This is a genomic window from Rhizobium sp. TAL182, assembly GCF_002117725.1.
Lineage (GTDB): Bacteria > Pseudomonadota > Alphaproteobacteria > Rhizobiales > Rhizobiaceae > Rhizobium > Rhizobium esperanzae.
Map to the genome: position 1 here is coordinate 3,259,836 of NZ_CP021024.1, position 55,364 is coordinate 3,315,199.

A 55,364-nucleotide genomic window follows, 5' to 3' on the forward strand; every position below is an offset into this window, starting at 1 on the left:
CGGTGACGGTTTTCTGCTGAAGGCGAAGGCGGAAATCTCGCAAGTCCTGCTGAAGCGTGCTTTTGCCGCCGAACTGAGCGGCAAGGAGACGAAACCCTGGCCCTGGGCCGATTTCACCACCGAAGCCAGGGTGCGTGCGCCGCGCCTCGGCAAGGAGGCAATCGTGCTTTCCGGTGCCTCCGGCGAAGCGCTCGCCTTCGGTCCGGCCTGGCTCGCCAATACACCGCAGCCGGGCGACGAAGGCACCTCCGTCATCGCCGCCCATCGCGACACCCATTTCCGCTGGCTGCAATATATAAGGCCGGGTGATACGATCGAAGTTACCCGCCGCGACGGCAAGCTATTGACCTTCAAGGCTGGCGAAGGCCGCATTGCCCCCTGGGACGCGAGCGGCATCGACCCTTCCTCCGATGGCCGCCGCCTCGTACTGACCACCTGCTGGCCGTTCGATGCGACCGAACGCGGGCCGCTACGCTACATTCTCGAAGCCGAACTAGTCGATGGTAACGCGATCGGCTCCCTTCAACCGGCAAACACAAAGCCGTTATTACAGACAGACTGAGGCTTGAAGCTCTGCCCTGCCCACTCCACGTTCCGGATGGAGAGACGACGGGGAAGCAAATGACGAGAATATCCGCCTTCCATTTCGCCGCGGCGCTGGTTCTGTTCGGCGCCACATCGGCCAATGCGGCCGATACCGTCAACACGCAGGGCCCTGCGGTTCGCGTCGAAAAACTGGTGGATGGTCTCGAACACCCCTGGGCGGTCGAAGTGTTGCCCGACGGAGCATATCTCGTCACCGAGCGGCCGGGCCGCATGCGCATTATTCGCGATGGCAAACTTTCCGAGCCGATCGGCAACGTGCCCAAAGTCAATGCCCGCGGCCAGGGCGGTCTTATGGACGTGGCGCTTGCCACGGATTTTGTCACGAGCAGAAAACTCTATTTCACCGCCGCCATCGCCTATAGGCAGGGCTCCGGCACCGAGGCCTTCAGCGCGACGCTGTCCGCCGACGAAAAGACGCTTGAGGCGGTGACGCCGATTTTCACCATGCGGCGCTTCACAACGGGCAACATCCAATATGGCGCGCGCATCGCGATCGCCCGTGACGGCACACTGTTCATCAGCGTCGGCGACCGCGGCGACCGCGACCGATCGCAGGACTGGCAGGACGATGCCGGCTCGATCGTCCACATCAATGCCGACGGCAGCATCCCCGCCGACAATCCCTTCAAGGACGGCGGCAAGGCGCTGCCGGAGATCTGGTCGAAGGGCCACCGGAACCCGCAGGGCATCTCTTTCGATGCCAAGGACGGCAATCTCTACACCGTCGAGCATGGCGCACGCGGCGGCGACGAGATCAATCAGATCGAAGCGGGCAAGAATTATGGCTGGCCGATCATCACCTACGGCCGTGACTATTCGGGCGCCGAGATCGGCGAAGGCACCGCCAAAAAAGGGCTGGAGCAGCCGCTGCACTATTGGGATCCTTCGATCGCGCCCGGCGCGCTCGCTGTCTATCGCGGCGCCATGTTCCCGGAATGGGACGGCGACTTCCTCGTCGCGGCGCTGAAATTCCAGCTGCTCTCGCGCATGCAGCGCGACGAGAGCGGCGCCTTCGTCGCCGAAGAGCGCTTGTTCGAAGGCGATTACGGCCGCATCCGCGACGTCATCGTGGCGCCCGACGGCGCGTTGCTGATGGTGACGGACGAGGACGACGGCGCGCTGCTCAGGGTCTCGCGCGCTCAGGCCAACAACGGTTGAGATCTCGCCAGGCTCAAGCGTCTACTTACAGCTATATTCCCAGACGAAGTACTGAGGATGCCTGGCGTCGGGATCCTTGTCTTGCTCCGGATCCTTGCTTAACCAAATATTTCCGAGCAAGGAAACACCATTCCGGCAGCTGTCCTTGATCAAAATCGCCACCATCTCGAAAACCTGCAAATGCCGGTCACGAAAAGACATTTCGGCCAGCGGGCCTGTGTATTTCTTCCCGTTATGAGTGACTTCAATTCTGCGGCTGTTCGGACCTAAAGCGGTAACGAGATAGCTGAACTTCGAACCACTGCGCTCTACTGTTCCGCTTTTCACAGCATCGCGGGCATCCGCTGGTTCTGTGGCAAGTGCCAAAAGTCCGCACAGCACAATGAACTTCAAATATTTTCCACCCATAAAACACGCGCTCCCGTTACCTGCCCATGATGCTGGCTTGATCATGTACAAGACCAGCAATCGGCCGGCATTACTACGGTTGCGATCCTTCGCTCCACAGTCACGTGATCTGCTTTGCGGTTAAGGGAATAGATCGACCCGTCAAAGTCTTCGCCCTTGCCTGGAGGAAGCGCAGCTGCTAACCGCTCCGACAGATCTCCCTTCCCCCTCGAGGACGACATGACGCGTATTCAGGCGAACCTCCTCCTGTTGCTTGCAGCCGCCATCTGGGGCGGCGGGTTCGTCGCGCAATCGACGGCGATGAAGGCGATCGGCCCCTTCTGGTTCATCGCCTTGCGTTTTGCCGTCGCCACATTGGCCGTCTTGCCTTTCGTTCTTCTGGAAGCGCGTAAGACAGAGGTGAAGACCAGCGCGCGCCATGCCAGGCTCTACGTCCTCACGGGCCTTGCCCTTTTCAGCGGCGCCGCCACCCAGCAGGTCGGCCTGCAGACGACAACGGTGACGAATTCCAGCTTCATCACCGGCCTCTATGTCGTCTTCGTGCCGCTCATTGCCGTGTTCTTCCTGCGCCGTGCCCCGCATTGGATCATCTGGCCGGGCGCGCTGATGGCGCTCGCCGGCATCTATCTCCTGTCCGGCGGTCATCTTTCGGCGCTCACCTCAGGCGATCTCCTGACTGTGGTCTGCGCCGTCTTCTGGGCGATCCAGATCACCCTTGCCGGCACGACCGTCTCCGAGAGTGGAAGGCCGCTCGCGCTGGCGGCTACGCAATTTGCCGTCACCACGGTCTGCGCGCTGGCCATTGCCGCAGCGGTCGAACCGATCAGCCTTTCGGCGATTTGGTCCGCAGGACCCGAGATCCTTTATGTCGGCATCTTCTCGTCCGGTCTGGCCTTCGTGCTGCAGGTGATCGCCCAGCGCTATACGACGCCGTCGCAGGCGGCGATCTTCCTATCATCCGAAGCGCTCTTCGGCGCATCGCTCGCAGCGCTGATTCTCGATGAGTCGATGCCGGCCGCGGGATATACAGGTTGTGCGCTAATGTTTATCGCTATGCTTGTAGTCGAGATCGTCCCCGGCTTTGCTCGCCGTCGCTTGCCGGCCGCCTGAACACGCGTCCAAATATGGGTGGATGCCGGATTGGAAAAAAATTTTAAGGGAACCCGCAAAGCCCGTTTACGTTGCATTTTTGGCAAAATCTGCCCGAAACTTACATTGCAGACGATATAAATCGTTAATCATCTCCCATTCGCGGCAGAAATTTTGCCTTTTTGCGCAAACCAGATGTCGGAAGCAGTGTGCCCGCAAGGACACGTTAAAAAACTTTTGCTTGCCAAAATCCCTTAAACGCAGCACTCTCGGCGCGTTCGGGCATTTTGCGAGCATGGGAAGTCCTTAAGTATTTGCGCGCCGGGAACGCTAATATTCCGGTCAGCCGGTTCCAAATAAGGCAGGCGAAAGTTCTGCTTGGAGCAGGCCGAGGTAGAGGGGACCTTTTTCTCACATTTCAAGACTTGCCTGCCAACGCCTCTCGCAAGGAGGCAATGCTATGATGCTGCCCGTGTGGATGGCGGGCAGAGAGAAAAGGACCTGACGCATGGCCGAGACTGGCACTGTAAAATTCTTCAATACCGACAAAGGCTTCGGCTTCATCAAGCCGGACCGGGGCGGCGCCGATATCTTCGTTCACATTTCTGCCGTACAGGCCTCCGGGCTGGCCGGTTTGACGGAAAACCAGAAGGTAAGCTTCGACACGGAGCCGGATCGCCGCGGCAAGGGCCCCAAGGCCGTCAATCTGCAGATTGCCGGCTGAGCCCCTAACAAGGCTGTCGAATTCGAGTTGAAGCCCGGCAGTAATGCCGGGTTTTGTCGTTCAGCCTTCGTTCAGCTGCGGATTTGTAGGAATGTTGTCATCGAGAAAGGAACCGACATTCGGTTCCCGGAATTAGGGTATCACGCTTATGAACAGGCTCGCCAAAACTCTTTTGCTGACGGCAACGGCTGCCGCACTCACCCTCTCCGCCATCGGCGAAGCATCGGCCCGAGACCGCCATTGGCGCCGCAATGACGCGCTGGTTGGTGGCGCCGTCGGGCTTGCGACGGGTCTGATCGTCGGCTCGGCTATCGCCAACGCCAATAACGGCCCTGTTTACGATGAACCTCGCTACATCGACCCGCCCTACGAGCCGGATTACTATGAACCCGCTCCCGTCTACCGCGCCCCGCGCCGCGTCTACGTTGAAGAGCCGCGCTATGTCGAGCAGCCGCGATATTATGCGCCCGTCCGCACGGCCGTGGAGCCCTGGTCGCCGCAATGGGAGCGCTACTGCTCTTACCGCTACCGCTCCTTCGATCCGCGCAGCGGCACCTATATCGGCAATGATGGCCGCAGCCACTTCTGCACCGCCGGCTGATCGCTCGACGATCCCTGATACGAAGCGCCGCTCCTCAGCGGCGCTTTTGTTTTTAGTTTAAGCCGGAATGCGGATCGTTGCCCTCAAGCCCCCGAGCGGGCTGTCGCCGAGCGTGACGTTGCCCCCATGGCTGCGGGCAATATCGCGGGCGATCGCCAGACCGAGGCCGGTGCCTGATGCATCCAGGTTGCGGGCCGCATCCAGCCGGAAGAACGGCTTGAACACGTCCTCGCGATTCTTTTCCGGAATGCCCGGCCCGTCATCGTCGAAGATAACAGTCAGCCACTTGGCATTGTGCTTAGCATCGATGTCCAGCCTGTTGGCATAACGGCGCGCGTTCGAGGCAAGGTTGGTGACGAGACGCGTGAACGCATTCGGCCTGACGGAAATGTCGTCGTCGCCTTCGATCGAATAGCTGAACTGTTTACGATGCAGGACGAAATCGGATTCCAGCTTGGCGAAGATCTCGCTGAGCTTCAGCTCGCCGACATCCTCTTCGACCTCGCCGCGGGCGAAGGCCATGTAGGCCTCCAGCATCGTCTGCATATCATTGACGTCGTCGTTCAGGCCATGCAGGTCGGGATTGTCGCCGGCGAGTGCCAGTTGCAGCTTGAAGCGGGTGAGAATGGTGCGCAGATCGTGGCTGACGCCGGAAAGCATCGCCGTGCGCTGCTCGATCTGCCGCTCGATGCGTTCACGCATCAGAATGAAGGCAAGGCCGGCGCGCCTGACTTCGTCGGCGCCGCGCGGATAGAAATTGTCGGGCTTCTGCCCTTTGCCGAAGCTTTCGGCAGCCCGCGCCAGCATCAGAATCGGCCGGATCTGCCCGCGCAGGAAGAGGATCGAAATGCCGATCAGCACCAGCGACGTGCCGACCATCCAGACGATGAAGATATGGGTGTTGGAGGCATAGGTCTGACTGCGTTTGGCCAGCACCCGCAGGATCTTGTTCTCGAGCTTGATGCGAATTTCGACGAGATTCGAGTTGCCGACCGTGTCGATCCAGAAAGGCCGGTGAATCTCATCGGTGATCTCATCGCTGAGAATGCCGTCAAGGATCGAGAAGAACGGCTTGACGCGCGGCGGCGGCAGATCGCCGTCCGGCTCGATCGAAATCTGCAGGTTGAGCTGATCGCGCGCGATGCGGATGATCTCGTTATAGTCCGAATTCTGCGGATAGGTCTCGACGATCTCGATGATCGCGGCGATGTCGCGGGTGACGGCGAGCGACAGCCGCTCGGTCACCATTTGCCAGTGACGCTCCATGAAGACGGCGGCGACGACGGATTGCAGCAGCACCATCGGGATGATGATGATCAGCAGCGAGCGCGCGTAGAGTCCGGTGGGCAATCGGCGCCGCAGCCAGCGGACGATCCAGCGCCAGCCCGCCGCCGGAGCGCGGTCTTCCCGCCGCAAACTGTCCATTGTCACCATCGTCGGTCCCGGCCGTTCAGAGCACGATGCGGGAAAGTATGAACGTCATCGGCATCATGCTCCACTTCTTAAATCTAGTCGATGCTCAGCCTGTATCCGATGCCGCGCACCGTCTGCAGCCAGACGGGGTTGGCCGGATCCTCCTCGATCTTGCGCCTGAGCCGGTTGATCTGCACGTCGATCGTTCGCTCGCCGACCTCGGTGTCATTGCCGATCAGCTCGTGGCGGGGGATGGTGTCACCGGCGCGGCGAGCAAAGAGCAACATGATTTCCTGCTCGCGATCGGTAAGCCGGATCACCTCGCTGGCTTTCTTAAGCTCCTTGCGGGTCAAGGAGAAAGTGTAGGGCCCAAACATGACCTGTTCGATCTTCAGCCCCTCACCGTTGGCGTTGCGGCGCAGGATATTGTTGATGCGTAGGACCAGCTCGCGCGGATCGAAGGGTTTGGAGAGATAATCGTCGGCTCCGGCCTCGAGGCCTTCGATCCGGTTGCCCGATTCCGCCAGCGCCGTCAGCATGATGATCGGCACGCTCTTGATGGCCCGCAGCCCGCGGGTGACGTCGATGCCGGATTCGCCCGGCATCATCACATCCATGATGATGAGATCGAAATCGAGACCGGCAAGTTTGCGCTGCGCCTCGGCGCCGTCGGCCGCGACAGTGACGCGAAAGCCGTTCTCCGCGAGATAACGATTGAGCAGCGCGCGGATGCGGGAGTCATCGTCGACCACCAGCAGATGCGCCGCATCGTCGGAAATACCTGTCTTGACCGCCATTCAATCCGCCTTCTTTCTGTCCCGCATGCCTCTGAGGAAGGCCTTCACGCCCTCCCGCACCTGCGCAGAGGCTCCTTCGAATGCCCGCTCAATGCGGCGCGATTGCGGCTCTGCAAGGGCAAGCGCCAGCTCGCGCCCCGACTTCGTTGGATAAAGCTTGCGCTGCCGCCGATCCTCGGGACCGGCCACCTGGCGAATATAGCCCGAATCAATCAGCTGTTTCAGCACCCTTGCAAGACTTTGCTTGGTGATCTTCAGTGTGTCGAGAAGATCAGCCACCGTCATGCCCGGATTGCGGTTGACGAAATGCACGACGCGGTGATGCGCCCGGCCGAAGCCGCTCTTTTCGAGGATGGCGTCAGGATCGGAAACAAAGTCGCGATAGGCGAAGAAGAACAGTTCGATGATCTCGAAATCGATACCGCCTGTATCTTCCATCGGCGTGGCCAACGGCTCCGGCTTGCCTGCTTTCGGACCGGTCTGTCGTGACACTCGGCATTTCCTTTCTCGTCCCGCCTGTTGCGGGAAATTTCCGCAATCAGTATTGGTGACATAAAACGGCTGTTAGCTTTGCCGAACTTTCGTGAGAGCCCGCCCGGCTTCCAATTTCCCTGGCGTTTCTTTGGAAACCAAGGTCCGCCCGGAACCTCCGACGCAATAAGTAATTCCCCTAGCGTCTGTGGATAAAACGTAATGGGGACAACAATCAACAGCCATGGAGCGTGAAGCGCCGGAGGAGGTTTGGGATGGCTTGGCATCGAGGTGATCGAGCGCGCGATCCTGCCGGAGCAACTGCCTGATTTCAGCGAGTGTTTCCTCACCGGTTCGGCCGCGGAAGTAACGCCGGCCTCTGAAATCGGCCCGTATCGATTTACGCCGGCGACGATCTTCGAAACCTTGATGAACGCCTATATGAAGGAAGTCCATCCGGCGGCGGTCGCCGCCGGATAGCATTCTCATACAATTGGTCCGGCGCGCGAAGGCGCGTCGCGGTATTATCTATGTGCCCGCGCCATGACCAGTCCGGCGAGCGTCGACAGAATGCCGCCGCCGATCAGGCCACCGATGCCGTCGGCGATCAGGCCGGCCATAGCCGCTTCCCCACCGACCATGCCGAGCAGCATGCCGCCGGCCACACCGCCGATCGCGCCCGCAATCGTGCGAGCAACGACGTTCATCGCGTGCTGCTTCAAAGCGGCACTCGCGGCGTTGCCGCCGATGGCACCGGCAATTAATTGGATGACGAGCGGAAGTAACGCTTCCATGATTTTCTCCTCTGGCGATCTCCCCGATCGCCGATCTATGCCGAACCCTCGGCATATTAGTATTTTATCATATAAAGAGAGGAAAGCGTTAAGAAAAATCAACCCATGCGGGATTAAGGCGGAAGGGGGAAATTGCCCGAACGAGGCGGCCTGCCAACCGCCTCGTTTCGTATTTGCCGATGATCTTACTGATAGACGTAGACGATCCGGCGCGTCCCTGGATCGACCAGAACGGGTCGGTCGTTGATCCTTGTGTAGCGATATTCATAGTCCGGAATCGTCTGGAAAGTCACGTCGGCAGGCACTTCCGCGCCGACGACCACATCGCCGCCAAGCCGCACCGTCTCGGTCGGATTGGTCTCGATATAGGTCCGCACCGTCTCCGGCGGAGTGATCGTTTCCACGGCTCCGACCGGACCGATCAATTCATCGCCCGGCGCCGGTTGCGGGTCGGCCGGGACAACGCTGGCGGTCGACTCGTAGGTCACGACGGGAACGCCGATCTCGGCGCGATGCTGCTCGACGATAACCTGGTTGCCGCCGTAGTCCATCTGCAGATAATCCGCATAGACCCAGCCGCGTATGCCGTTGACGTCGACACGGCACCAGCGGCTGCCTTCGATGCAGCCGTCGAGCACCGCGGTCGAACCGCGGGTGGCAAGCCCGACTGCCGGATATTGCGGGCCCGGACCTGCGCGGACGTTGAGATCGTTGACCGTGGTCGCCACCATCTCCGCCTGCGCCAGACCGCCGCTCGCCAGGAGCACGGCTCCAACCAACAGGATGTTTCTCTTCAAGGTCATGTGAGCGTCTCCTTGGTTTCGATGGCCGGACAACGCGCGGCGTTCCACGATGTTCCGACACGCCCCGCCCCGGCAAAACGCCCCCTGCAGATACGCCTCAACAAGCGATTGAAAAACCAAATAAAATTGGATTTCCTCGATGCACCGAACGGCGGAAGAGACCTATAAACTTGTGTTGCAGTCGGTCTGGCTGCCGTGAAACACGCGTCAAAAGCAGAAGATTTCGGCTGTCCTCGCCGCCGTTTCGGACTATACCCTCAGCACCCGAGACACCCAAGCGAGGCACTTATGGGCATGCTCCAGGCCGGCATCATTCCGGTGACACCCTTTCAGCAGAACTGCACGGTCTTCTTCGATCCCGATACCCAGGAAGGCGTCGTCGTCGATCCGGGCGGCGACGTGCCGCTCATCCTTCAGGCGATTGAGAAAAGCGGCCTGACCATCAAGGAAATCTGGCTGACGCACGGTCATCTCGACCATGCCGGCGGCGCGAGGGAGTTGAAGGAAGCCCTCGGCGTCGACATAGTCGGCCCGCATCAGGACGACCTGCCGCTGCTGCAGCGCATCGAAGCCCAGGCGGCGAAATACAGCATATCAGGATTGCGCAATGTTCTGCCGGACCGCTGGCTGAAGAACGGCGACAAGGTCTCCTTCGGCGCCCACGAATTCGAGGTCTATCACACGCCCGGCCATGCCCCCGGCCACGTGATCTATTTCAACCGCGCGCAGAATTTCGCCCATCTCGGCGACGTGCTCTTCAACGGCTCGATCGGCCGCACCGATCTGCCGGGCGGCAATCATCAGCAGTTGTTGGATTCGATCCGCGACAAAGTCCTGCCGCTTGGCGACGACGTCGGCTTCATCTGCGGCCACGGGCCCGGCAGCCGCATCGGCGACGAACGGCGAAGCAACCCGTTTCTGCAGGAAATCAAGCCTCGTTGAGCATCCGATGCAGACACCTCAGGCACCCGGCAAGATGATGTGAGCTCAGGCTCACATCATCTTCCTGCCGTTCGGCACCGGCTGTTCGACCGCGGCAAGCACGATCGCGCCGTTCTCGTCCTCGAATCCCAGCGTCAGCACTTCCGAACGCAACGGACCGATCTGCCGCGGCGGGAAATTGACGACGCCGAGCACCTGCCGGCCGATCAGGGTTTCCGGCCTATAATGCACGGTGATCTGCGCCGAGGATTTCTTGATACCGACCTCAGGGCCGAAATCGATGAGCAGCTTAAAAGCCGGCTTGCGCGCCTCCGGAAAAGGGCTCGCTTCGATGATCGTACCGACACGGATGTCGACACGCTCGAAATCGGCGTAGCTGATCTCTTCCGCCATGTGGTTCTTCCTCAGCCGGCCAGTTCCTCGGCCCGCTTGCGCGCCGCCGCAAGGGCTGCGTCGAACAGGGGCTGCATGCCGTTTTCGGCCATCAGCACGGCGAGCGCCGCCGCCGTCGTGCCGCCGGGAGAAGTCACATTCTGCCGCAGCCGCGAAGCATCGTCGGGGGACTGGTGCAAGAGTTCACCAGCCCCCGCGACCGTTTCCCGCGCAAGACGCATGGCGAGGTCCGCCTGCAGGCCGAGCTTTCGACCTGCCTCCGCCATGCATTCGACGAGATAGAATACATAAGCCGGGCCACTACCGGAAAGCGCCGTCACCGCATCGATATCGGCCTCCGCAGGCACCCATTCGACCGGGCCGGAGACGCTGAGAAGGGCATGGACGCGTTTGCGCTGCGGATCGCTGACTGCTGAATTGGCAAAGGCCCCGGTCACACCGCGGCCGACCATAGCCGGCGTGTTCGGCATGGCTCGCACCATGGCGGCTTTGCCGAGATGTCTTTCGAGAAAACCGAGCGTCTTGCCGGCTGCGACCGAGACGACGACCGTCGCCGGTCCGACGGCGCTCTTCACCACCGGCAACACCGTCTCCATCACCTGCGGCTTGACCGCGAGGAACAAGACGCTGGCCTTCAATTCCGCAGGGACCGCAGTCAGATGCGTCGCACCGGCTTCCTTGATCGTCGCCAGCATCGCAGATGAGGGACCGGGATCCACAACGATGACGGCCGAACCCGGAACGCCGCTCTTCAGCCAGCCGGAGAGCATGGCTCCGCCCATGTTTCCGGCGCCGATCAGCACGACGGGATTTGCCGAGGAGAAAGCCTTTGCCGGCATCTTATGCCTCGCCCACCGTTTCGAACAGCACGGCTTCCATCGCCTTCGCCGCGTCCATGCCGGACCAGACAACGAACTGGAATGCCTGAAAATAGGCCTCGCATGTGTCGAGCGCGCTGGAAAGCAGCACCTCTACCTGGCGATTGGTCGGCTCCGCGCCGCCTGCAAGCAGCAGCGACTGCCTGAAGATGACGACATCTTCCTGACGCCAGAGGTCGAAATGACCCATCAGCACCTGCCCGTTGATCGCCGAGAGCAGCTTGACCACCTCGTTGACCCTGATGTCGGGGACTTTGATATCGAAAGCGCAACCAAGATGCAGCGCCTCGAATTCCTCCATCCAGGAAAAGGAAACATGATAGTCCGCCCAGCGCCCCTCGACCGTCATTGCGATCTCATCCTCGCCGGATCGCTCGAACGACCAATCGTTGTTGGAGGCCACGTACTCGATCATATCGACCGGGTTCGACTGACGCTCGACTTCCAATTCCATCAGGTTCATGCAGCACCTTCTTGACCGGAACGAATGCGGCTTAGCTTGGGATACGAACACAAGAAAGACACACGCAAAACCGGAAACCACCATCGGATGATCGTTGAACCGCTGCCAGACTTAACGCAGATAACCTGCCCGGAGCTTACCAAGTCGCTTCGAATCATCATTTAAAATCAGTGTATAATGACCCTTGCCACCTGCCAGCCCCCAGAAGGGAAAATAGGGCAGACCTGCTGTGGAAAGCACTTCGAAACTCAATTCAGAAGGGAGATTAAACGACTCTGCGTATTGGCTTTTTTGGCAGTGTCCACAGGTGGAAAACTCACCTGGAATTTTTTGTGACAGATGCGGCGTGTGGCATGACGGCAACGCCGCATCTGCGCCCTATGGGGATTTAGCGGCCCTCGCCGGCGAGCTTGGCCTCCAACGCCGCGATACGGGCGGCCAGCGCCTCGTTTTCATCACGCGCCTTGATCGCCATCTCGCGCACAGCCTCGAATTCCTCGCGCTTGACGACGTCCATGCTGTTTAACCAACGCTCGGCCTGGGCGTTGAAAGCCGTCTCGATCTCCTTGCGGACACCCTGGGCGGCACCTGCCGCGTCGGTCATCAGCTTGGCGAACTCGTCCATGATGCGGTTCGTTCCGGTCGTCATGGCGTTTTTCTCCCTTCGTATAAGGTGAATTCAGCCCTTCAGGGCCTCGAAGATTGAGGTAGGGCTTCGCTACCCGCGATGCAAGCGCTTTGCACGGGATAGCCTTATCCTGAAGCGGGCAGCAGAGGAGCGATCGCGAACAATGCACTTGACCGTCCGGGATCGCGGCGGCATGTTCCGCCGACCTCAACGGATGGGAAAACCTTGCCGACAGCAGCCAATCTCCTTGCCATCATGCCTTTCCCGGACATCGATCCGATCGCTTTTTCGATCGGTCCGTTGGCGATTCACTGGTACGGCCTGGCATACGTCGCCGGCATCCTGCTCGGCTGGGCCTATGCGCGCCGCCTCGCCGCCAACGACAGTCTCTGGCCGGGCAATACATCGCCGATGACGAAGACGCAGCTCGACGATTTCATCGTCTGGGCCGCCCTCGGGGTCGTGCTCGGCGGCCGCCTCGGCTATATCTTCTTCTATGACCTCTCCGCTGTCCTGCGCGATCCCATTCGCGCAGTCGAAATCTGGAACGGCGGCATGTCCTTCCACGGCGGCCTGACCGGCACGACGATTGCCATGATCATCTTTGCCCGCCGCAATGCCATTCCGATCTGGAGTCTGTTCGATATCGTCGCCGCCGTCGTTCCCTTCGGTCTGTTCTTCGGCCGCATCGCCAATTTCATCAACGGCGAGCTCTGGGGCCGGCTGACCGACGTCCCCTGGGCCGTGGTTTTCCCGACCGGCGGTCCCTTCGCCCGCCATCCGAGCCAGCTCTACGAGGCCGGCCTCGAGGGCATCGTTCTGCTCCTGGTGCTTGCCGCCCTCGTCTACGGCATGCGTGCGCTGAAAAGCCCTGGATTCATCACGGGCGTCTTCGTCTGCGGTTATGCACTGTCGCGCATCTTCGTCGAGTTCTTCCGCGAGCCGGACGCCCAGCTCGGTTACCTCCTCGGCACCAATTGGCTGACCATGGGCATGATCCTCTCCTCTCCGATGATCCTGCTCGGCCTCTGGGCGATCCTGCGGGCCCGCCGCCAGGCTGCGCCGCAGCTCTAAACCGGCAGGACGCGCGACATGACCACCGCTCTAGGCGAAAAGATCAAGGCGATTATCCAGGCCAACGGCCCGATCAGCGTCACCGACTATTTCTCGCTCTGCCTCGCCGATCCCGAGCACGGCTATTACCGCACCCGCGAACCGTTCGGCCGTTCGGGTGATTTTGTCACCGCGCCCGAAGTCAGCCAGATCTTCGGCGAGATGATCGGCGTCTTCGTCGTCCATGCCTGGCAGCGCCACGGCACGCCGGCAGATGTGCGTCTGGTCGAGATCGGCCCCGGCCGCGGCACGATGATGGCGGATATGCTGCGTGTCATCGCCCGCATCGCCCCGCCGCTCTTTGACACGATGAGCCTGCATCTCGTCGAAACCAGCGAGCGCCTGCGCGACGTCCAGAGCCAGACACTCGCAGCTTATGGCGAGAGGATCGCGTGGCACGATGGCTTCGATGAGGTCCCGCCCGGCTTCACGCTGATTGCCGCCAACGAATTGTTTGACGCGATTCCGATCCGCCAGTTCGTACGCACGCAAACGGGCTTCCGCGAGCGCATGGTCGGGCTTGACGCCGATGGTGAACTGACCTTCGCCGCAGGTGTCGCGGGCCTCGATCCTGCCCTACTGCCGGAACCGGTGCAGAACCTGCCGCTCGGCACGCTCTTCGAGATCTCGCCCGCCCGCCAGGCCGTGATGATGGCGATTTGCGAGCGGCTGCGCGCCTTCGGCGGCACGGCGTTGGTCATCGACTACGGCCATCTCGTCACCGGCTTCGGCGATACGCTGCAGGCGCTGCGCATGCATGAATTCGACCCGCCGCTCGCCCATCCCGGCGAAGCCGACCTGACGAGCCATGTCGATTTCCAGCAGCTCGCCGAGACGGCACTGACATCAGGCCTCCATCTGAACGGCGCCCTGCACCAGGGCGACTTTTTGACCGGCCTCGGCATTCTCGAACGCGCCGCCGCCCTCAGGCGTGACCGCGAACCGCAGACCCAGCAGGTCATCCAGTCGGCGGTCGACAGGCTTGCCGGCGCCGGTGAGGGTCGGATGGGCGAACTCTTCAAGGTCATGGCGGTCTCCCATCCTGCCGTCGATCTCATGCCCTTTCGTCCGGTGGATTGACAGGGCGCACGCGGCTGAGCAAACATCCGCGCGAAACAGGAACTTGAAGCGCGCCGCGATGCGCTGCGCTCGGGACAAAACAAACCTCTCGAAAAACCCGGAATTACAGATGCAGGACGCGGCCTCTCCCGCACCGATCCAAAGCGCGCTGCTGAACGAAGCGACGGGCGCCGCCATCCGCCACGGTTATTTCACCCGGGCGGGCGGTGTCTCCGAAGGGATCTATCGCGGTCTCAATGTCGGCCTCGGCTCCAACGACGAACGCGGGAACGTCGTGGAAAACCGCCGCCGCGTCGCCGCCTGGTTCGATCTGCCGCTCGAGCGGCTGGCAACTGTTCATCAGGTGCATTCGCCCGACGTCGTGACGATTGGCGCCGATTACGACGGCGCCCGCCCCGACGCGGACGCAATGGTGACGGCAGTTCCCGGCATTGCCCTTGGCGTGCTGGCCGCCGATTGCGGTCCGGTCCTCTTTGCCGACCCCGAAAATCGCGTCATCGGCGCCGCCCATGCCGGCTGGAAGGGCGCGCTGACCGGTGTTCTCGAAAACACCATTGCGGCCATGGAAGCCCTGGGGGCAGACCGTGCCAGCATACTGGCCTGCCTCGGCCCCTCGATCAGTCAGGCGAGTTACGAGGTCGGGCCGGAATTCGTCGATCGCTTCGTCGCCGAAAATCCTGACTACGAACGCTTTTTCAAGCCGTCCGCAACGCCGGGCCGGGCCATGTTCGACCTGCCGGCACTGACCATCGACAGGCTGACGAGGGCTGGCGTGCAGGCCGAAAGCCTCGGGCTCTGCACCTATCCGGATAACGAGCGCTTCTTTTCCTATCGCAGGACGACACATCGCAACGAGCCGGACTACGGCCGTCAGATTTCGGCGATATCAATCAGGGAGACTTGAGCAGAATGGCACTGCACTTCGAAAAGGCCGAGTACGCAAGCCGGCTTGCGCGCCTCACCGAAAAGATGAAGGAAGAAAAGCTCGACGCCCTGCTGCTCTTCGCCCAGGAAAGCATGTACTGGCTGACCGGCTATGACACCTTCGGCTACTGCTTTTTCCAGACGCTGATCGTCAAGAGCGACGGCGCCATGGCGCTGATCACCCGCTCGGCGGATCTTCGCCAGGCCAAACACACATCGATCCTCGACGACGTCCACATCTGGGTCGACAGGGTTAATGCCGATCCGACGCTCGACCTGAAGAACCTGCTAGTCGAGATGGATCTGCTCGGCGCACGCATCGGCGTCGAATATGATACGCACGGCATGACCGGCCGCGTCGCCCGCCTGCTCGACGCGCAGTTGACCACTTTCGGCCAGATCGTCGACGCTTCCTATCTCGTCAGCCGTCTTCGTCTCGTCAAGAGCCCGACGGAGGTCGCCTATGTCGAGCGCGCTGCCGCTCTCGCCGACGACGCGCTCGACGCCGCAATCCGGCTGACGAAACCGGGCGCCGACGAGGCCGATATCCTCGCCGCCATGCAGGGTGCGGTCTTTTCCGGCGGCGGCGATTATCCCGCCAACGAGTTCATCATCGGCTCCGCTGCCGACGCCCTGCTCTGCCGCTACAAGGCCGGCCGCCGCAAGCTCGACGCCAACGACCAGCTGACGCTCGAATGGGCCGGCGCCTACGCGCATTATCATGCCGCCATGATGCGCACGATCGTTATCGGCGAGCCGATGCAACGCCATCGCGAGCTCTACAATGCCTGCCGCGAAACCATCGAGGCGATCGAGACCGTGCTGAAGCCCGGCCACACCTTCGGCGACGTCTTCGACATGCATGCCAGGATCATGGACGAGCGCGGCCTCGCCCGCCACCGGCTGAATGCCTGCGGCTATTCGCTCGGCGCCCGCTTCTCGCCCTCCTGGATGGAGCACCAGATGTTCCATGCCGGCAATCCGCAGCCGATCGAGCCGAACATGTCGCTCTTCGTGCATATGATCATTGCCGATTCCGATACGGGCACGGCAATGACGCTCGGCCAGACCTATCTGACGACGGCGGATGCGCCGCACACACTTTCCCGTCATTCGCTCGATTTCATCGGCCTTTGAACACCGGGACTGACCGGTGAGAATCCGGAATTGACAGAGGACCGTCCCCGCCCGCATAAATCCGGGCGGGGCTGATGCGATTGTGGGAAGGACGGATCACGGGATGACGCGAGCTGCGACTGTGCCCACGCTCCTGTTCGTCATGGCTCTGCTGACCGCCTGCAACACCACCGACGCGCTGACGCCACAAGTCGGCATCGGCGAATCCTCCGGAGCTCCGCCGTCAAGCCCGGTGACGCAGGGCGAGGCAGAACGTCTGGCCGGCGCCCGCCAGCCGGTTTTTGCCGGGAGCACGCAGCCGAGTGGCTATCATCCGGCCTATGATCAGTCGCAAAGAACCTATCGACCCGGCAGCGGCGCGCCGCCGACGACGATGCAGGAGCAGGCAGACGCGCTGTCGAGGAACGGCTCCTCGCCCGCCGCCTCCGCCCCGATCGAGGGACAGGCGCTGCCGCCGGCTGCCGCCGGCGCCGGATCGCCAACACAGCCCGACCAGCGGCTTGACACGCAGCACCCGCAGCAGACCGCCGCCCTCGCCCCCGGGACATCATCCGCGCGCGGCAATACCGTGCGCTTCCTGCCGATCATCGGGGCGCCGGTGCAAGCTGTGACTCCGCTCTCGCGCCAGCTCGGCGCCGAGGCGCGCGCCAACGGCCTTTCCATCAAGAGCTCGAACGATACGAGCAGCGATTACATCCTCAAAGGTTATCTCTCAGCCTTCAGTGACGACGGCAAGGTCACCGTGGTCTACGTCTGGGACGTTCTCGACAGCGGCGGCGCCCGGCTGCACCGCATCCAGGGGCAGGAAAGCGTGCCGACGGCCGCGGCCGACCCCTGGGCGGGTGTCCCGGCTTCGGTGATGCAGCAGATCGCCTCGAAAACCATCGCGGAATTCACCTCCTGGCGGCAAACTCAGGGCGGTTAGTCACAAACTTTTTGCAAATATGAAAGTCTGTGGCGCCTTTGCCCTTGCATTCACTGGGAAGCTGACTAAAAAGCGCGGCTATCAGCGCATAACAGGCGGACCAAAATGAAGGTTTTCGCAGGCAATTCGAACCGGCAACTCGCCGAAGCGATCTGCAACTATCTCAATGTTCCTTTGGGAAGAGCCAGTGTCCGAAGGTTTGCCGACCAGGAAATCTTCGTGGAAATCCAGGAAAACGTGCGCGGCGAGGACGTCTTCCTCGTGCAGCCCACTGCCTTTCCCGCCAACGACCACCTGATGGAGCTGCTGATCATGATCGACGCGATGCGTCGTTCGTCGGCACGCCGCATCACCGCCGTTCTTCCCTATTTCGGCTATGCCCGTCAGGACCGCCGCGCATCCGGCCGCACGCCGATCTCCGCCAAGCTGGTTGCCAACCTCATTACCGAAGCCGGCGCCGATCGCGTCATGACGCTCGATCTTCATGCCGGTCAGATCCAGGGCTTCTTCGATATACCCACAGACAACCTCTTCGCCCTGCCCGTGCTGACGCGCGACATCAAGAGCCATTATGACCTCAGCAACGTCATGGTCGTCTCGCCCGATGTCGGCGGCGTGGTGCGCGCGCGCGCGCTCGCCAAGCGGCTGGACTGTCTTCTGGCCATCGTCGACAAGCGTCGCGATCGGCCAGGTGAATCCGAAGTCATGAACATCATCGGCGACGTCACCGGCAAGGACTGCCTGCTGATCGACGACATCGTCGACTCCGGCGGCACCCTCTGCAATGCGGCCGACGCACTGCTCGCCCAGGGTGCCTCCAGCGTCACCGCCTATATCACGCACGGCGTTCTCTCGGGCGGCGCGGTCACCCGCGTCACCTCCTCGAAGCTGCGTGAACTCGTCATCACGGATTCGATCCAGCCGACAACGGCGGTGCTTTCAGCGCACAATATCCGGGTCGTGACGACGGCCCCCCTGATCGGCGAAGCCATCAGCCGCACGAGCCAGGAAGAGTCCGTCTCCAGCCTCTTCGATTAACCAGCCTCTTCGACTAAAAAGTCTCTTCCGTCGTGCTCGGCCTTGTGCCGAGCATCTGATCGTTGGCGGAAAAGCGCTTATTCTCAGATGCTTAATCGGCCGGCGCAGATCCTGGGAACAAGGTCGATGATGACGCCACGGCTTTTGCAGTGGTTTGTCAGCAGCCTGAAGGCCGGCACAAAGCCGGCCTCTTTCATTTCTGACTCCATCGAGAACGTTCAAGGCTGCTGAGGCTGAGCAGGTAGTGCGTCCTGACCTTGATCCGGTTCCTGCTCCTGGTCCGGCTCCAGCCCCTGATCCTGATCCGGACCATCCGGTCCCTTGATCTGCTGGCCGTTGACCGCCACGGAACCATCTCGGCTGATGCTGACGTCCCAGCGCGAACGGCCATCCGGATCGGTCTTGGCAAAGCCCTTCACCATCATGATGCCGAAGGAGACCTGGTTGAAATCGGGATCCGTCTTGGCAAGCTCCTGAACCGCCGCGATCGTCTTGTCGAGATCGCGGGCAAGGATCGTCGCCTCCATCGAATAATCCTTCTCCGTATCGACGCGACCTTCGATCTTGCCGGTTATATCGACGTCATAGACCTGCGATTTGGCACTGATCTTCGGAAACTCGACGGCAAGCCGGCCATCGCGGAAGAGCTTCTTCGCCATCTCCTCGCCGGTCTTCTCGGACGCCGAATCTTTGAAATCCACCGCCATGAGGGCGTCGCCGAAGCTTGCGAAATCCAGATTCGGAAGCGCGAGCTGGAAATCGAAGCTGGTCGGCATGAAGGCCGAATAGTTTGCCGGCATTAGCGGCGTGTCGAGGCTGATCTCCTGCGCATCCATGCCGAAGCCGAAACGCATGGCGTCACTCGGCCCCTCGATGGCGAGGTTGTAGCCGAATGCCTTGGCGCCGCCCTTGCCCATCTCGCTGCTGACGGTCAGGTCGTTGACCCCGATCGTCTCGCTGAACGAGGTCAGAAGCGGGAAGGCTTCCTTCACTATTCCCTTTATCTTGTCGCTGTTTTCCGGACTCAATTCCTTCTCATCGAGATGGTCGAGCACGAAGAAGACCATCTCGCGGATATGCTTGGCCGGCAGGCCGTTCACCTTGGCCTCGACATCGATCGAGCCGGCACGAAGTTCGATGGGCGGCATTTGCAGACCGGAAACCTGCTCGACGAAATCAGACATCGAGCCGCTGCCGGCAAAATCGATCCGTCCATTGCCGCCTGTGCTGTCGGTCGAACTCAGCTTCTGGTCCATGCTGGCGATGCTGGCATGGACCTCCTCGGTTTCGGACTTGCTGGCCATCTTGATGTCTTTGGCTGCGAAGGTGCCGGAGCGCAGATAGCTAATCGCCGGGTCGAAGACGCCGGAATAAACAAGCGACGCGATGGAATAGGTGAAATCCGTCGGCTTCTGGTCTGGGCCCTTGAAATGGCCGGAGACATTGAGCTTGTTGTCGCCTTCGACGTTCCAGAGCCCACTGTCGAGCGGCGTGGCGAACATCGAAAACGGTGTCAGTCCTGTGATCGTAAAGGTCGCCGGATCGGCCTTGGTAAGCAGCTTCGCCAGATCGTAGATGACCTCATAGCGCGTGCCGGCCGGATTGACGGTGATGAGGCCGCTTTTTGCCAAATCCTGCGGAAGCAGCTTCGTCAGGGTCTCCTTGACCGCGTTGGCGCCCTCCTGGTTGATCTCCGCGCCCTCGGCCCCGGTGAAAAGGCAAAGGGCAAGCATACTCGTTGCCGTGACAAGTTTGAGACGCATAGTCTGGTTTTCTCCTCAGCCGCTTTTTGATTGCGGCCATCCAAAGATGCGAAGCGCACCGATGTCAAGCCAAGTAGCGATAAGCACTGGCAATTTTGCCTTTGACCAAGTGCATTTCGCGAGTGATTTCAACAAGGTTCTCGCCTTGGGATGGGTGCGGATGCAATCTGGGCGAGCTCGCTGTTCTCGATGATGAAGCGCCCCGGCGAAAGCCCCTCCATCGCCGAAAAACCGGTGCAATCGGCAACTTGCGTTTCCGAGCGACTTATACTATAGGCCACCGGTCCGCGTAGACACCCTTGGAGGCAACGCGGATGAGGATGGGAAAACCCGCCTCCGGTTCGACGGGACAAGGCTTTTGCCTGCCGCCGAACTCTCCAAATAACCTCGAAAGGAAAAGCCATGAGCCAGGAAACTTACGAGCTCAAGGCCGAGGCGCGCGAACGGGTTGGTAAGGGGTCCGCCCGTGAACTTCGCCGCAACGGTTTGATTCCCGCTGTCATCTATGGTGACAAGCAGGCCCCCATTGCCATCGCTATCAACACCAATGAGGTGACGAAGCGTATTCACGCCGGTGGCTTCATGACCACCGTAGCGACCATCGAAGTCGACGGCAAGAAGTACAAGGTTCTGCCGAAGGACTACCAGCTCGATCCGGTCCGCGACTTCACGCTGCATGTCGATTTCCTGCGCGTCTCCGGCAACACCCAGGTGACCGTCGAAATCCCGGTTCACTTCATCAATGAAGCAAAGTCTCCGGGCCTCAAGGTCGGCGGCGTCCTGAACATCGTCCGCCACGAAGTTGAAGTTCACTGCCCGGCCGATGCGATCCCGGAATTCTTCAACATCGATCTCAGCGGCAAGAAGATCGGCGACAGCATCCATATTTCGGAAGTCACCCTTCCGAAGGGCGTCAGCCCGGTCATCGACCGCGACTTCACGATCGCGACCATCGTCGCTCCGGCTGGCGGCGTCGACGAGAGCGGCGCGGAAGCTGAAGGCGAAGCCGAAGCCTGATCGCTTCGACCAATTGAAAGCATATGGCCCGCCTTACCGGTGAACTGGCTCCCGAAAGTTCAACTTTCGAGAGCCGAGTCACGGGGAAGGCGGGCTTTTCATTGCCCGCCAAGCCTCCGTTTCAGCAACATTTAACATATTCGTGAAAGCATGCCCCGTCAGCTGCGAAGAAGCCGGCCCGAACGCGCGACAGCAAATATGCCGGCCTGGGGGAGTAGACGGAACCATGAACAATTCCGTTGAGAACAGGTTTTTTGGGATTGTTTGCGGAGCGCTGCTTGTTTTTGTCGCTCCGCTTTTTGTTCTCTTCCTTTTTCTTTCCTCGGAACGTGCCGATAAAGAAATACGCGACCATATCTCTGTTCTTCTTGTCGCCAATGCTCAGGCGCTGGCAAAACCGCTCTGGGACCTCGATGAGGAAAGCGTCACCCAGATCAGCGCGACGGTCGTTTCCCAAGGCGCCATCGTTAAGGTCGAGGTGCGTGATCAGTCAGGCCAACTCGACGTCAGTCAATCCACCATTCCGCGTTCCTTTGACGGCAAGCTCGTGCAGGTGTCGCGCGCCATCATCTACAACACCGTCGACGGTCCGAGGAACCTCGGCAGCATCAGCGTCTACTATCCCGCCCTCGGCCTGTTTTCCGGCCTGAAGCAGGAAGAGGTCGTCTTCATTTCGATCTTCATCTTTGCGGTTTTGACCGTTTTCGGCACCGCGCTGATCGGCAACCGCTTCTTTGTCATCCAGCCGCTGATGCGGCTGACGGCGGCAATCGAGGCGACCCGCCAGCTCGGCTCCCGTCATCACGTCGATTGGCAGTCGAACGACGAGATGGGACGGCTTGCCCGCAGCTTCAACGAGATGCAAACCAAGCTCGAAAGCGAGGAGAAGGAGCTGAAGCTCGCCCATCGCCGCGCCACCGATATCTACAATCTGACGCCCGCCATGCTCTTCTCGCTCGATGAGGAAGACCGCATCACCGCCGTCAGCGACTATTGGCTGCTTGCCACCGGTTATAGCCGCGCCGCCGTCATCGGCCGCAACTTCGCCAATCTGGTCACCTCATCCACCCGCGACAAGTTCGTCAGGCGCCGCCAGGCCGAAAGCGGCATGGCGGTGACCGTTAAGTTCGTCTGCCTGGACGGCCGCACCATGGACGTCCTCATCATGGAATCGGAAGCCGGCGCCGGCGCTCACGATCGCCTGTCGCTGTCGGTCATGACGGATGTGACCGAGCTCAAGGCTTCCGAGGACCGCAACCATCGTCAGGCCATCACCGACCACCTCACCGGGCTTCTCAACCGCCAGGGTTTTGAAGTCGTGCTCGATAACAAGATCGCTGCCGCGGACGCCGCCGGCCAGGAACTCGCCTGCCTCTTCGTCGATCTCGACCGCTTCAAGTGGATCAACGACAATATGGGCCATGCCGCCGGCGACATGGCGCTGATCGAGCTCGTCGAGCGCCTGAAAACCCATCTTGCTCCCTCCGACGAAGCGGCCCGCCTCGGCGGCGATGAGTTCGCCATTCTGCTGCCGGCGAAGGACGCCGAAAAGCGCGCCAAGGCGATGTGCGAGCAGATCGCCTCCATCTTCGAAACGCCATTTGCCCCGGACATGCATCTGAGCGCGTCCATTGGCATCGCCATCTACCCGCATCACGCCGCGACCGCGGCCGAGCTGCTGCAGAAATCCGACATGGCGATGTATGCCAAGAAACGCGACGGCAAGAACGGCGCACAGCTCTTCGACAAAGCCATGCTCGACCGCGCCCGCAGCCGCGCCGAGATCGAGGCCAACATCGAAGCCGGCCTCGCCGAGAACTGGTTCGAAGCCTTGCTGCAGCCGATCGTCAATCTGAACGGCCGCGGCATTGCCGGTTTCGAGGCGCTGATGCGCCTTAACCATCCGCACAAAGGTCTGATGCCGCCGGCCGAAATTATCAGCGTCGCCGAGGAGACGGGCAAGATCGTCCGCGTCGGCAACGTCATCATGGAAAAGGCGATTTCCAACCTCGCGAAAATCTCTCGTATATCGGGGATGCAGGATACCTACCTCGCCATCAACTTCTCACCGCTGCAGTTCGAACCGGCGCTGCCGGCCCGTCTCGCCGCAATCGTCGGTCGCCACGGCATCCGCCCCGAGCGCATCGTCGTCGAGATCACGGAAGCCGTGCTGATGCACGACAACCCGCAGATTCGCATGATCGTCACCGAGCTTCGCCGCTTCGGCTGCCGCATCGCGCTCGACGATTTCGGCACCGGCTACTCGTCGCTCAGCTACCTCAACCGTTTCCCTGTCGATATCATCAAGATCGACCAGTCCTTCACCCGCGCGATCAACGACGGCGACGACGAGGTGCGCCAGAAGAGCCGCATGCTGATCGAAGGCATCACCACCCTGTCCCACAAGATGAACTGCACCGTCATTGCCGAGGGCATCGAGACGGAAGAGGAATGCCGCACGCTTCACCAGATGGGTCTGGACTATGGCCAGGGCTATCTCTTCCATCGTCCGCAGCACGCAGCCGCACTCATCGAGGAACTGATGGCTCCGCAGTCGGCCGTCGCGCGCGCCTCGTAAACGAAGAACGAAGGAGACGACACGATGAAAAAGCTCCTGCTTCTCGCATGTCTGGCGCTGCCATGCGCGGCCCACGCACAGACGGTTGCTTTCACGACCGAGGATTACGCCCCGTTCAACTATCGCGAAGGCAAAGAGATCAAGGGCGCGACGGTCGAGCAGGTCGAAAAGGTCATGGCTGCCATCGGCGTCGACTATACGATCGAAGTCATGCCTTGGGCGCGTGCTTTCAGCCTTGCCCGCACCGAGCCGATGACATGTGTTTTCGCCACCGCCCACAATAGCGCGCGTGACCCATTGTTCAAATGGGTCGAGCCGCTGCTCATCGACCGAAACATCCTGATCACCCGCAAGGGTTCGGGCATCACCGCCAGCAATCTCGAAGAGGCAAAAAAATATACGATCGGCACCCAGCGCGAGGACTACACCGAGACGATCCTGAAGGAGAAGGGTTTCACCAAGCTGGACGTCGCCAGTGACTTCAACGCCACGCTGCGCAAGCTGCTCAGCGGTCGCATCGACATGATGCCGATCTCCGAACTCTATTTCGAAAAGCTGAAGGCCGATCAGCCGGTGGAGATCGTAACCGTGCTCTCCTCCCAGCCAATGGGTATCGCCTGCGAGAAGAGCTTTCCCGACGATCTGCACGCCAAGATGCAGGCTGCCCTCGACAAGCTGATCGCCGATGGCGACCAGAAGCAGATCTTCCTGAAATATGGCATGAACCTCTCGGAATGATGCTGCCTGCCGGGCTCGCCGTTTCCGCTTGACTTTACTGTCGTTTCCGGATGGTGAACGTCGGGAAACGCATAAGCGAGGATGACAGGCCATGCTGATCATTGCAGGTCTCGGCAATCCCGGCAGCAAATACGCCGGTAACCGTCACAACATCGGCTTCATGGCTGTTGACGCCATTCATCGGCGCCACAGCTTTTCCCTCTGGTCAAAGAAGTTCAAGGCCGAGATCGCCGAGGGCGAACTCGGCGGCGAAAAGGTGCTGCTGATCAAACCGCAGACCTACATGAACCTTTCCGGCGAAGCCGTCGGCGAGGCGATGCGTTTTTACAAGCTCCAGCCCGCCGACCTTGTCGCGATCTATGACGAGCTCGACCTTCCCGCGGGCAAGGCGCGGCTGAAGACCGGCGGCGGCCATGGCGGCCATAACGGCATTAGATCGTTGGACGCCCATTGCGGCAAGGAATACCGGCGACTGCGCCTCGGCATCGGCCATCCCGGCGTCAAGGAAATGGTGCAGAACCATGTGCTCGGCGACTTCGCCAAGGCCGACAAGGTATGGCTGGAGCCGCTTCTCGATACGCTGGCCGACAATGCCGATATGCTGGTGCGAAACGAGGATTCACAGCTGATGAACAAGATCGCGCTGGCGCTCGGCGGCAAGGCGGACGAGGAAAAGCCGCGGAAGGAAAGCAGGGAGAGCGAGAAGAAGCCGGCCGGCCAGTCGCATATCCGCCAGGCCCGCAACAACAACCAGCCAAAGCTGCCGGCCACCGGCCCGATGGCCGACATGCTGAAGAAGATGTTCGACAACAAGGGGGAATGACGGCGGTGCCAGACCAGGATTTTACCATCCGCAGTGCCGTTCCCGATGATCTCGAGGGGCTGACCGTCCTCTACCGGCATCTGAATCCGACCGATCCCATTCTCGACGGGACCATGGCCAAGGAGCGCTTTTCCGCCATTCTCGCCCAGCCGGGCATGACCGTATTCATCGGCTTTGCCGGCGCTCACGCCGCCGCCACCGTCACGCTGATCATCGTGCCGAACTTGACGCGCGGCGCCGCCTCTTATGCACTGATCGAAAACGTCGTCACCCACGCCGAGCACCGCCGGCGCGGCTACGCCAACGCCGTCATCGGCCATGCGGTGAATGAGGCCTGGAAGGCCGGCTGCTATAAGGTGATGTTGCTCACCGGCTCGAAGAACCCGGCGACGCTGCGCTTCTACGAAAATTGCGGCTTCCTGCAGGACAAGACCGGCTATCAGATCCGCCGGCTGTGAGCTGAAGGGCTATTCCTCGGGCTCGGTGGTGAACATCAGCGGGAAACCCATCTCCTTGGCTAGGTCGATACCCTCCTTGGCCTTGGTCTCGGCAATGTCCTTGGCGCAGACCACGACCACGCAGGAGCCGAGCTTGTGCGCCGTCATCATCACCCGATAGCCGGTCTCCTCGCTCATGCGGAAGACGACTTTCAGGATCACGATGACGAAGTCCCGCGGCGTGTAATCGTCGTTAACGAGAATGACCTTGTAGAGCTTCGGCTTGTCCAGCTTCGGCCTGACCTTGGTCTTCGGTTTCAGGGCAACGTCATTGTCACTCATCGGAAAATCCACCCGTTGATGACATGGTCAAGGTTCTTCAGAACAACTAATCATTGTCGATGACGAATTTTCGACGGTGCGCCGTGGCTGCCCCACCTTGAAGCAGGAAATTCGCCGAGTTGAAGCCGGATGTCATTGCGGCCGGCAACAGCGATCGTGCAGTTGACGAAATCCGCAATGCATCGAAACCGCGATCGCCCTCGAAAATAGGCCGGCGCCGTTCCTTGGGCAAGTGAGCAACGTTAAAAGCTCGCTAAGACTTGACCGTATTGCTCCTTTATCCCATAGGCACCAGCAAGAAATTCAAGAACAGCAGGTTTTAGCCATGGGCTTCAAATGCGGCATCGTCGGTCTGCCGAACGTCGGCAAATCGACCCTCTTCAACGCACTCACCAAGACGGCGGCGGCACAAGCGGCCAATTATCCCTTTTGCACCATCGAGCCGAATACCGGCGAAGTCGCCGTACCCGATCCGCGCATGCGCAAGCTTGCCGACATCGCCAAGTCGAAGGAACTGATCCCGACCCGCATCTCCTTCGTCGACATCGCCGGCCTGGTGCGCGGCGCCTCAAAAGGTGAGGGTCTCGGCAACCAGTTCCTCGCCAATATCCGCGAAGTCGACGCCATCGTGCATGTGCTGCGCTGCTTCGAAGACAGCGACATCACCCATGTCGAGGGCCGCATCAATCCGGTCGCCGATGCCGAGACGATTGAGACCGAGCTGATGCTCGCCGATCTCGAAAGCCTGGAGCGCCGCACCGAGCAGACGCGCAAGCGCGCCACCGGCAAGGACAAGGAGTCGATGGCGATGCTACCGATCATGGAAGCCTCGCTGAAGCTGCTCAACGAGGGCAAGCCGGTGCGCACGCTGCTGTTGAAGCTCGATGCCGAGGAGATCGCCATCCTCAAGGGCCTCAACCTCCTCACCTCGCATCCGGTGCTCTATGTCTGCAACGTCGCCGAAGCCGATGCCTCAACCGGCAACGAATTCACCGCCGCCGTCGCCGCCATGGCGAAGGAGCAGGGTGCCGAAACCGTCATCATCTCGGCGGCGATCGAAGCTGAGGTCGCCCAGCTTGCCGAAGAGGAAGCCAAGGAATTCCTCTCTGCCCTAGGCCTTGACGAGGCGGGCCTCGACCGGCTGATCCGCGCCGGCTATAAGCTGCTCGACCTCATCACCTATTTCACTGTCGGCCCGAAGGAAACGCGCGCCTGGACGATCGAGCGCGGCACCAAGGCGCCGCAGGCCGCCGGCGTCATCCACTCGGATTTCGAACGCGGCTTCATCCGCGCCAACACCATCGCCTACGACGATTACATCAAGTACAACGGCGAAGTTGGCGCCAAGGATGCCGGCAAGGCGCGCGACGAAGGCAAGGAATACGTCGTCCAGGACGGCGACGTCATCCACTTCCGTTTCAACACCTGATCAAATCGCTGCCGCCTTAACCGGGCGGCAGCCTGTTTGCGATTGCCGGCGGTAGTGCCCTGAGCACTAGCCGCCGAAGCGGCATCCAGCCTGTTCCGATAATGAGCACGATCGCGCCGACGACGATCAGCGTCGTGAAGATGTAGGTATCGACAGTCGCATTTCCCTTCCGAACCACGCTGAAGATCGCAACGCCGAGGGACAGCAGCCCCGACGTGACGAAGGCGCGACGATCGATGACGAGGCCGATCAGCATCAACGCCGCCACGGTCGCGACGACCACAGGAGTCCGGGCCGACATGTTCGCCAGGTCGAAGATATGGCCGGCTTCCCCGAACGACAGCAGGGACACGGTGCTGTAGAGCAGCGCCGGCGCCGCACCGAGATGCAACCAGAAAGCGATATCCGAACGCGTCGTCCGCCGCAGCCGGTCGCCGAGATCGAAATAAAGCGCCGTCGCGAACAGGCCGAGCGCACAGACGAAAGCGACCGCGGCCAGCACGCCAAGATGATCGACGAAAAACGCGGGATTGCCGCTTAGCCATTGCACCAGGCGTAAAAGCAGCGTGAGCACCAAGGCAAGCGTCGACATGATAGTGAGCGCCAGCGACAAGGGCACGCGATAGCGGGCATAATAGACGCAGAGCAGAATCGGAAAGCCGGCGACGAACTGCGTCAGATCCGCACCGATTTCGGAGGTCCACGGCGTGAAGACGCGGGACATCAGCAAAAATGTCCAGCAGAACAGCGCGACAGTCAGGCTGACAGCCGGCAAGGCGAGCCGCTGGCGGCGCACCAGGATTTCCGAAAGCACGATGATAGCGACCGGCACGGCGTAAAGCGGCGCCAGGCCCCAGAGGCCGACGAGCGCGACGATAACACCGATGGTGATCAGCACGTCGTGAAAGCCGCGCACGAAGCGCGGCGTCTCGGTGTCCGACCAGGCCCGCTCTTCGGCTGCGACTGCCTTCTGCGTCTCAACAACAGACACGCCACGCTCGGTCAGAAACGGCAGAAGCCGCCCGCCCGCTTCCGACGAAATCAGCCCCTGGCGCGCCGCCTCGTCAAGTATCGACCTCAGTTCCGTCATACCGGTTTGTCTCCCGGGAATCATTGAGCCCGCGCGGATGCTATTGTAAGCACTAGAGCATGATGCCGAAAAGTGTAAGTGGTTTTCGGACGGCATCATGCTCTAACTCTTTAATGTAGAACAAGATTCAGATTGTAGGCCGACCGGCCTAAAAACATCCTGTTCTAGGCGCTTGATATGGCGGAGGAGAGAATGCCGGCAGAAAAGCTGTCTTTCGAGGATTTTGAACCCGGCCGCCGTTTCGCCCTCGGCCCGAAACTGGTGCTCACCGAAGAAATCATCGAGTTCGCCAGCGAATTCGACCCGCAGCCAATGCATCTCGACGAAGCCGCCGGCCGCGCCAGCATCCTCGGCGGGCTTGCCGCCTCCGGCTGGCATACCTCGGCAATGCTCATGCGCATGATGGCGGACAGCTACGTGCTGAACGCGCTTTGCGAGGGTGCGCCGGGCATCGATCTGATGGAATGGCGAAAGCCGGTGCTTGCAGGCGATACGCTGCAGGGCCATTCGACCGTTCTCGAAGCCCGGCCGATGCGCTCGCGCCCCGGCATGGGCATCGTCAAATTCCGCCACACGGTGGAAAACCAGCGCGGCGAACTCGTCTGCCTCTCGGAGAATTCCGTGATGATCCGCATGCGCCCCACTCCGGAGGATGCCAACGTGAGCTCGGAGCCATCAGTATGAGAATGTCCGAGCTTTACGCCGTCGGTCAAAAAGCCGAGATCGGCAGCTACACCTTCACCGAAGAAAACATCATCCGCTTCGCAACCCGCCACGACCCGCAGCGTTTTCACGTCGATAAGGAAGCCGCGAAAGACACGCTCTTCGGCGGGCTTTGCGCCTCGGGCTGGCACACCACGGCCGCCTGGATGCGGACCTTCCTCGCCTTCTGGCAAAAGCAAAGCGTCATTCTCGCCGAAGAGGGGCTGACGGCGCCCAAGCTCGGCCCCTCGCCTGGCTTCCAGAAACTGCAATGGCTGCGGCCGGTCTTTGCAGGCGACGTCGTGACCTATTCCGTCGCCTTTCTGTCCAGCCGACCGCTCGCATCGCGGCCGGGCTGGCACCTCAACACCATCCTCTGCGAGGGCGTCAATCAGAACGGCGATCCCGTCATGCGCTTTGAAAGCGGCGTCCTGGAATTCGACTGACGCGGTCGCAACGCGGGCTCAATGCCCGGAGAATTCGACCAGCGTGTGGACGACGACGCCGAGCTCTTCCAGCTTCCTGCGGCCGCCAAGGTCGGGCAGGTCGATGACGAAGCAGGCGCCAACCACCTCCGCGCCGATCTGGCGCAAAAGCTGCGTCGCACCCACGGCCGTGCCGCCGGTGGCGATGAGATCATCGACCAGGATCACCTTCTCGCCGGGCTGGACCGCATCGCGATGCATCTCCATTTCGTCGACTCCATATTCCAGGCTGTAGGCGATGCGCACGGTGTCGTGTGGCAACTTGCCCTTCTTGCGGATCGGTACGAAGCCCGAGGAAAGCTGGTGCGCCACCGCACCGCCGAGGATGAAGCCGCGCGCCTCCATGCCGGCGATCTTGTCGACCTTCGTGCCGGCATAGGGTTGCACCAGCTCGTCGACCGCCCGGCGGAAAGCACGGGGGTTGCCGAGCAGCGTGGTGATGTCGCGGAAGATGATGCCGGGATTGGGGTAGTCGGGGATGGAGCGAATGCTGGCTGCGAGCTCCGAAATTGTATTGCCCATGGAACGTCCGTATCTGCGAGCACATAAAACCGGCCGCACCCTATCAATTGCCGAGGGTGGAACCAACAAAAAAGGCGGCTCGCAAGCCGCCTTTCGAATTCAGGCACGGAACGCTCAATGTTCCTTGTTGGCGTAAACCGAGCGCTTCGTCAGATAGATCAGCACGGTAAAGATCGCCAGGAACACCATCACCATAAAGCCGGTGCGCTTGCGCTCCTCGAGATGCGGTTCGGCGGCCCACATCAGGAACGCGGAAACATCCTTGGCGTATTGGTCGACGGTCGCCGGCGCGCCGTCGTCATAGGTTACCTGGCCGTCGGAAAGCGGTTTCGGCATAGCGAGAACGGCGGCAGCATGGAAATACGGGTTATAATGCGCGCCCTGCGCCACCTGGAAGCCGGCGGGCGGCTCTTCATAACCGGTCAGCAGCGAGTAGATGTAGTCCGGGCCGCTTTCCTGATACTGCGTAAAGATGTCGAAGACGAATTGCGGGAAGCCGCGCTCGACTTCACGGGCCTTGGCGATCAGCGAAAAATCAGGCGGAGCCGCACCGTTGTTGGACGCGGCCGCCGCTTCAGCATTAGCGAAGGGCGATGGGAAATGATCCGAAGGGACTGCCTTGCGGGTGAACATTTCGCCGGCCGAGTCCGGCCCGTCCTGAACTTCGTAATTGGCAGCGAATGCCTTCACCTGTGCCTCGGAATAACCGAGTTCGTCGAGCGTGCGGAAAGGCACGAGGCTCATCGAATGGCAGGCAGAACAGACTTCCGTGTAGACCTTGAGGCCGCGCTGGAGCTGAGCCTTGTCGTAGTGGCCGAACGGGCCGGCAAAGCTCCATTCCTGCTCCTTTGGCTCCTTCAGCGGATAGTGCGGCGTCGCGCCTTCCTCGTGATGCGCGGGAGCTGCACCATTCGCGGGCGTCGCTTCCTCGGCGAAAGCGGCGCTGCCAAGGAGAGCGGCGACGGCAAGCGGCAGAATGCTTGCAACAAGCGTTTTCATAGTTCTATTCCCTTCCGTCGCTCGCTTACGCATTGGCCGCCGCGGTGGCGCCAGTGGTCTTGTTGCGCTTTTCAAGCACCGCTTCAGTGATCGAGTTCGGGATGCGGCGCGGCGTTTCCACCAGACCCAGAACTGGCATCGCGACCAGGAAGAAGGCGAAGTAGAGAAGCGTGCAGATCTGCGACACGATGACGTAGCTGCCTTCCGCCGGCTGCGAACCGAGCCAGCCGAGGATGATCGCGTTGAGCACGAACAGCCAGAAGAACAGCTTGTACCAGGGACGATAGACCGCCGAGCGGACCTTCGAGGTGTCAAGCCACGGCAGGAAAAAGAGCACGATGATCGCGCCGAACATCACGAGCACGCCGCCAAGCTTGGAGTCGATCGGGCCGATGTTGAAGGTGATCGAACGCAGCATCGCGTAGAACGGCAGGAAGTACCATTCGGGAACGATGTGGGCAGGCGTCTTCAACGGATCGGCCGGGATGTAGTTATCGGCGTGACCGAGGAAGTTCGGCAGGTAGAAGACGAAATAGGCATAAACGAGCAGGAAGACGGAGACGCCGAGGGCATCCTTCATCGTCGCATAGGGTGTGAAGCGCACGGTGTCGGTCTTCGTCTTGACCTCGACGCCCGTCGGGTTCGTCTGGCCTGTGACGTGCAGCGCCCAGATATGCAGGACCACGACGCCGGCGATCATGAAAGGCAGCAGGTAATGCAGCGAGAAGAAGCGGTTCAGCGTCGGCTGATCGACGGCAAAGCCGCCAAGCAGGAACTGCTGCACCCATTCGCCGACCAGAGGGAAGGCCGAGAAGAAACCGGTGATGACGGTCGCGCCCCAGAAAGACATCTGCCCCCAGGGCAGGACGTAGCCCATGAAGCCCGTCGCCATCATCAGCAGGTAGATGACCACGCCGAGGATCCAGAGGATTTCGCGCGGCGCCTTGTAGGAGCCATAATAGAGGCCCCGGGCAATGTGCAGGTAGACGGCGACGAAGAAGAAGGAGGCGCCGTTGGCATGCAGGTAGCGCAGCAGCCAGCCGTGGTTGACGTCGCGCATGATCTTTTCAACGGAGTTGAAAGCGATCGTCGTGTCGGCGGCATAGTGCATGGCGAGCACGACACCCGTCAGGATCTGCACGATCAGCATGACGGAAAGCATCGCGCCGAAGGTATAGGCATAGTTCAGGTTTCTGGGAACCGGATATGCCACGAAGCTGTCATAGACCATGCGCGGCAGCGGCAGGCGCGCATCGACCCATTTTTCGAAGCCGGTTGACGGTTCGTAGCTGGAATGGCCACTCATAAATCAGTCTCCCCTCAACCGATCTTGATTTTGGTATCGGACACAAATGAAAAGGTCGGAATCGCCAGGTTCTGCGGCGCAGGGCCTTTGCGAATGCGGCCGGCCGTGTCGTAGACCGAGCCATGGCAGGGACAGAACCAACCATTGTACTCACCGGCCTGACCGAGCGGAACGCAACCGAGATGGGTGCAGGTGCCGATCATGACGATCCAGTTTTCCTTGTCCTTGCCGCCCGAACGGTCAACACCGGTCGCCTGCGCTTCAGGCGGAAGGTTGGCATTGCGCGCGATCGGATCCTTGAGATCCGCCAGCGGAACATCGGCTGCCGCCTTCACTTCCTCCGGCGTGCGGTTGCGGATAAAGATCGGCTTGCCGCGCCACTTGACCGTCAGTGACATGCCGGGCTCGAGGCTCGCGACATCGACTTCGATGGAGGCCAGCGCCAGCGTCGATGCATCCGGACGCATCTGGTCGATGAACGGCCATGCGACAGCAACAGCGCCGACAGCGCCCGCCATACCAGTGGTGAGATAAAGGAAATCACGGCGAGTGGGCTCTGCTGAAGCCTCGCTTGTCGTTACGTGTTCGCTCACGGCTTAACCATCCTCTGCGCAATTATCGCGGAATTCCGCCCCGCCCCCTCTGCTGGCGAATCGATCTGGACACATTTCGGCCATAGATTCCCCGGCAATCCGGCGCGTTCTAAGCTTGATCGCAAATTATGTCCAGCCTTGACAAGGGGATGAGGGCACAATGTCGCGGGAAATTTCAGATGAATTTTTTACGGCAAAGACACGCTTGCCGTTATGTTGCATTGCAACAAAAAAGCCGTCGTGTTAGGCGCAACCGCAACGATGCCAGCCAGCCGGACCCGAGCGGATGAGAGACACGATCTTTTGCGTAATGAGCGTTCTCACAACCCTCGTCCTCGCCATTATCTCGCTGCGCTATATCAAAGATTTCTATCTGCTTTCTCTCTTTTACAGCTTTCAGATCCATCTGGCGGCTGCCGCAGCAGTGGCCTCCGGCATAGCCCTCCTCTTCAAGCGGCATTGGTACGCGCTGCTGACACTCGGCGCATCGATGGTTCTCGTCGTCCACGGCATCGTGATGACGCGTGAATTCGTCGAGCCTGCGGTGGACGAGAGCCACCCTGCTCTCTTCAAGCTGATGTCCTTTAATATAGAGAACGACAATTTCGCAAACGGCGCTGATATCGCCGACATGGCGATCGGCTCGGGGGCCGACGTCGTCAACATCCTCGAAGCCGAACCGGTACTGTCCGAATTGCCGCGACTGCTGAAGACCTATCCCTATTACGTCGGCTGCGGCGTCGGCATGGAGCAATGCGATACGCTCGTCCTGTCGAAGCGCCCGCTGATCGAACCTCGCATCCGCAGCCTCGGCCTGCTGTGGCGCAACCGCCTGACGATCTCGACGATCGATTTCGACGGCCAGAAGATCAACTTCCTCGCCGCGCACCTGACCAAACCCTATTACGACGAATTCCATGGGCTGGAAGTCGAAGATCTCGCCGAGATTATCCCTTCGCTGCCGGGACCGCTCGTGCTTGCCGGTGATTTCAATACGTCGATTCTGGCGCCGGATGTGCAGTATCTCATGCGCAGCCAGGGCTTGGGCACAGCATCGCTGGAGCCTGCGACATGGCCGATCGCCGCCGGCCCCTTCGGCATTTCGATCGATCACGTCTTCAGCAAAGCGCCCCTGCGGCTGAAATCGGTCCGCCGCATCGAGAACAGTTTCGGATCAAACCATTTTGGCCTCATGGCGGAATTCGTCCTCGATCCTTGAGCCTGCATCCTCGTCGGACGCGAGAAAGCCGCCGGATTGGCGTGCCCAGAGTTCGGCATAGAGCCCGCCGCGGCGAAGCAGCTCATCGTGGCTGCCCTCCTCGATGATCCGGCCGAGGTCGACGACGATCAGCCGGTCGAGCGCGGCGATCGTCGACAGCCGGTGGGCGATCGCGAGCACTGTCTTGCCCTCCATGATCCGATGGAGATTGGACTGGATCGCTTCCTCCACTTCCGAATCGAGCGCCGACGTCGCTTCGTCGAGAACCAGGATCGGCGCGTCCTTCAGCATGACTCGCGCGATGGCGATGCGCTGCCGCTGCCCGCCCGACAGTTTGACGCCGCGTTCGCCGACATGCGCATCGAAACCGCTACGGCCCTGCTGATCCTGCAGGCGGGCAATGAAGTCGATGGCTTCGGCGCGTCGGGCCGCTTCGACCAGCCGCTCCTCGCCGGCATCCGGCCGTCCGAAGAGTATATTGTCGCGCACGGAACGATGCAGCAGCGACGTATCCTGGCTGACGACGCCGATCTGCATCCTGAGCGATTCCTGGGTCACCGCCGATATATCCTGGCCGTCGACCAGAATGCGGCCGTCCTGGATGTCATAGAGACGCAGCAGCAGGTTCATCAGCGTTGATTTGCCGGCGCCCGAACGCCCGACGATTCCGACCTTCTCGCCCGGGCGGATGGTCAGGGAGAAATTCTCGACGACGGGCTGCTGACCCTTGCCGTAGTGGAAGGAGACATTATCGAAGCGAATGCCGGGATGGCGGATCACCAGGCTCATCGCATCGGGCCGATCGACGAGTCCGAGCGGCTGGGAAATCAGTTCCGCTGAATTCTGGATGGTGCCGAGATTGCGCATGATGCCGTTGAACTGCGTCATCAGCCTGCCGAGCAGGAAATTCAGCCGGAGCACCAGCGCCAGCGAAAATGCCACCGCGCCGGAACTGATCAAGCCGCGCAGCCAGAGATCGACGCTCAAGCCCGCCATCGTAACGATCATCAGGCCGGAGAGCAGGGCCATGGAGGCCCGCACGCCGGTGATGAACCGCGTGAAGCGCAGCACCGTGTCCTGATAGATATCGAAACCCTGGCGCATGTAGCGATCGCTCTCTTCATCGCGTGCGAACAGCTTCAGCGTCTGCATATTGCTGTAGGAGTCGACCATCCGGCCGTTCAGCATCGATCCGGCCTCCGCCGTTTCGCGGGAATGATGGCGGATCCGCGGGACGAAGTGGCGGGCAAGCAGGCTGAAGGCGCCAAGCCAGAACAGCACGACGGCGGCGAGTGTAAAGTCCAGCCGGGCGACGAGCACGAGCGTCGTTACCGCATAAATTCCGACAAACCAGACGCTTTCCATCAGCGACGTGACGAGATCGCCGGTTGCCTGGCCGGCAGACCAGACCTTGGTGACGATACGCCCGGAGAAATCGCTCTGAAAGAACGACAATGATTGCCTTGAGACGTGGAGATAAGATTGCCAACGTGCTAGATTGTAGAAGCCGGGCGTGATCACCTGCTGATCGACGAGGGCAATCATGAAGGCGACGACGAAGCGCACGAGCCCGATGAGAGCGAGCATGCCGAACAGCTCGCCGCCATGAGCCGCGAGAAGACCGCTCCAGCCGACGCCGGGCTTAATGCTGGCGAGAATATCGACGAGGCGTCCGACGAACCAGAAGAGTGCGGCCTCGATGGCCGCCGACGTCCCGCCGAGAATGAGCATGGCGATGAACGGCATCTTCGCCTGGCCGATGTAAAACCAGATGAAACCGAGCGTAGCACGCGGCGGCTGCAAGTTGTCGCGCGGGCGGAACGGATCGATCCAGGTTTCGAACAGGCGGAAGACGGGTCGCAGAAACATGGAAGCGATATAGGCGGATTGAGGGGAGCGGCAAAGGGAATGGAAAGCGGACGCAACCTAATATTTTGGTAATAAACGATAACATCGGCGGCATTGCCATTGATTGCCTCCGTACCCGTCACAATCTGACGATAGGATCGCGCTTCACCGGAGAAAAGGTCATGGAAACGAAAATGCTCGATGCGCATATTCCGCTTCCGCTTGCGGAAAGGTTGGATGCCCTGGCTCTCGACCTGGCGCTGCCGCGCGACGAGATCGTCATCGAGGCTATCGCCGCCTGGCTCGACAGCGAGGAACGCCGCCGCATCGTGGCGCTGCGCACCCTTGCAGCTGCCAACACCATCGTCGTCGTCGAACATGACCGCGTGATCGACTGGGCCGACAGCCTTTGAGTAGGCAAACGGCGCCCTGTTCCCATTGGCAAGTAAATCAATTTAACAATTGAAAAGGCCCTCCCCGCTTGCGCCGGGAGGGCTTCTCTCATTCCGCAGCCTCTTCCGCCTCCTCGGCGTGATCGGAGAGGAAGCCGCCGGACTGGCGATTCCAGAGGTCGGCATAGATGCCGCCGCTTTCGATCAGTTCGCCGTGCGAACCGGCCTCGATGATCCGGCCCTTGTCGAGCACGATCAACCGGTCCATCTCCGTCAGCGTCGAAAGCCGGTGGGCGATCGCGATCACCGTCTTGCCTTCCATCAGGGCGAAGAGGTTTTCCTGGATTGCCGCCTCCACTTCCGAATCGAGCGCCGAGGTCGCCTCGTCGAGCACCAGGATCGGCGCATCCTTCAGGAAGACGCGAGCGATGGCGATCCGCTGCCGCTGGCCGCCGGAGAGCTTGACGCCGCGTTCGCCGACCTGCGCGTCGAGGCCCTGGCGGCCCTGCATGTCGACGAGCCCTTCGATGAACTCCCAGGCATTGGCGCGCTTGGCGGCCTCGATCACTTCAGCGTCGGTGGCCTCCGGCCGGCCATAGGCGATGTTGTCGCGGATCGAGCGGTGCAGCAGCGACGTGTCCTGCGTCACCACGCCGATCAGCGAGCGCAGGCTTTCCTGCGAGACGCCTGATATATCCTGCCCGTCGATGGTAATGCGGCCGGCCTCCAGGTCGTAGAAGCGCAGCAAGAGGTTCATCAGCGTCGTCTTGCCGGCGCCGGAACGACCAACCAGACCCACCTTCTCGCCGGCCTTGATGTCGAGCGACAGATTGTCGATGACGCCTTTGCCCTTGCCGTAGTGGAAGCGGATGCGATCGTAATGGATCGCCCCCTTCTTCGCCGTCATGTCAGGCGCATTCGGCTTGTCGACGATGTCGTGCTGCTTGCTCATCATCTCCATGCCGTCATAGACCGTGCCGATATTCTCGAACAACGCCGAGACTTCCCACATGATCCATTGCGACATGCCGTTGACGCGCATGGCAAGACCGATGGCGATGGCAATCGCGCCGACCGAGATCGCCCCGTTCAGCCAAAACCAGATCGACAGGCCCGAGACGACGAAGAGCGCGACGCAGTTGTTGAGATAGACGCTGATGTGGAAGAGCGTCACCTTGCGCATCTGCTTGTGCACGGTCTGCAGGAACTCGTCCATGCCCTCCCTCGCATAGACCTCCTCACGGCCCGCATGCGAGAAAAGCTTGACGGTGGCGATATTCGTATAGCTGTCGACCACGCGCCCCGTCATCATCGAGCGCGCATCCGCTTGCGTCGCCGCAATCTTGCGAAGCCGCGGCACGAAATAAGAGACGATGCTGACATAGACGGAGAGCCAGACGAGGATCGGGATCATCAGCCGCCAGTCGGCCGCGGCAATCACGATGATCATCGTCAGGAAATAGCTGACGACATAGACGAAGACGTCGAGGATCTTCATCACCGTTTCGCGCACGGCAAGCGAGGTCTGCATCACCTTGGTCGCGACGCGCCCGGCAAATTCGTTGGCGAAGAACGTCATGCTGTGGCGCAGCAGGAAGCGGTGCATCTGCCAGCGCGCCATCATCGGATAATTGCCGAGCAGCATCTGATGCATGATGAGGGAATCGAGCCCGGCGGCCAGCGGCAGGCCCAGAAGCACCAGCGCTGCCATCCAGAACAGCTTGTGGCCTTCGGTCTGCAGGAAAGTGGCGCGATCGGCATTGGTCAGCCAGTCGACGATGTCGCCGAGGAACTGGAAAAGCGCCACTTCGCCGACGGCAATCAGCGACGTTAGCACGGCCATCAGGCCGAGCCAGGGCGCTGCCGGCTTGCTGTAATGCCAGCAGAAGGCAAAGAGACCTTTCGGGGGCGCGACGGGCTCCTCGCTCGGAAAGGGATTGAGTCGCTGTTCGAACCAGCCAAACATGAAATTGCTCCGAAACATCAGCGTTCCGGCTCCTGGCTTCGCGCCATCTCGGCGCCATGCAAGCACATATGGGAACCGGACGTTCAAGGGGCGAGGCTGAATCAGCCGCGCAATGGATCAAAAGGGAAGTTTTAGAAAGAAGCCCGCTCTAGCGGCGCCATGTCGCCTTGATCGGCATTACGGCGGGAAAGCGCATAATAAGCAAAATATTCATGTGGCCCTCCCTGCTGGCGTTCGAAGATGTGCATGCATAACGCGAAGACTGCGAAATTTCCAGCCCCGAACTGGCGCGAATAGAACGTTTCTGGGCCAAACTGCGCCCTGTTGCGCTGAAATCACAGTTGTATTAGGCCTCCCGCTTCGAAACCAACGGGCGGCGCCTGAATGACGAACCTCAGACTGGCACTCTACCAGCCGGACATCCCCGGCAATACCGGCACGATCCTGCGCCTTGCCGCCTGCCTCGGCTTCGCCGTCGACCTGATCGAGCCCGCCGGCTTCGATGTCTCCGACCGCAATCTGAAACGATCGGGCATGGATTATATCGCCGCCGCCGCGCTGACCCGCCATGTCAACTGGGACCGCTTCGAGGCATGGCGCACCATGTCAGGCCGCCGTCTGATCCTTGCCTCGACCAAGGCTGCCGACCGCTACACCGATTTCGCCTTCCGTCCGGACGATGTCCTGCTTTTCGGGCGCGAAAGCGCCGGCCTGCCGGATCACGTGCACGAGAGAGCCGACGCCCGCATCCTCATCCCGATGGTCGAAGGCCAGCGGTCGATCAATGTCGCAGTCTCGGCAGCCATGATCGTCGGCGAGGCGATGCGCCAAACCGTCTGGGCTTGATTGGCGCCTGCTCGAAACGGATTGCCGAATATATCGGGAAGTGTCGAAAATCGACATTGTCAATCGATCAAACCGGCGTATATTTATTAGCCGGACAATTAAACATCCCACACGACCATCACAATTTCAATAACTTGGGAAGATTAGCCACAAAGGCCGACGCCCGTAGACTGATGAAAGCAGAATAAAACAAGAAAATGGATTCCACGATCATCATGATCAACCTGTTCGGAGCCGTGGCGCTGCTGCTGTTCGGCCTCGCGCAGGTGAAGGACGGCGTGTCCAGGGCCTTCGGCGCCCGGCTGAGAACGGGGCTGGCGACCGGCACGCGCGGCGGCCTTCGCTCATTCCTGTCGGGACTGGTCGCGACCGTCGCGCTGCAGAGCTCGACGGCAACAGCGCTGATGACCGCCTCCTTCGTCGAACGTGATCTGATCAAGCCGCGCATGGCCCAGATCGTCCTGCTCGGCGCCAATGTCGGCACGGCGATCACTGCATGGATCGTCGCGACCGGCATCGAATGGCTCTCCCCGCTCCTGATCCTCTCCGGCATCGTGCTTTACCGCGGCCGCTCCAGCACCCGCCAGGGCGGCGGCGCAGCGCTGATCGGCATCGGCCTGATGCTGTTGTCGCTGCATCTCCTGAGCCTTGCGACGGAGCCGATGCGCGCCTCACCCGCTCTGGCCGCTTTCATCAGCCTGCTGGATGGCGCTCTGCCCGTGGCGCTCCTCTTCTCGGCAGTGCTCGCCTTCGTCTCATCGTCCAGCCTAGCGGTGGTGGTGCTCATCCTGTCGCTCGCTTCGGCCGGCCTGATCTCTGCCGAACTCGTGATCGTGCTCGTGCTCGGCGCCAATCTCGGCGGCGCGATACCGCCCGTCGTCGCGACGATGTCCGGGCCGGTTTCGGCGCGACGCGTCACATTCGGCAATCTCGCCGTCCGTGCGCTCGGCTGCATCATCGCCTTGCCACTCGCGGACTACGGCGCGGAATTCATCCAGATGCTGCCCTTCGGACCGTCAAAGCTCCCAGTCGATGCGCATCTGCTCTTCAATGTTCTGCTCGCCGCCCTCGCCTGGCCCTTTTCGAGGCCGCTCGCCACGCTGATGACTCGCCTGGTTCCGGATCAGGCCGAGCCGGATACGGCTCCGAAATATCTAGATGCCCATGAGCTTTCGACTCCCGTCATTGCTTTGACCAGCGCCACCCGCGAAGTGCTCGGCATCGGCGACCTCATCGAGCGCATGCTGATCCGGGTCTCCGAGGCCTTCGAAGGCAATGACTCTTCCAAGCTTTCCGAAATCGCGACCCTTGAAGAGCGCGTCGACAAGCTGCAGCAGGCGGTGAAGGTTTATCTCTCGAAGCTCGGCCGCGAGGGGCTCAGCGACGAAAACGCCCGCCGCTCGATCGTTGTCATCGACTATGCCATCAATCTCGAACATATGGGCGATATCATCGAGAAAGGCTTGCTGGAGCAGGTATCGAAGAAGATCTCGCTTGGGCTCAGGTTTTCCGACGACGGTCATCAGGAATTGCGTAAGCTGTTCGACCTGACGATCGACAATCTTCGTGTTGCCCAGACGATCTTCGTCACTCGCGATTTCAATCTTGCGCGTCAGATGATGGAGACAAAGGTGGAGGTCCGGCGCATGGAGAAACAGTCGGCCGAACACCATCTGGAGCGCCTGCGTGACGGACGCGCCGACAGTCTGCAGACAAGCTCGCTGCATCTCGATATGCTGCGTGACCTGAAGAGGATCAACGCACACATCGTCTCGGTGGCGCATCCGATCCTGGATGAAAGCGGCCTTTTGATCGAAAGCCGCGTGCGTGCCGTCGCGGAGTGACGGTCAGTCGGCCGAAGGCAGGCGGCGCATGGTGAATTCGATCTGGTCACCGTCGAGCTGACGCCAGCTTTCCACCTCGGTCCAATAGGCGGCTTTCGGATATTCGTCGAACCATTCGCGCGCCTTGGCGCGGGCGTCGAGGAGGCCGAGGCAATATGTCTCACGCACGAAATGGTCTTTCTTACGGGCAGGGTTTTCCGCCCGGTGTCTCGCCATTCTGCGTTTCAGGCCGTCGAAGGACGGAGGTCCTGGAATTTTTGCCATCAACCCTACCTCTGTCGAAAAGATAGTATCGAAACCCTTGTTTTGCGAGTCGAATCTCGATGCCCTGGCCGCAGCTTGGCGAGGGGCGGCGCCGCCTGCTAGAGCTTTTCCGGGTTAGATTGAAGCATTCTGCCGGAGCAGGTTTTCGTCAGGGCAGAAGCGATTGGCGACGGACATACCCCTCGGTACGTCCGAGCCGATCGCCTCTGATCCTGGCGGAAAGATGCCCGGCCCTCCGGGTTGGCTGAAACGGGCCGGCTGATCGACCGGCCGGCTTGGCCGTAGAGCTGGGCTACGACGCGCGCCGGCCGGTCGACCATCCGACTCCGTTTGAGCCAACAGAATGCTTCAATCTAACCCGGAAAAGCTCTAGATGTGGCGGGCAACAAGGAATGAGCGAGTCGCATCCTCAACGGATGCCGGCCGCGGAGGCGTGACATGGAAAGACCGGAACTGCCAATCGGCTTGCCTGAGGATATCGAAGAGAAGAAGACGGCCGCCCGCAACTGGTTCGAAGGGCTGCGCGATACGATCTGCGCCTCCTTCGAAGCTCTCGAAGACGAGTTGCAAGGCCCCCTCTCCGATCAGCAGCCAGGCCGCTTCGTCGCCAAGGACTGGTCGCGCGAAGAGGGCGCCGGCGGCGGTGGCCGCATGTCGATGATGGAAGGCCGCGTCTTCGAGAAGGTCGGTGTCCATACCTCAACGGTCCATGGCGAATTCTCTTCAGAATTCCGGGCGCAGATACCGGGCGCCAAGGACGACCCGCGCTTCTGGGCCTCGGGCATCTCGCTGATCGTCCATCCCGTCAACCCCAACGTTCCGGCTGTCCATATGAACACCCGCATGGTGGTCACCACAAGCCGCTGGTTCGGCGGAGGGGCCGACCTGACGCCGGTGCTGTCGCGCCGCCGCACGCAGGAGGACGAGGACAGCCAGCTCTTCCACAAGGCCATGGAGATCGCCTGCCGCAATCACGCCGTCGCCGATTACGACGCTTACAAGGCCTGGTGCGACGACTATTTCTTCCTGAAGCACCGCAACGAGCCTCGCGGCATCGGCGGCATCTTCTATGACTGGCTGCATTCGAGCGAAGAAGCCGGCGGCTGGGATGCCGATTTCGCCTTCACGCGGGACGTCGGCAGGGCTTTCGCCATGGTCTATCCGAAGATCGTTCGCTCCAACTTCAACAAACAATGGACGGAAGCCGACCGCGACGAACAATTGATCCGCCGAGGCCGTTACGTCGAATTCAATCTGCTGTATGATCGCGGCACGATCTTCGGCCTGAAGACCGGCGGCAACGTCGAATCCATTCTCTCGTCACTGCCTCCGGTGGTGCGCTGGCCGTGAGACTGTAAAAACTCATCGATAATTCGAGCTGAAGGACCTTCATAAAAATTCAGTGAGTCCTAACTTTATATGTACGTGCGTAACAATCGGAGGAGGATTGTCATGACGACAAAAAGCGGCTCGCCTGCGTCCACGGATGCCCAGGAAACATTCCGTGCAATCGACACACCCGAGTTCCTGGTCCGCATTGCCGAGAAACTGCGGGCCAAGAGTGGCTCCGATCTGCCGCTGTCCTGCTTCATCGAGCAGGTCAAGCTGCAGCTGGCCGGCGGAAAGTCGCCGGAGGATCTGCAGAATGACGCAGCCAACAGCAACACGCCCGGCCATCTCTCGGAAACCTACAAAGCTTGGGCAATGCCCGACTGAAGCACCTTCTCCGGTCGCCACCTCCTGCCGGCCGGAACCTTCTCTTCGCACGTACATTTCATCAATCGCGTGAAAGCGCGATGGCCGTTGCGTTCCAGACAGAGGAGAAAACCATGCGACTTTTCGAATGCGGCACGCTCGTTCCCGGCTGCGCCTGGCACACCCGGGCGGATAATGACGCAGAGGTGGTTCGCCGCGCCGTCGAGCACCTGAAGACTGCTCACGGCGAAACGATCATACGCGAAAACATGGTTGATAACATCAAGGCACGCATCCGCGACGAAGCCACCGCCGCCTGACGGCCGGTGACCGAGTCCTGGCAACAAGGGAGCCGCGCCGCATCCATCCGATGCGACGCGATGTCGGCTATTGCGCTCGTTCCTGCAGCCGGGCGAGCAGCGCCGTCCGATCGGAGGTGAAATTTTCCTCCACCCACTGATTTTCCAGCACCGCAAGCAGTTCGCCGACGCGAGGGCCAGATGCGACACCCGCCGCAAGCACGTCGCCGCCATTCAGAGGAAACTGCGGCTTCTTCCAGTTCGCGGCCTGATCCATGAGCTTGCCGAGCCGCGCCGAACGCGCCATTTCGCCAAGATCGCCCTCAGCCTTGCCGCGCGCAACGGCAAGCGCTAGCTTCAGCCGCGTCGTTATGCCGTCAGGGCCGTTGCGGTAAAGTAGCCGTTCGAAAGCGGCCGGCGAGATTTCGTCGTTGACCGGCGCCGCCGTCGCCCAGGCCTTGAGAGTGGCCGCTTCCGCATTGGAGAGTTTCAGCCGGGCCGCAAGCGCCTCCAACCGCGCCGCATCGGGCGGTACGATCGCCATCAGGCGCAGCAGCGGATCGGGCGCCCAGCCGAGCGCCCTCTCGGTGGCGACAAGCGAAGGGATGGCATCGATCCCCCAACGTTCCGATTCCGGCAGAATTTCCGTCAACACCGCCACCTGCCGCATCCAGAGGAGTGCCCGGCCGGGATCGGCAGCACCGAGCAGTTTTCTGAGCTCCGACCAGACGCGTTCGGCCGACAGCGTCTTCAGTTTCGACCGCGCCGCCGCACAGGCCTTCAGGCCCTCCGCATCGGGCCGTCCGGAGCCGTAATAGGCAAAAAAACGGAAGAAGCGCAGAATGCGCAGATGGTCCTCGGCGATACGCCTTGCCGCATCGCCGATGAAGCGGATGTTGCGCGTTTCGATATCGGCAAGTCCGCCAACGAGATCGACCACTTCGCCCTCGGCATCTGCATAGAGCGCGTTGATTGTCAGGTCCCGCCGTTCGGCATCGGCCTTCCAGTCGGTGCTGAAAGCGACCTTGGCGTGGCGCCCGTCGGTCTCCACATCGGTACGCAGCGTCGTCACCTCGAAAGGCTTGCCATCGATGACGAGCGTCACCGTGCCGTGCTGCAATCCTGTCGGCGCTGCCTTGACGCCGGCCGCCGCCGCCCGCTCCATGACGATTTCAGGCCTCAGCGTCGTGGCGATGTCGATATCGCTGACCGGCAGGCCCATCAGGCTGTTGCGCACCGCGCCGCCGACCACTCGCCCTTCCCCCTCATCGGCATTGAGAAGCGCAAGGACCCGGCCGAGGGCCGGATCGCGGAACCATGCTTGGTCGGCAATGCCGGTCATGCATAAAGCCTTTCGTAGAGCGTGCGGACGATGCCGGCGGTGATGCCCCAGATCATCCTGGTTTCATAGGGCACACGGTAGAAATGCCGGTCGATGCCGTCGATGACGCGCCTGTCGCGGCGGTGATTGGCCGGGTTCATCAGGAAGGAAAGCGGCACCTCGAACACGTCGTCCACCTCGGCCGGGTTCAGCCTCAGCGCGAAACCCGGCTCGACGACGCCGAGCACGGGCGTAATGCGGAAACCGGTCGAGGCGAGATAGTTCGGCAGCCTGCCGACCGTCTCGACGAAGGAGCCGGCCAGGCCGATCTCCTCCTCCGTCTCGCGGATCGCCGCCATTTCAGGCGAGATATCGGCCGGATCGATCGAGCCGCCGGGAAAGGCGATCTGGCCGGAATGTTTGCGCAGCGTCGTCGTGCGCTTGGTGAAGATCACATGCGCTTCCTCGCCGTCGTCGACGACAGGCACGAGCACGGCGGCGTCGCGCAGCTTGAAGGTCGCCACCTCCTCCACGATATCAGGATTGAGGACATGGTCGCCGTGATCGCGCCAGGCATGGTCCACCGGCCCGCCATTCTGGTTGAGCGCGCGGCGGCGGAATTCGGCTGCTGAGAACAGCGGATAACGTTGGGCGATCGCATCGTTCATCGGCTAAGTGCATCCAGTTCATCGGCCGGCATGACGGGGAAGACCTCGCCGGCAGAGCAGATCGCAAACATCGCTTGCCCCTCCACGTCGAGCGTCTCGCCAAGCGCGACCAGTTCATACATTACCGCACGCGACACCAGCGCCTCCAGCCGCCCGCGAACGTGCAGATAGGGTTTCAATTCGGTATTCTCGCCCGCAATGGCAAAGCGCAGCCGATGCTCTCCTCCCGCCTCGACGACATCGCCGACATTGGTGCGGAACGTCAGCACCTGGCGGCCCTCTCGTTCCGTCACGCTCATCTCCACGGCGATGAACGGCGCGTCGACGACCCTGATCCCCACCTTTTCCACAGGAGTTACGAGATAGGTCTTTTCGTCCTCGTCCCTGCGCAAGACTGTCGAAAACAGCCGCACCAGCGCGGGACGGCCGATCGGCGTACCCATGTAGAACCAGGTGCCGTCGGCCCTGATCTCCATGTCGATATCGCCGCAAAAAGGCGGATTCCACCGCTCGACCGGCGGTAGCCCGCGTTTTTTACCGCTGTTTTCGGCGGAGGCGCGCGAGATCAGCGCGGCAAGCCCCGCCGCATCCGCCTGTCCGCTGATTTCTTCGGCTGCCATTCTTCCGTCCCGGTTTGTCCTTAACGAAGTGAAGTCACGAGATAGTCATTCGTAACGAACTTGTCAGCCCGTCGCATCTCCATAACTCTATCGAGTATGAGGCAGATGTATAAGTCCGCCGATTCGCTGCCGAATGATTTCAGCCGTTGGAGATGCCCGTGGGTATGATGAAGACCGAAGCCAGCCTCGATGAAAAGGCGATCGTCGCCGCAGCCGAAAGGGCGCTCTCCGATATCGCCGCCATCCGCGGGGAAGTCTCGAAAGTGATCTTCGGTCAGGAGAGCGTCGTCGAGAACACCATCCTCGCTGTGCTGTCAGGCGGTCATGCCCTGCTTGTCGGCGTCCCCGGCCTTGCCAAGACCAGGCTGGTGACCACGCTCGGCGAGGTACTGGGTCTTGCCGCCAACCGCATCCAGTTCACGCCCGACCTGATGCCTTCGGATATTCTCGGCTCCGAAGTGATGGATCAGGACGACAGCGGCCGCCGTTCCTTCCGTTTCGTCAAAGGCCCAGTCTTCGCTCAACTCCTGATGGCCGACGAAATCAACCGCGCCTCGCCGCGCACCCAGTCGGCACTCCTGCAGGCGATGCAGGAATATCACATCACCATCGCCGGCCAGCGCTATGACCTGCCGGCTCCCTTCCATGTGCTCGCCACCCAGAACCCGCTGGAGCAGGAAGGCACCTATCCCCTGCCCGAGGCCCAGCTCGACCGCTTCCTGCTGCAGGTCGACGTCAACTATCCCGAGCTCGCCGCCGAACGCCAGATCCTGCTCGAGACGACAGGCCTCAGCGAAACCCGGCCGGAAGCGATCATAGACGCGCAGCGGCTGATCGAGATCCAGACCCTGGTGCGCCAGATGCCGGTAAGCGAGACCGTCGTCGACGCCATCCTTTCGCTGGTGCGCTCCGCCCGCCCCGGCCAGGGCAATGCCTCGACCGACAAGAACGTCGCCTGGGGTCCTGGCCCGCGCGCCGGCCAGGCGATGATGCTCTGTGCCCGTGCCCGTGCGCTCTATGAAGGCCGCCTCGCTCCGTCCCTTGATGATGTCTTCGCGCTTGCCGAACCCATTCTCCAGCACCGCATGGCGCTGACTTTCGCTGCCCGCGCCGAAGGCATGTCGGTGCGCGACGTCATCGCCGGGCTGGTCAGGCAGGCAAAGGGATAAGGAAGCCGGACGCGTGGCACCTATCGGACAGACCGTCAACCCGACGTCAGGCAGCGATGCCCTTTCCCGCGCCAGGCAGCGGGCCTCCCTGATGCCGGACTGCCTGGTGGAAGCCAAGCGTATCGCCAATACGGTGATTGCCGGCTGGCACGGCCGCCGCAAGCGCGGCATCGGCGAGAATTTCTGGCAGTTCCGACCCTATGCCGAAGGTGAAAGCCTGTCGCGCATCGATTGGCGCCGCTCCGCCCGCGACGATCATACCTATGTGCGCGAGCGCGAATGGGAGGCGGCGCACACGATCTGGCTCTGGTGCGACATGTCGCCTTCGATGATGTACAAGTCGAGCTACGGCAGCGTCTCCAAAGAAAGCCGGGCGCTGGTCGTGATGCTGGCGCTTGCTGAAATCCTCGCCCGCTCCGGCGAGCGCATCGGCTGCCCCGGCATCATGGAACCCGTCTCCACCCGTAATGCCGCCGAACGCCTCGCAGCCGCGCTCATGCACGCGCCGCTGACCGGCGGACTGCCGGAAACAGCGATGATCCGCGGCTGGAGTGACCTCGTGCTCATCGGCGATTTCCTCGACGACGCTCCTGTTATCATGGAGCGGCTCGGCCCGCTTGCCCGCCGCGGCCTGCACGGCCATGTGGTCGAGATAGCAGATCCCGCCGAAGAGATCTTTCCCTATAGCGGCCGCACCGAATTCATCGATCCGGAGACCGGCGCCAAGCTGATTTCCGGCCGCGCCGAACACGTCCGCGAAACCTATCGCAACGCCTACCTTGCCCGTAGGGACAGCCTCGGCCAGTCGCTGCGCCATCTCGGCTGGACCTTTACAACCCACCGCACCGATCATCTTGCCTCGGAGGCGCTGGTCGCGGTCCACATGTACCTGTCCGGCATGCCGGCCAAGGCAACGCATGGAGGGCTGCTATGAACGCCCTTCCCTTCGCTTTCGCCTATCCCGCCATTCTCGGCGCCCTCATAGCCTTGCCGGTCATCTGGTGGCTGTTGCGGCTGACACCGCCACGCCCGAAAACGGAGGTCTTTCCGCCGCTGAAGATCCTTGCATCGGTATTGAAGCGCGAGGAAACACCGGCGCAAAGCCCCTGGTGGCTGACGCTTCTGCGCATGCTGCTCGCCGCCATCATCATCCTTGCGATTGCCGATCCGGTCTTCAATCCGCGCACCAATTCACTGGCATCGGGTGGCCCGCTCGTCCTTTTCGTCGACAACAGCTGGGCGGCATCGCCCGATTGGGAGCGTCGCGTCCAGACTGCCGACGCGCTGGTGGACGATGCCGAATCCGCCGGCACGCCGGTAGCGATCGCCTTCACCGCCGATCCCACCAACGATGCCGTGCCCGGCACCGCAGCCAGCGCCCGCGACAAGCTGCGGGCTGCCGAGCCGCGGCCGCTGGTCCCCGATCGCGAGCGCGCCTTTCAGGCGCTGCGCGCGGCGCTCAACGGCGTCAAGCCCGGTACCCTCGCCTTCCTGACCGACGGCGCCGCCGCCAAAGCCGATGATCCGACGGTGCGCAGGCTCGCCGAGCTCCAGCCCGCTGATCTGCGCCTGATCGAGGGCGATGCCACGAAGACGGTTGCCGTCACCGCTGCCAGCAATGCGGCCGACGCCATGACGGTCAAGGTCACGCGGCTCGACAGTTCGCGCCCCGCATCCGTGGCGCTGAACGCCGTCGATGCCCAGGGCCGCTCGATCGCCAACGGCAGGGTGGATTTCCGTCCCGGCCAGAGCGTCGCCACGAGTTCGATCACCGCTCCCTTCGAGATGCGCAACGATTTCGCCCGCATCAGCGTCGACAACGGCGCGACGGCGGGCGCGGTCCACCTTCTCGACGACGCGTTCAAGCGGCGCCGCGTCGTCCTGCTGTCCGGTACCGGAGCCGATGAATTCCAGCCGCTGCTCTCGCCGCTCTACTATATCCAGCGGGCGCTGCAGCCCTATGCGGACCTCATCCAGCCCAGCGATTCCGATCTGGCGGTCGCAATACCGAAACTTCTCGCCAGCAACCCTTCGATCATCATCATGGCCGATATCGGCCGCCTGCCGGAGGAGACCTACGAACCTCTGACACGCTGGATATCGAATGGTGGCATGCTCCTGCGTTTCGCCGGCCCGCGCATGGCGGCGGCACCTGCCGACGATCCGCTCATTCCCGTCATCCTACGCCAGGGAGAACGAGCGCTGGGCGGCACCTTGTCCTGGAGCGAACCGCAGTCGCTGGCCGAATTTCCGAGCATCGGCCCCTTCGCGGGCATACCGCGTCCCGCCGATGTCCTCGTCAAACGGCAGGTGCTCGCCGAGCCGACACCCGACCTTGCCGAACGCACCTGGGCAAGCCTCGCCGACGGCACGCCACTGGTCACGATGAAGCAGCTGGCATCCGGCCAGATCGTCCTCTTCCACGTCACAGCGGAAGCGACCTGGTCCGATCTGCCGATCTCGGGCACTTTCGTCGATATGCTGCGTCACCTCTTGCAGATATCGCGCTCAGGCGGTGTGACGTCCGAGGCGCGCAGCAGCGCGCGTGTCTCCGAGACCCTTCCTCCCTACCGCATGCTGACGGCCAAGGGTGTGCTCGTTTCCGAGACTGGCTCGGCGCGACCTCTGATCCCCAGGGCCGGAGCCGAACCGACGGCGAATTTCGATAATCCGCCTGGCCTCTACGGTTCGGAAGATGGTTTCACCTCATTGAACGTGCTGCCCGACAACGCCGAACTGAAGCCGCTCGATACCGCTGGAATCAATGCCGTGCGCGAAGGCTTGATCGGCGGCGAAAGCTGGTCGGCAAAGCCGGCTCTTTTCCTGGTCGCCTTTCTGCTGCTGCTCGCCGACAGCCTGATCGTCCTCTTCATGAACGGCGCTTTCTCGCGATTGCGCCCGGCCGCTCGCGCCGTGGGCGTGATCGCGGTCGTACTCGGCGCAGGCTTCCTGCTGCAGCCCGGCACACTTCACGCCAACGACTCTCGGCCCGATGACGACCTCATTCTGGAGAGACTTGACAACACGCATCTCGCCTATGTCGTCACCGGCGAGCAGGAAGTCGACAATATATCCGAGCGCGGCCTTGAGGGCTTGACCCAGTTCCTGACCTTCCGCACGACGCTGGAGCCGGCGCCGCCCGTCGGCCTTGACCTCACCAGGGACGAACTCACCTTCTATCCGATCATCTATTGGCCGGTTTCGGCAACGGCGCCCATGCCGTCATCGGCCGCGATCAGCCGCATCGACGCCTATATGCGCAACGGCGGCACTGTGCTTTTCGACACGCGCGACCAGCTCAGCGCTCTGGACAATGGCGGCGATGTCAGCGCCAACGGTCAGCGGCTGCAGGAAATCCTCGCCAATCTCGATATCCCGCCGCTCGAACCGGTCCCCTCGGATCACGTGCTGACGAAATCCTTCTATCTCCTGTCGAGCTTTCCCGGCCGCTATGCCGGCAGCCCGCTTTGGATCGAGGCCCGGCAAGGTGGCCGAGAAACGACCGAAAAATCGGCGGCGACGGCCGACGGGGTTTCGCCGATCCTGATCACCGGCAATGATTTGGCCGGCGCCTGGGCAGTCGACGAAAACGGTACGCCGATGCTGCCGACTGTGCCCTCGGATGAAGGGCAGCGTGAATATGCCTACCGGGCCGGCGTCAACATCATGATGTACATGCTGACCGGCAACTACAAGACCGACCAGGTCCACGTTCCCGACCTCCTCGAACGGTTAGGGCAATGAGATGACCTTCGATTTTTCACCCTTCCTGCCCTGGCCGATTCTAGCGGCACTGGCCGCCGCCAGTGCTCTCATCGCCGCCTTTGCGATCTTCCGCGGCATTCGCGGCGCCTGGATCAGGACACTGGCCGCCCTCGCCCTGCTGAGCGCCCTTGCCAACCCCGTACTGCTGCAGGAGGATCGGGATCAGTTGTCGACGATCGTCCCCGTCATCGTCGACCGGAGCCAAAGCCAGCAGACACCCGAGCGCATGAAGATGACCGATGACGCGCTTGCGGCATTGAAAGGGCAGCTTGCCCGCTTCCCCCAGATAGAACCCCGGTTCGTCGAAGTCGAAGGCGACGTCAATTCCGACGTTCCGTCCACCCGCCTGTTCGATGCGCTGGCAGCCAACATCGCCGATGTCCCGGCCGCCCGCATCGGCGGCGCCATCATGCTGACCGACGGTGAAGTCCATGATGTCCCGGCCGCCAATCAGGCGCTCGGCTTCGATGCGCCGATCCATGGTCTCGTCACCGGCAAGCCCAAGGAATTCGACCGTCGCATCGAAGTTATCAAGGGACCGCGCTTCGGCATCGTCAACGAGGAGCAGCAGGTCGTCCTGCGCGTCTTCGACGATGGTCCGAGCCCCGGCGGCACGGCCGACGTCACGGTGAAGCTGAACGGCGACGAGATCGCTACCTTACAGGCAACGCCCGGTCAGGATACGCCTTTCTCCTTCAAGGTGCCGGCTGGCGGCAGCAACGTGCTCGAATTCTCCGTCGCCGCACTTCCCGGCGAAGTCACCACCGCCAACAACCGCGCCGTCCACGTCATTGACGGCATTCGCCAGAATCTGCGCGTCCTGCTCGTCTCCGGCGAGCCGCATGCCGGCGAGCGCGCTTGGCGCAACCTCCTGAAATCCGACGCCTCGGTCGATCTCGTTCACTTCACCATTCTGCGTCCGCCGGAAAAGCAGGACGGCACGCCGATCAACGAGCTGTCGCTGATCGCCTTCCCGACGCGTGAACTCTTCATCGACAAGATCAAGGATTTCGACCTGATCATCTTCGACCGCTATCAGGACCGCGCCAACGTGCTGCCGATGCTTTACTATGACAACATCGCCCAGTACGTGGAGAACGGCGGCGCGCTGTTGATCGCCGCCGGTCCGGAACACGCGAGCCCAGAGTCGATCGCGATGACGCCGCTCGCCTCTGTGCTGCCGGCAGAGCCGACCGGCCGGATGATCGAAAAGGCCTTCTATCCTCGCCTCTCCGAGGAAGGGCGCAAGCATCCGGTCACACGCGGCTTGGACGGCTCCGGCGAGGACCCGCCGCATTGGGGCCGCTGGTTCCGCAGCGTCGATGTCGAACGGCCGCAGGGCGAAACGATCATGGTTGGCGCCGACAACCATCCGTTGCTGGTGCTGAACCGCGCCGGCCAAGGCCGCGTCGCCATGCTGCTTTCCGATCAGGGCTGGCTCTGGGCGCGCGGCTTCGAAGGCGGCGGTCCAAATGTCTCGCTGTATCGCCGCATCGCTCATTGGCTAATGAAGGAACCAGCGCTCGAGGAAGAAGCGTTGACGGCGCGCGCCTCCGGCCGAACGCTCGAAGTCACGCGCCAGACGATCGGCGACAATCCTGGTAACGCCACCGTGCGTTACCCCTCCGGCAAGACCGAAACCTTGCCGCTCACCCAGACGGAACCAGGGCTCTACAAGGCCGAGAAACGCATGAACGAAGTCGGCCTCTTCGAAATCCGTAACGGCAAGTTATCGACGCTTGTGCATATCGGCGCTGTCGATGCGCCCGAATTCAAGGCGATGATCTCGACGACCGACGTGCTGAAGCCTGTCGTCGACAGGAGCAAAGGTCTCGTGACCCGTGTCGCCAGCGAAAAGGGCGCGATCAGCGTTCCGCCGATTCTGCCGGTGCGTGGTCAGGTCCGCGTCTCCGATAACGAGCGTATGATGATCCGCATGACCAACGAAACGGTCCTGAAGGGAATCAACACGCTGCCGCTCTTTGCCGGCTTCGCCGGCGTCGGCATCCTGCTGCTCGCTTTCGGCGCCATGTGGTGGCGCGAAGGGCGATAGTCGCATGCCGGAGTTCGAGCTCACGGCATCGCCTTCGGCTGGGGAACTCGCGGCAATCACCGATGCACTCTCGGCCTTCAATAACAGCGATGTCGGCCCTTCGGACCGCCAGCCGCTCGCCGTGCTCATCCGCGATACCGCCGGCAAGGTGACCGGCGGCCTGTCGGGCTTTACCGCCTGGGGCTGGCTCTTCACCCAAGTGCTTTATATCCCCGATACGCTGCGCGGGACGGGCATAGCCGGCAAGATCCTCGCAATGGCGGAAGACGAGGCCAAGGCGCGAGGATGTCGTGGCGCCTGGATCGATACCTTCAACCCGCAGGCTCTCCGCGCCTATCTGCGCCAGGGTTATGAAATCTTCGGCGAGCTTGAGGATCTCCCGGAAGGCCGCACCCGCAGCTTCCTCCGGAAAAATCTCTGATCATCCGCGCCAAGCGATTATGCCTTTCAGCCGCTCGTGCACACCCTCGGCGATCGGAACGACCAGCACCCGGCCGGGATCGACGGGACCTGGAAAGGCAAGCGCGTTATAGGCCACCTTCTCGAAGCCGAGCGGGCCGTAATAGGGCGGATCGCCGACCAGGATGACGGCTTCCGAACCCTTGCGCCGCGCAGCTTCCACCGCAATCCGCACCAGTTCCCGGCCGATACCGATATTTTTGTGCGAGGGTCGAACGGCAAGCGGGCCAAGAAGATGCCCCTTCACCGTGCCGGCCAGCACCGGCGTCATGCGCACGGAGGCGATCGTCTCGCCGTCGTCGGCGCAGATAAAGGAAAGCGACAGATCATGCGGCCCCTGCTCGCGGATGCGCGCGGCGGCACGCGTGAACCGGCCCGGACCGAAGGCTTCTTCATTGATGTGTTCGATGGCGGCGTCGTGGGACGCGTCTTCGGTGAGGTAGACGAGATCGTGCTTGTACATGATGACAGAAACCGGTTGGACAGATTGATGGGTCTCGAATACGCCTTCGGCGTTCGGAGCATCAGCGTCGTCGTAGGTTTCTGGAAATGAACATCAGACAGGCGTTCCTCAAATCGTGAAAAGGCCGATAGCAGGAAAAATTTCCGCCGTCCAACGCAAAATGCACACCCGATCCTGCTGGCGCGGGGGCGTGACGCACTGTTCAATCTTTACCGCCTGCAAAGCCCCACTATCTCAGCTAACGTCAATTCCAACACGCCAATCAAGGGAATGAAAATCATGGGAATGCTTGTGGACGGCGTCTGGCATGACGTCTGGTACGACACGAGGGAGAGCAAGGGCCACTTCAAACGGCAGCCCTCGCAATTTCGCAACTGGGTGACGGCAGATGGCGAGGCCGGGCCTTCCGGAAGCGGCGGTTTCAAGGCCGAGGCCGGGCGGTATCATCTCTATGTCTCTCTCGCCTGCCCTTGGGCCCATCGCACCTTGATTTTCCGTAAGCTGAAGAAGCTCGAGACGTTGATTTCGGTTTCTGTCGTGGATCCGCTGATGCTCGAGAATGGCTGGGAGTTCAAGGCCGGTGACGGCGCTACCGGCGATCACCTCTATAGCGCGGCCACCCTCTGGCAGATCTATGTCAAGGCCGATCCGCATTATTCCGGCCGTGTCACGGTTCCCGTCCTCTGGGACAAGAAGGCCGGCACGATCGTCAGCAATGAATCAGCCGAGATCATCCGCATGTTCAATAGCGCCTTCGACGGACTGACGGGTTCGAAAGCCGATTTCTATCCGGAGGATCTGCGTGCCGAGATCGACGTGCTCAACGCTACCGTCTACGAGGCCGTCAACAACGGCGTCTACAAGGCGGGCTTTGCCACAACTCAAGAAGCTTACGAGGAAAATGTCGGCAAACTGTTCGAAACACTCGATATTCTCGACGAACGCCTGGGCAAGGGCCGCTACCTTTTCGGCGACAGATTGACCGAGGCTGATTGGCGCCTCTTCACCACGCTGGTGCGTTTCGACACGGTGTATGTCGGCCACTTCAAGTGCAACATCCGCCGCATCGCCGATTATCGCAATCTGCCCGGCTATCTCAGGGATCTCTATCAGACGGCAGGCGTTGCCGAGACGGTAAACCTGAAGCACATCAAGCAGCACTACTACCGCAGTCACAAGGCGATCAACCCGACCGGCATCGTCCCCATCGGCCCGGCGCTCGATCTCGACAGCCCGCATGGCCGCGCTACAGCGCCGCGCGTCT

The 55,364-nt window shown here is 61.4% G+C and carries 57 protein-coding genes and 1 pseudogene (2 of these 58 cut by a window edge); 34 read left to right on the forward strand and 24 right to left on the reverse strand.

Annotated elements, in window-relative coordinates; translation table 11 throughout:
• Nucleotides 1-562 carry the 3' portion of a class GN sortase gene (locus Tal182_RS16505; protein WP_085860122.1) on the forward strand. 200 nt of this gene lie to the left of the window's left edge, so only the last 562 of its 762 coding nucleotides appear in the window; its start codon lies off the left edge, out of view; the stop codon is at nucleotides 560-562.
• A gap of 59 nt (nucleotides 563-621) precedes the next feature.
• On the forward strand, nucleotides 622-1,764 hold the full coding sequence (locus Tal182_RS16510) for a PQQ-dependent sugar dehydrogenase (RefSeq protein ID WP_085860123.1): 1,143 nt from the start codon (nucleotides 622-624) through the stop codon (nucleotides 1,762-1,764).
• Between the two features lie 21 nt (nucleotides 1,765-1,785).
• Here the strand turns inward: Tal182_RS16510 and Tal182_RS16515 are convergent, their stop codons facing one another.
• Nucleotides 1,786-2,172, reverse strand: a complete 387-nt coding sequence (locus Tal182_RS16515; RefSeq protein WP_085860124.1) for a hypothetical protein — start codon at nucleotides 2,170-2,172, stop codon at nucleotides 1,786-1,788.
• 219 nt (nucleotides 2,173-2,391) lie between these two features.
• Between Tal182_RS16515 and Tal182_RS16520 the strand changes: the two genes are divergently transcribed.
• The 3 genes from Tal182_RS16520 to Tal182_RS16530 all read left to right on the forward strand — a co-directional run bounded on the left by Tal182_RS16520 (nucleotide 2,392) and on the right by Tal182_RS16530 (nucleotide 4,586).
• Nucleotides 2,392-3,282 carry a DMT family transporter gene (locus Tal182_RS16520; protein WP_085860125.1) on the forward strand — a complete coding sequence of 297 codons (891 nt, stop codon included), beginning with the start codon at nucleotides 2,392-2,394 and terminating at the stop codon, nucleotides 3,280-3,282.
• Nucleotides 3,283-3,769: 487 nt separating this feature from the next.
• Nucleotides 3,770-3,985, forward strand: coding sequence for a cold-shock protein (locus Tal182_RS16525; protein WP_003561293.1), 216 nt, complete (start codon nucleotides 3,770-3,772; stop codon nucleotides 3,983-3,985).
• 148 nt (nucleotides 3,986-4,133) lie between these two features.
• On the forward strand, nucleotides 4,134-4,586 hold the full coding sequence (locus tag Tal182_RS16530) for a BA14K family protein (RefSeq protein ID WP_011426247.1): 453 nt from the start codon (nucleotides 4,134-4,136) through the stop codon (nucleotides 4,584-4,586).
• A 57-nt stretch (nucleotides 4,587-4,643) separates the two neighbouring features.
• Here Tal182_RS16530 and Tal182_RS16535 read toward each other — a convergent pair whose 3' ends face one another.
• The 3 genes from Tal182_RS16535 to Tal182_RS16545 all read right to left on the reverse strand — a co-directional run bounded on the left by Tal182_RS16535 (nucleotide 4,644) and on the right by Tal182_RS16545 (nucleotide 7,288).
• Entirely contained in the window at nucleotides 4,644-6,020 is a 1,377-nt protein-coding gene (locus Tal182_RS16535; protein ID WP_085860126.1) for an ATP-binding protein, read from the reverse strand.
• A gap of 74 nt (nucleotides 6,021-6,094) precedes the next feature.
• Complete coding sequence (locus tag Tal182_RS16540) at nucleotides 6,095-6,796, reverse strand: response regulator transcription factor (protein ID WP_064804036.1); 702 nt, start codon at nucleotides 6,794-6,796, stop codon at nucleotides 6,095-6,097.
• Nucleotides 6,797-7,288: a MarR family transcriptional regulator gene (locus Tal182_RS16545; protein ID WP_064804038.1), complete on the reverse strand. Its 492-nt coding sequence runs from the start codon at nucleotides 7,286-7,288 to the stop codon at nucleotides 6,797-6,799. It lies immediately after the preceding gene.
• A gap of 261 nt (nucleotides 7,289-7,549) precedes the next feature.
• On the opposite strand from Tal182_RS16545, the pseudogene Tal182_RS16550 reads away from it, so the two are divergent.
• Nucleotides 7,550-7,747, forward strand: a pseudogene (locus tag Tal182_RS16550) (branched-chain amino acid aminotransferase); the annotation flags it as partial.
• Between the two features lie 44 nt (nucleotides 7,748-7,791).
• Here the strand turns inward: Tal182_RS16550 and Tal182_RS16555 are convergent.
• Entirely contained in the window at nucleotides 7,792-8,061 is a 270-nt protein-coding gene (locus Tal182_RS16555) for a hypothetical protein (RefSeq protein WP_064804042.1), read from the reverse strand.
• A 185-nt stretch (nucleotides 8,062-8,246) separates the two neighbouring features.
• Nucleotides 8,247-8,864 (reverse strand): DUF1236 domain-containing protein, encoded by a 618-nt coding sequence (locus tag Tal182_RS16560; RefSeq protein ID WP_064810945.1) that lies wholly within the window; start codon nucleotides 8,862-8,864, stop codon nucleotides 8,247-8,249.
• A gap of 288 nt (nucleotides 8,865-9,152) precedes the next feature.
• On the opposite strand from Tal182_RS16560, the gene Tal182_RS16565 reads away from it, so the two are divergent.
• On the forward strand, nucleotides 9,153-9,806 hold the full coding sequence (locus Tal182_RS16565) for an MBL fold metallo-hydrolase (protein ID WP_085860127.1): 654 nt from the start codon (nucleotides 9,153-9,155) through the stop codon (nucleotides 9,804-9,806).
• Nucleotides 9,807-9,857: 51 nt separating this feature from the next.
• Here Tal182_RS16565 and Tal182_RS16570 read toward each other — a convergent pair whose 3' ends face one another.
• The 4 genes from Tal182_RS16570 to Tal182_RS16585 form a co-directional block, all read right to left on the reverse strand.
• Nucleotides 9,858-10,199 (reverse strand): tRNA-binding protein, encoded by a 342-nt coding sequence (locus tag Tal182_RS16570; protein ID WP_085860128.1) that lies wholly within the window; start codon nucleotides 10,197-10,199, stop codon nucleotides 9,858-9,860.
• A gap of 11 nt (nucleotides 10,200-10,210) precedes the next feature.
• Nucleotides 10,211-11,038: a pyrroline-5-carboxylate reductase gene (gene proC, locus Tal182_RS16575; RefSeq protein WP_085860129.1), complete on the reverse strand. Its 828-nt coding sequence runs from the start codon at nucleotides 11,036-11,038 to the stop codon at nucleotides 10,211-10,213.
• A 1-nt stretch (nucleotide 11,039) separates the two neighbouring features.
• Nucleotides 11,040-11,540 carry a YbjN domain-containing protein gene (locus tag Tal182_RS16580; RefSeq protein ID WP_004680153.1) on the reverse strand — a complete coding sequence of 167 codons (501 nt, stop codon included), beginning with the start codon at nucleotides 11,538-11,540 and terminating at the stop codon, nucleotides 11,040-11,042.
• Nucleotides 11,541-11,928: 388 nt separating this feature from the next.
• Entirely contained in the window at nucleotides 11,929-12,189 is a 261-nt protein-coding gene (locus Tal182_RS16585; RefSeq protein WP_064810952.1) for an accessory factor UbiK family protein, read from the reverse strand.
• A gap of 204 nt (nucleotides 12,190-12,393) precedes the next feature.
• On the opposite strand from Tal182_RS16585, the gene lgt reads away from it, so the two are divergent.
• From lgt to Tal182_RS16615, 6 genes are all read left to right on the forward strand, one after another.
• Nucleotides 12,394-13,242 carry a prolipoprotein diacylglyceryl transferase gene (lgt, locus tag Tal182_RS16590; RefSeq protein WP_064804055.1) on the forward strand — a complete coding sequence of 283 codons (849 nt, stop codon included), beginning with the start codon at nucleotides 12,394-12,396 and terminating at the stop codon, nucleotides 13,240-13,242.
• Nucleotides 13,243-13,260: 18 nt separating this feature from the next.
• A complete protein-coding gene (locus tag Tal182_RS16595; RefSeq protein ID WP_085860130.1) occupies nucleotides 13,261-14,361 on the forward strand; it encodes a class I SAM-dependent methyltransferase in 1,101 nt (366 codons plus the stop codon).
• 109 nt (nucleotides 14,362-14,470) lie between these two features.
• Nucleotides 14,471-15,265, forward strand: coding sequence for a peptidoglycan editing factor PgeF (pgeF, locus tag Tal182_RS16600; RefSeq protein WP_085860131.1), 795 nt, complete (start codon nucleotides 14,471-14,473; stop codon nucleotides 15,263-15,265).
• 5 nt (nucleotides 15,266-15,270) lie between these two features.
• Nucleotides 15,271-16,422, forward strand: a complete 1,152-nt coding sequence (locus Tal182_RS16605) for a Xaa-Pro peptidase family protein (protein ID WP_085860132.1) — start codon at nucleotides 15,271-15,273, stop codon at nucleotides 16,420-16,422.
• A 103-nt stretch (nucleotides 16,423-16,525) separates the two neighbouring features.
• Nucleotides 16,526-17,347 carry a hypothetical protein gene (locus Tal182_RS16610; RefSeq protein WP_085860133.1) on the forward strand — a complete coding sequence of 274 codons (822 nt, stop codon included), beginning with the start codon at nucleotides 16,526-16,528 and terminating at the stop codon, nucleotides 17,345-17,347.
• Nucleotides 17,348-17,452: 105 nt separating this feature from the next.
• A complete protein-coding gene (locus tag Tal182_RS16615) occupies nucleotides 17,453-18,385 on the forward strand; it encodes a ribose-phosphate pyrophosphokinase (protein ID WP_011426263.1) in 933 nt (310 codons plus the stop codon).
• Between the two features lie 218 nt (nucleotides 18,386-18,603).
• Here the strand turns inward: Tal182_RS16615 and Tal182_RS16620 are convergent, their stop codons facing one another.
• The gene (locus Tal182_RS16620; protein ID WP_085860134.1) at nucleotides 18,604-20,148 is read right to left on the reverse strand and encodes a hypothetical protein; all 1,545 of its coding nucleotides are present in this window, start codon (nucleotides 20,146-20,148) and stop codon (nucleotides 18,604-18,606) included.
• A 402-nt stretch (nucleotides 20,149-20,550) separates the two neighbouring features.
• On the opposite strand from Tal182_RS16620, the gene Tal182_RS16625 reads away from it, so the two are divergent.
• From Tal182_RS16625 to Tal182_RS16645, 5 genes are all read left to right on the forward strand, one after another.
• Nucleotides 20,551-21,165 (forward strand): 50S ribosomal protein L25/general stress protein Ctc, encoded by a 615-nt coding sequence (locus Tal182_RS16625; RefSeq protein WP_085860135.1) that lies wholly within the window; start codon nucleotides 20,551-20,553, stop codon nucleotides 21,163-21,165.
• Nucleotides 21,166-21,391: 226 nt separating this feature from the next.
• Complete coding sequence (locus Tal182_RS16630; protein ID WP_085860136.1) at nucleotides 21,392-23,743, forward strand: EAL domain-containing protein; 2,352 nt, start codon at nucleotides 21,392-21,394, stop codon at nucleotides 23,741-23,743.
• Nucleotides 23,744-23,767: 24 nt separating this feature from the next.
• Entirely contained in the window at nucleotides 23,768-24,481 is a 714-nt protein-coding gene (locus tag Tal182_RS16635; RefSeq protein ID WP_085860137.1) for a transporter substrate-binding domain-containing protein, read from the forward strand.
• A 91-nt stretch (nucleotides 24,482-24,572) separates the two neighbouring features.
• A complete protein-coding gene (gene pth / locus Tal182_RS16640) occupies nucleotides 24,573-25,304 on the forward strand; it encodes an aminoacyl-tRNA hydrolase (RefSeq protein ID WP_085860138.1) in 732 nt (243 codons plus the stop codon).
• Nucleotides 25,301-25,762, forward strand: a complete 462-nt coding sequence (locus Tal182_RS16645; RefSeq protein ID WP_085860139.1) for a GNAT family N-acetyltransferase — start codon at nucleotides 25,301-25,303, stop codon at nucleotides 25,760-25,762. The genes pth and Tal182_RS16645 overlap by 4 nt, the downstream gene beginning before the upstream one ends.
• A 9-nt stretch (nucleotides 25,763-25,771) precedes the next feature.
• On the opposite strand, the gene clpS is transcribed toward Tal182_RS16645, so the two are convergent.
• On the reverse strand, nucleotides 25,772-26,083 hold the full coding sequence (clpS, locus tag Tal182_RS16650; protein ID WP_064804078.1) for an ATP-dependent Clp protease adapter ClpS: 312 nt from the start codon (nucleotides 26,081-26,083) through the stop codon (nucleotides 25,772-25,774).
• 325 nt (nucleotides 26,084-26,408) lie between these two features.
• Here clpS and ychF point away from each other — a divergent pair, with 325 nt between their 5' ends.
• Entirely contained in the window at nucleotides 26,409-27,512 is a 1,104-nt protein-coding gene (gene ychF / locus Tal182_RS16655) for a redox-regulated ATPase YchF (RefSeq protein ID WP_085860140.1), read from the forward strand.
• Between the two features lie 16 nt (nucleotides 27,513-27,528).
• On the opposite strand, the gene Tal182_RS16660 is transcribed toward ychF, so the two are convergent.
• Nucleotides 27,529-28,602: a hypothetical protein gene (locus Tal182_RS16660; RefSeq protein ID WP_085860141.1), complete on the reverse strand. Its 1,074-nt coding sequence runs from the start codon at nucleotides 28,600-28,602 to the stop codon at nucleotides 27,529-27,531.
• 192 nt (nucleotides 28,603-28,794) lie between these two features.
• Here Tal182_RS16660 and Tal182_RS16665 point away from each other — a divergent pair, with 192 nt between their 5' ends.
• Entirely contained in the window at nucleotides 28,795-29,286 is a 492-nt protein-coding gene (locus Tal182_RS16665; protein ID WP_064804083.1) for a MaoC family dehydratase, read from the forward strand.
• The gene (locus Tal182_RS16670; RefSeq protein WP_064804085.1) at nucleotides 29,283-29,750 is read left to right on the forward strand and encodes a MaoC family dehydratase; all 468 of its coding nucleotides are present in this window, start codon (nucleotides 29,283-29,285) and stop codon (nucleotides 29,748-29,750) included. Before Tal182_RS16665 ends, Tal182_RS16670 begins: the two co-directional genes overlap by 4 nt.
• An 18-nt stretch (nucleotides 29,751-29,768) precedes the next feature.
• On the opposite strand, the gene Tal182_RS16675 is transcribed toward Tal182_RS16670, so the two are convergent.
• From Tal182_RS16675 to petA, 4 genes are all read right to left on the reverse strand, one after another.
• Complete coding sequence (locus tag Tal182_RS16675; RefSeq protein ID WP_020921912.1) at nucleotides 29,769-30,311, reverse strand: adenine phosphoribosyltransferase; 543 nt, start codon at nucleotides 30,309-30,311, stop codon at nucleotides 29,769-29,771.
• A 114-nt stretch (nucleotides 30,312-30,425) separates the two neighbouring features.
• Nucleotides 30,426-31,310: a cytochrome c1 gene (locus Tal182_RS16680; protein WP_020921913.1), complete on the reverse strand. Its 885-nt coding sequence runs from the start codon at nucleotides 31,308-31,310 to the stop codon at nucleotides 30,426-30,428.
• 25 nt (nucleotides 31,311-31,335) lie between these two features.
• On the reverse strand, nucleotides 31,336-32,616 hold the full coding sequence (locus Tal182_RS16685) for a cytochrome b N-terminal domain-containing protein (protein WP_064804088.1): 1,281 nt from the start codon (nucleotides 32,614-32,616) through the stop codon (nucleotides 31,336-31,338).
• A 14-nt stretch (nucleotides 32,617-32,630) separates the two neighbouring features.
• Nucleotides 32,631-33,209 (reverse strand): ubiquinol-cytochrome c reductase iron-sulfur subunit, encoded by a 579-nt coding sequence (gene petA / locus Tal182_RS16690; RefSeq protein WP_011426278.1) that lies wholly within the window; start codon nucleotides 33,207-33,209, stop codon nucleotides 32,631-32,633.
• A gap of 286 nt (nucleotides 33,210-33,495) precedes the next feature.
• Here petA and Tal182_RS16695 point away from each other — a divergent pair, with 286 nt between their 5' ends.
• Nucleotides 33,496-34,428 (forward strand): endonuclease/exonuclease/phosphatase family protein, encoded by a 933-nt coding sequence (locus Tal182_RS16695; RefSeq protein ID WP_085860142.1) that lies wholly within the window; start codon nucleotides 33,496-33,498, stop codon nucleotides 34,426-34,428.
• Here Tal182_RS16695 and Tal182_RS16700 read toward each other — a convergent pair.
• Complete coding sequence (locus Tal182_RS16700; RefSeq protein WP_085860143.1) at nucleotides 34,384-36,297, reverse strand: ABC transporter ATP-binding protein; 1,914 nt, start codon at nucleotides 36,295-36,297, stop codon at nucleotides 34,384-34,386. The genes Tal182_RS16695 and Tal182_RS16700 overlap by 45 nt on opposite strands.
• A 161-nt stretch (nucleotides 36,298-36,458) precedes the next feature.
• On the opposite strand from Tal182_RS16700, the gene Tal182_RS16705 reads away from it, so the two are divergent.
• On the forward strand, nucleotides 36,459-36,689 hold the full coding sequence (locus tag Tal182_RS16705; RefSeq protein WP_064804094.1) for a hypothetical protein: 231 nt from the start codon (nucleotides 36,459-36,461) through the stop codon (nucleotides 36,687-36,689).
• An 88-nt stretch (nucleotides 36,690-36,777) separates the two neighbouring features.
• Here the strand turns inward: Tal182_RS16705 and Tal182_RS16710 are convergent, their stop codons facing one another.
• Nucleotides 36,778-38,634, reverse strand: a complete 1,857-nt coding sequence (locus tag Tal182_RS16710) for an ABC transporter ATP-binding protein (RefSeq protein ID WP_064804096.1) — start codon at nucleotides 38,632-38,634, stop codon at nucleotides 36,778-36,780.
• A 384-nt stretch (nucleotides 38,635-39,018) separates the two neighbouring features.
• Here Tal182_RS16710 and Tal182_RS16720 point away from each other — a divergent pair, with 384 nt between their 5' ends.
• Nucleotides 39,019-39,480, forward strand: a complete 462-nt coding sequence (locus tag Tal182_RS16720) for a tRNA (cytidine(34)-2'-O)-methyltransferase (RefSeq protein ID WP_085860144.1) — start codon at nucleotides 39,019-39,021, stop codon at nucleotides 39,478-39,480.
• A gap of 197 nt (nucleotides 39,481-39,677) precedes the next feature.
• Entirely contained in the window at nucleotides 39,678-41,324 is a 1,647-nt protein-coding gene (locus Tal182_RS16725; RefSeq protein WP_085860145.1) for a Na/Pi cotransporter family protein, read from the forward strand.
• A gap of 3 nt (nucleotides 41,325-41,327) precedes the next feature.
• On the opposite strand, the gene Tal182_RS16730 is transcribed toward Tal182_RS16725, so the two are convergent.
• Nucleotides 41,328-41,588, reverse strand: coding sequence for a hypothetical protein (locus Tal182_RS16730; protein WP_064804101.1), 261 nt, complete (start codon nucleotides 41,586-41,588; stop codon nucleotides 41,328-41,330).
• 438 nt (nucleotides 41,589-42,026) lie between these two features.
• Between Tal182_RS16730 and hemF the strand changes: the two genes are divergently transcribed.
• The 3 genes from hemF (at nucleotide 42,027) to Tal182_RS16750 (ending at nucleotide 43,603) form a co-directional block, all read left to right on the forward strand.
• Nucleotides 42,027-42,938: an oxygen-dependent coproporphyrinogen oxidase gene (gene hemF, locus Tal182_RS16740; protein WP_085860146.1), complete on the forward strand. Its 912-nt coding sequence runs from the start codon at nucleotides 42,027-42,029 to the stop codon at nucleotides 42,936-42,938.
• Between the two features lie 102 nt (nucleotides 42,939-43,040).
• The gene (locus Tal182_RS16745) at nucleotides 43,041-43,304 is read left to right on the forward strand and encodes a hypothetical protein (protein ID WP_085860147.1); all 264 of its coding nucleotides are present in this window, start codon (nucleotides 43,041-43,043) and stop codon (nucleotides 43,302-43,304) included.
• Between the two features lie 113 nt (nucleotides 43,305-43,417).
• Complete coding sequence (locus tag Tal182_RS16750) at nucleotides 43,418-43,603, forward strand: DUF1059 domain-containing protein (RefSeq protein WP_064806262.1); 186 nt, start codon at nucleotides 43,418-43,420, stop codon at nucleotides 43,601-43,603.
• 67 nt (nucleotides 43,604-43,670) lie between these two features.
• Here Tal182_RS16750 and Tal182_RS16755 read toward each other — a convergent pair whose 3' ends face one another.
• Genes Tal182_RS16755 through Tal182_RS16765 form a run of 3 tightly spaced genes read right to left on the reverse strand, consistent with a single transcriptional unit; the run spans nucleotide 43,671 to nucleotide 46,191 of the window.
• Nucleotides 43,671-44,924, reverse strand: a complete 1,254-nt coding sequence (locus Tal182_RS16755) for a CCA tRNA nucleotidyltransferase (protein WP_085860148.1) — start codon at nucleotides 44,922-44,924, stop codon at nucleotides 43,671-43,673.
• On the reverse strand, nucleotides 44,921-45,571 hold the full coding sequence (locus Tal182_RS16760) for a CoA pyrophosphatase (RefSeq protein WP_085860149.1): 651 nt from the start codon (nucleotides 45,569-45,571) through the stop codon (nucleotides 44,921-44,923). Before Tal182_RS16760 ends, Tal182_RS16755 begins: the two co-directional genes overlap by 4 nt.
• Nucleotides 45,568-46,191, reverse strand: a complete 624-nt coding sequence (locus tag Tal182_RS16765; RefSeq protein ID WP_085860150.1) for a DUF1285 domain-containing protein — start codon at nucleotides 46,189-46,191, stop codon at nucleotides 45,568-45,570. Before Tal182_RS16765 ends, Tal182_RS16760 begins: the two co-directional genes overlap by 4 nt.
• 158 nt (nucleotides 46,192-46,349) lie before the next feature.
• On the opposite strand from Tal182_RS16765, the gene Tal182_RS16770 reads away from it, so the two are divergent.
• The 5 genes from Tal182_RS16770 to Tal182_RS16790 are packed head-to-tail and all read left to right on the forward strand — an operon-like array spanning nucleotide 46,350 to nucleotide 53,599.
• Nucleotides 46,350-47,360, forward strand: a complete 1,011-nt coding sequence (locus tag Tal182_RS16770; RefSeq protein WP_085860151.1) for a MoxR family ATPase — start codon at nucleotides 46,350-46,352, stop codon at nucleotides 47,358-47,360.
• 13 nt (nucleotides 47,361-47,373) lie between these two features.
• Nucleotides 47,374-48,294 carry a DUF58 domain-containing protein gene (locus Tal182_RS16775; protein WP_064804114.1) on the forward strand — a complete coding sequence of 307 codons (921 nt, stop codon included), beginning with the start codon at nucleotides 47,374-47,376 and terminating at the stop codon, nucleotides 48,292-48,294.
• Nucleotides 48,291-51,104 (forward strand): DUF4159 domain-containing protein, encoded by a 2,814-nt coding sequence (locus Tal182_RS16780; protein WP_085860152.1) that lies wholly within the window; start codon nucleotides 48,291-48,293, stop codon nucleotides 51,102-51,104. The genes Tal182_RS16775 and Tal182_RS16780 overlap by 4 nt, the downstream gene beginning before the upstream one ends.
• A 1-nt stretch (nucleotide 51,105) precedes the next feature.
• The gene (locus tag Tal182_RS16785) at nucleotides 51,106-53,178 is read left to right on the forward strand and encodes a hypothetical protein (protein WP_064810989.1); all 2,073 of its coding nucleotides are present in this window, start codon (nucleotides 51,106-51,108) and stop codon (nucleotides 53,176-53,178) included.
• 4 nt (nucleotides 53,179-53,182) lie between these two features.
• Complete coding sequence (locus Tal182_RS16790; protein WP_064810990.1) at nucleotides 53,183-53,599, forward strand: GNAT family N-acetyltransferase; 417 nt, start codon at nucleotides 53,183-53,185, stop codon at nucleotides 53,597-53,599.
• Here Tal182_RS16790 and Tal182_RS16795 read toward each other — a convergent pair whose 3' ends face one another.
• Nucleotides 53,600-54,100, reverse strand: coding sequence for an N-acetyltransferase (locus Tal182_RS16795; protein WP_064804121.1), 501 nt, complete (start codon nucleotides 54,098-54,100; stop codon nucleotides 53,600-53,602).
• Nucleotides 54,101-54,379: 279 nt separating this feature from the next.
• Here Tal182_RS16795 and Tal182_RS16800 point away from each other — a divergent pair, with 279 nt between their 5' ends.
• Nucleotides 54,380-55,364, forward strand: the 5' portion of a protein-coding gene (locus Tal182_RS16800; RefSeq protein WP_085860153.1) for a glutathione S-transferase family protein. Its footprint extends 26 nt past the window's final position; 985 of the gene's 1,011 nt are visible here — the first part of the coding sequence; its start codon is at nucleotides 54,380-54,382; the stop codon falls past the right edge of the window.

Coding starts and splice junctions, on each gene's coding strand:
- Tal182_RS16610 (WP_085860133.1), top strand. CDS start 16,526: ATGACGCGAGCTGCGACTGTGCCCACGCTCCTGTTCGTCATGGCTCTG.
- clpS (WP_064804078.1), bottom strand. CDS start 26,083: ATGAGTGACAATGACGTTGCCCTGAAACCGAAGACCAAGGTCAGGCCG.
- pth (WP_085860138.1), top strand. CDS start 24,573: ATGCTGATCATTGCAGGTCTCGGCAATCCCGGCAGCAAATACGCCGGT.
- Tal182_RS16750 (WP_064806262.1), top strand. CDS start 43,418: ATGCGACTTTTCGAATGCGGCACGCTCGTTCCCGGCTGCGCCTGGCAC.
- Tal182_RS16540 (WP_064804036.1), bottom strand. CDS start 6,796: ATGGCGGTCAAGACAGGTATTTCCGACGATGCGGCGCATCTGCTGGTG.
- Tal182_RS16615 (WP_011426263.1), top strand. CDS start 17,453: ATGAAGGTTTTCGCAGGCAATTCGAACCGGCAACTCGCCGAAGCGATC.
- Tal182_RS16720 (WP_085860144.1), top strand. CDS start 39,019: ATGACGAACCTCAGACTGGCACTCTACCAGCCGGACATCCCCGGCAAT.
- Tal182_RS16580 (WP_004680153.1), bottom strand. CDS start 11,540: ATGAACCTGATGGAATTGGAAGTCGAGCGTCAGTCGAACCCGGTCGAT.
- Tal182_RS16555 (WP_064804042.1), bottom strand. CDS start 8,061: ATGGAAGCGTTACTTCCGCTCGTCATCCAATTAATTGCCGGTGCCATC.
- Tal182_RS16605 (WP_085860132.1), top strand. CDS start 15,271: ATGGCACTGCACTTCGAAAAGGCCGAGTACGCAAGCCGGCTTGCGCGC.
- Tal182_RS16520 (WP_085860125.1), top strand. CDS start 2,392: ATGACGCGTATTCAGGCGAACCTCCTCCTGTTGCTTGCAGCCGCCATC.
- Tal182_RS16790 (WP_064810990.1), top strand. CDS start 53,183: ATGCCGGAGTTCGAGCTCACGGCATCGCCTTCGGCTGGGGAACTCGCG.
- Tal182_RS16620 (WP_085860134.1), bottom strand. CDS start 20,148: ATGCGTCTCAAACTTGTCACGGCAACGAGTATGCTTGCCCTTTGCCTT.
- Tal182_RS16685 (WP_064804088.1), bottom strand. CDS start 32,616: ATGAGTGGCCATTCCAGCTACGAACCGTCAACCGGCTTCGAAAAATGG.
- Tal182_RS16695 (WP_085860142.1), top strand. CDS start 33,496: ATGAGAGACACGATCTTTTGCGTAATGAGCGTTCTCACAACCCTCGTC.
- Tal182_RS16565 (WP_085860127.1), top strand. CDS start 9,153: ATGGGCATGCTCCAGGCCGGCATCATTCCGGTGACACCCTTTCAGCAG.
- Tal182_RS16635 (WP_085860137.1), top strand. CDS start 23,768: ATGAAAAAGCTCCTGCTTCTCGCATGTCTGGCGCTGCCATGCGCGGCC.
- Tal182_RS16725 (WP_085860145.1), top strand. CDS start 39,678: ATGGATTCCACGATCATCATGATCAACCTGTTCGGAGCCGTGGCGCTG.
- Tal182_RS16660 (WP_085860141.1), bottom strand. CDS start 28,602: ATGACGGAACTGAGGTCGATACTTGACGAGGCGGCGCGCCAGGGGCTG.
- Tal182_RS16785 (WP_064810989.1), top strand. CDS start 51,106: ATGACCTTCGATTTTTCACCCTTCCTGCCCTGGCCGATTCTAGCGGCA.
- Tal182_RS16765 (WP_085860150.1), bottom strand. CDS start 46,191: ATGGCAGCCGAAGAAATCAGCGGACAGGCGGATGCGGCGGGGCTTGCC.
- Tal182_RS16530 (WP_011426247.1), top strand. CDS start 4,134: ATGAACAGGCTCGCCAAAACTCTTTTGCTGACGGCAACGGCTGCCGCA.
- Tal182_RS16680 (WP_020921913.1), bottom strand. CDS start 31,310: ATGAAAACGCTTGTTGCAAGCATTCTGCCGCTTGCCGTCGCCGCTCTC.
- Tal182_RS16570 (WP_085860128.1), bottom strand. CDS start 10,199: ATGGCGGAAGAGATCAGCTACGCCGATTTCGAGCGTGTCGACATCCGT.
- Tal182_RS16730 (WP_064804101.1), bottom strand. CDS start 41,588: ATGGCAAAAATTCCAGGACCTCCGTCCTTCGACGGCCTGAAACGCAGA.
- Tal182_RS16560 (WP_064810945.1), bottom strand. CDS start 8,864: ATGACCTTGAAGAGAAACATCCTGTTGGTTGGAGCCGTGCTCCTGGCG.
- Tal182_RS16585 (WP_064810952.1), bottom strand. CDS start 12,189: ATGACGACCGGAACGAACCGCATCATGGACGAGTTCGCCAAGCTGATG.
- Tal182_RS16535 (WP_085860126.1), bottom strand. CDS start 6,020: ATGGTGACAATGGACAGTTTGCGGCGGGAAGACCGCGCTCCGGCGGCG.
- proC (WP_085860129.1), bottom strand. CDS start 11,038: ATGCCGGCAAAGGCTTTCTCCTCGGCAAATCCCGTCGTGCTGATCGGC.
- Tal182_RS16710 (WP_064804096.1), bottom strand. CDS start 38,634: ATGTTTGGCTGGTTCGAACAGCGACTCAATCCCTTTCCGAGCGAGGAG.
- pgeF (WP_085860131.1), top strand. CDS start 14,471: ATGCAGGACGCGGCCTCTCCCGCACCGATCCAAAGCGCGCTGCTGAAC.
- Tal182_RS16515 (WP_085860124.1), bottom strand. CDS start 2,172: ATGGGTGGAAAATATTTGAAGTTCATTGTGCTGTGCGGACTTTTGGCA.
- Tal182_RS16510 (WP_085860123.1), top strand. CDS start 622: ATGACGAGAATATCCGCCTTCCATTTCGCCGCGGCGCTGGTTCTGTTC.
- Tal182_RS16705 (WP_064804094.1), top strand. CDS start 36,459: ATGGAAACGAAAATGCTCGATGCGCATATTCCGCTTCCGCTTGCGGAA.
- Tal182_RS16760 (WP_085860149.1), bottom strand. CDS start 45,571: ATGAACGATGCGATCGCCCAACGTTATCCGCTGTTCTCAGCAGCCGAA.
- hemF (WP_085860146.1), top strand. CDS start 42,027: ATGGAAAGACCGGAACTGCCAATCGGCTTGCCTGAGGATATCGAAGAG.
- Tal182_RS16595 (WP_085860130.1), top strand. CDS start 13,261: ATGACCACCGCTCTAGGCGAAAAGATCAAGGCGATTATCCAGGCCAAC.
- Tal182_RS16745 (WP_085860147.1), top strand. CDS start 43,041: ATGACGACAAAAAGCGGCTCGCCTGCGTCCACGGATGCCCAGGAAACA.
- Tal182_RS16630 (WP_085860136.1), top strand. CDS start 21,392: ATGAACAATTCCGTTGAGAACAGGTTTTTTGGGATTGTTTGCGGAGCG.
- ychF (WP_085860140.1), top strand. CDS start 26,409: ATGGGCTTCAAATGCGGCATCGTCGGTCTGCCGAACGTCGGCAAATCG.
- Tal182_RS16645 (WP_085860139.1), top strand. CDS start 25,301: ATGACGGCGGTGCCAGACCAGGATTTTACCATCCGCAGTGCCGTTCCC.
- Tal182_RS16525 (WP_003561293.1), top strand. CDS start 3,770: ATGGCCGAGACTGGCACTGTAAAATTCTTCAATACCGACAAAGGCTTC.
- Tal182_RS16755 (WP_085860148.1), bottom strand. CDS start 44,924: ATGACCGGCATTGCCGACCAAGCATGGTTCCGCGATCCGGCCCTCGGC.
- Tal182_RS16665 (WP_064804083.1), top strand. CDS start 28,795: ATGCCGGCAGAAAAGCTGTCTTTCGAGGATTTTGAACCCGGCCGCCGT.
- Tal182_RS16795 (WP_064804121.1), bottom strand. CDS start 54,100: ATGTACAAGCACGATCTCGTCTACCTCACCGAAGACGCGTCCCACGAC.
- Tal182_RS16675 (WP_020921912.1), bottom strand. CDS start 30,311: ATGGGCAATACAATTTCGGAGCTCGCAGCCAGCATTCGCTCCATCCCC.
- Tal182_RS16780 (WP_085860152.1), top strand. CDS start 48,291: ATGAACGCCCTTCCCTTCGCTTTCGCCTATCCCGCCATTCTCGGCGCC.
- Tal182_RS16670 (WP_064804085.1), top strand. CDS start 29,283: ATGAGAATGTCCGAGCTTTACGCCGTCGGTCAAAAAGCCGAGATCGGC.
- Tal182_RS16700 (WP_085860143.1), bottom strand. CDS start 36,297: ATGTTTCTGCGACCCGTCTTCCGCCTGTTCGAAACCTGGATCGATCCG.
- Tal182_RS16625 (WP_085860135.1), top strand. CDS start 20,551: ATGAGCCAGGAAACTTACGAGCTCAAGGCCGAGGCGCGCGAACGGGTT.